Source organism: Phenylobacterium terrae (genome assembly GCF_042681205.1).
In the GTDB taxonomy this organism is placed as follows: Bacteria; Pseudomonadota; Alphaproteobacteria; order Caulobacterales; family Caulobacteraceae; genus Phenylobacterium; species Phenylobacterium terrae.
This window is the reverse complement of the sequence record NZ_JBHUEY010000001.1, coordinates 1,766,308-1,819,188: the sequence shown is the minus strand read 5'-3', so window position 1 is coordinate 1,819,188 and position 52,881 is coordinate 1,766,308. Positions and strand designations below refer to the sequence as shown.

Genomic DNA, 52,881 nt, shown 5'->3' with positions numbered 1-52,881 from the left:
GATCTGGCTGGAGCGGGGCGGCGCCTATGTGCTGGCCAACATCCGCGGCGGCGGCGAGTTCGGCCCGGCTTGGCACCAGGCAGCCCTGCGCGAGAACCGACAGCGGGCGTTCGACGACTTCGCGGCCGTGGCCAAGGACATCATCGCCAGGAAGATCACCTCGCCCCGGCGCCTCGGCATCTACGGCCGCTCCAACGGCGGGGTTCTGACCAGCGTCTCGATGACCCAGAACCCGCAGCTCTGGGGCGCGGTGGTGATCGAGAGCCCGCTGATCGACATGCTGCGCTACCACCGGCTGCCGGCCGGCGCGTCCTGGATCGGCGAGTACGGCGACCCGGAGGTCCCGGAGGACCGCGCCTTCATCGCCCGCTACTCCGCCTACCAGCTGCTGAAGCCGGGCGTGGACTACCCCGAGCCCTACATCACGACGAACACCCGCGACGACCGGGTTCACCCCGGGCACGCGCGCAAGTTCGCCGCGCGGCTGGAGGCGCTCGGCGCACCCTACGTCTATTTCGAGAACACCTTCGGCGGTCACGCCAACGCCACCGACCCCGAGCTCAACGCCCAGCGCTGGGCCCGGCACTACGTCTACCTGACACAGAAGCTGATGGATTGACCCGTCATCCCGGGCGGGTCCCGGCTCTTCGCTTCGCGGCGGCCGGGACGACGGAGAAGGTCATTCCGCCGCCGGCGTGAACGCCTGCTTGCAGAGCTCCTCGCCGAAGGCGTCGGAGAGCTGCTCCTCGGCCTCGCCCATGACCACCACGGCGAAGCGGCCGCCGACGATGGTCTTGCCGACCTTGTAGTCGGCGACGACCTTGCCGGTGGCCACGTCCACCAGCCGGGCCGAGCCGCGCAACACGTTGGAGCCGGCGACCACGGCGGTGACCACGGGATTGGCCTTATCGAGCCGCTCGAGCTCGGCCTCCAGGCGCAGGGGCCGGGCGCCGGTGGCGCAGGCGTCGAGCCTGGCCTGGACTCTGCTCTTGAAGATGTCGTCGAAGCCCGGCGTGACCGTCAGCGCGTCCGAGCGGGTCAGGCGGATCTCCGAGACCCGGCTGCCCTGGGCGAGGTCGGCCGAGAGCGGGGCCACCGCCTCGGAGCGGGACATGCTCACGCAGCCCGATAGGGCGACGGCGGCGAGGGCGAGCGCAAGGTGAAGCTTCATAACGGCGTCATACGACGCCGTGCGGCCGGCGCGCCAGGGTCAGATCCGCTCGACCTTGGCGGCGGCCTCGTCGAGGGCGGCGGCGATGGCCTCGATCTGGCCCTCCGAGATCGGGCCGTTGGAGAGGCGAAGGCGCAGGGCTGTCTTGAGGTTCTCCATGGCCCGCAGGACCTTGGGCGAAGACAGCGCCGAGGCGGCGGCGGCCTCGTTCAGGCGGGCGAAGATGGCCTCGACCATCGGCCGCTGCTGCTCCAGCGCCGCGCCGCCCGCGTCCGTGACCTCGAACCGCTTGCGGCCCGATTCCCCGCCCGCCGGACGGATCAGGCCCTCGTCCTCGAGCATGGCCAGGGTGGGGTAGACCACGCCCGGGCTCGGCCGATAGGCGCCGCCGGTGCGCTCTTCCAGCTCGCGCATCAGCTCGTAGCCGTGACTCGGCTTCTCGGCGATCAGCGCCAGCAGGACGTGCCGCAGGTCGCCGTGCTCGAACATCCGCCCGAGCCGCCCGCCGCGGCGGCCGCGGTGATGGCCCGGCCCGGCGTGGCCGAACGGGAACCGCGACCAGCGGGCCCGATGGTGATGATGGTGCATGTGTCTCATTGTCGATCCTATTTCGATGTATCGATAAGTTTAGATATATCGAGAATAGATCGGATGCAAGTCCCCCCTCCCTCCCCTTCATGGGGAGGGTGGCGGCGAGCGAAGCGAGACGACGGGTGGGGGAGTCTCGGGCTCGGCGATGCTGGATTGCCCAGCGCCTGACAGCTCGACACTCCCCCACCCCGGTCGGCTTTCGCCGACTCGACCCTCCCCTGAAGGGGAGGGAGGGTTACGCCGTCGCCTGCGCCGTCCGCTTCAGGCCGACGATCTGCAGCTCGGCGAAGACGCCGACGGCGACCGCCTGGACGATGACGAAGGCGTAGCCGAGGGCGGTGGGCGAGGTTGCGGCGAGGACCGCCACCGAGCCGATCACCCACAGGACGTTGATGGCGACGATCGCCTTGACGCCCAGGCGCGGGATGTCGCGGCGGGTCGCGACCGCCAGCACCATCAGCACGAAGGGGACGAGCACGACGCCGGCTTCGAGGAGGAGGGCCGGGGAAAGGCCCGTGAGTTCGGCGACCGCCGCCGGCGCGGCGATCATCAGGGCGGCCGAGCCGAAGCTGGCGATGGCGTCGGCGAAGAGGACGCGGCGGAGGAAGGTGACGGGGGTCATGGGCGGGATCTCCAGGTTGGGCGCCCCGCTCGTGGGGCTGACCGTGATCCTGGCGATCGGGCGGGGGCGGGTCGATTACGCCCCAGGTAATGGGCCTCAGGCGCCCTTCAGCGTCTCGGCCAGCAGCTTGCCGTCGGCGGCCCGGCTGGAGCCGGCGCGCCAGGCGACGACGATCTCGCGCCTGGGATCCTCGGCCGCGATCGGCCGCACCGAGATCGGCGCGGTCTCGGCCAGGCCCGCGTCCACCGCCATGCCGGGCAGGAAGGTCACGCCCAGGCCCGAGCCCACCATCTGCACCAGGGTCGGCAGCGAGGTCGCGGCGAAGGCCTCCTCGCCGTCGGCCTTGCGCGGCCGAAGCCCGCAGGCGGCCAGGGCGTGCTCGCGCAGGCAATGGCCGTCCTCCAGCAGGATGAGGTCCTCCTGCTCCAGGTCCGAGGGGCGGGTGCGGGGCTCGGCGGCCAGCCGGTGGTTGGCCGGGAAGGCCGCGTAGAGCTCATCGTCCGAGACGTGCGCCCAGGCCAGGCCGGTGACGTCGTAAGGCAGCGCGATCAGCGCCGCGTCCAGGTGCCCGGCGCGCAGCGCATTGACCAGCCGCTGGGTCAGGTCCTCGCGCAGGAACAGGCGCAGCTTGGGGAAGCGCTGGCGCAGCAGAGGCAGCGCCTTGGGCAACAGGAAGGGGGCGATGGTCGGGATGACGCCCAGGCGGAACCGCCCGGTCAGCGGCTGGCCGGCGTTGCGCGCCGCCTCCACCAGCTCCTCGGCCTCGTTGAGGATGGTGCGGGCCCGGGCCAGGGCCTCCTGGCCGACCGGCGTCAGGATCACCCCCGAGCGCGCCCGGTCGACCACCGAGGCGCCGAGGATCTTCTCCAGCTCCTGGATGCCGGCCGACAGGGTGGGCTGGGTGACGTGCGCCGCCTCGGCCGCCTTGCTGAACGAGCCCTGCTCGGCGAGGAGCTTCAGGTAGCTGAGCTGTCGGAGCGTCGGAAGCATGGACGGAAGATAGGCTCATTCTATGTCATTTCCAGAGACAATCGATTAGCCCTCTCGATCGGCCGCGCCTATCTAGTCCTCACTCTCCCAGAGAGGCGGCGCGAGGCATCGCCATCGTCAGCGTCGCCGTCCGGGGGCGCGCAATCCTCCCCTAGCCCCAGCGCGCCCCCGGACCCCCCGCTCCAGGCGGCCGCGAGCCGCTCCACCCCCGCCGCCATCGCCGAGACCGGAAAGCCCGAAAAGCCGAGCAGCACGCCGGGCCTTGGCGGCGCCTTGCGGTAGAGGCGGCTGATGGCCCGCGCGCTGAGCCCTGCGCGCGCGGCGGCGAGCTCCGCCTCCAGGTCCGAGCGGCCGTCCCGGAAATAGGCGATCAGCTGCATGCCCTGGTCGGGGCGGGTGATCTCCAGCGCATCGCCGAAACGGCGGACCAGCGCCTGGGCCAGCGCGTCCCGCTGGCGCCCGTAGGCCACGCGGCGGCGGCGGATGTGGGCCGCGAACTCGCCGCTCTCCATGAAGTCGAGCAGCACGGCCTGGGTCAGGCTGGAGGGCTGCCGGTCGGTCAGGTGGCGTTCGACGCTGAGCGCCTTCAGGAGCGGCCGCGGGGCGACCATGTAGCCCATGCGCAGGCCCGGGAAGAGCGCCTTGTTGAGGGTGCCGACGTAGATCACCCGCTCGCCGCCATCGAGGCCCTGGAGCGAGGGGAGCGGCGGTCCGGAGTAGCGGAACTCCGAGGCGTAGTCGTCCTCCACCACGAAGGCGCCCGCCTGGCGCGCCCAGGCCAGCAGCTCCAGCCGCCGGGCCATCGAGAGGGTCACGCCCAGAGGGAACTGATGCGAGGGGGTGACGAAGGCCATCTTCGCGTCCGGCGCTGCCGCGACGCCCGCCGCCACGTCGATGCCCGACCCGTCCACGGGGATCGGGTGCAGCTCGGCCCCGAGTTGGCCGAGCGCGTGCCAGGTCGGGTCGTAGCAGGGATCCTCCAGCCAGACGGGATCGCCCGGCCGGACCAGCAGCCGGGCGGCCAGGTCCACGGCGTGCTGGGCGCCGGCGGTGACGATCACCTGGTCGGGCTCGCAGACGACCCCGCGGGCGGCCCGCAGGTAGTCGGCGATCGCCGCCCGCAGCCGCGGATCGCCGCGGGCGTCGGAATAGCCGAAGTGGACGGGCCCCAGCGTCCGCAGCGCCCGCCGGCTCGCCCGCGACCAGGCGTCCAGCGCCCGCTCGTCCATCAGCGTCCGGCCGTTGGAGAAGGGCCGGGCCTCCGGCGGCGCCTCGGGAAGGTCGAAGGCCTCCAGGGCGCCGACCCGGTCCGGCAGGGCCGGCGGCGCAGCAGCCCGGGGCGCCCGCCGGGCGGGCCGCAACTCGAGCACTCCGGAGAGGTCCTGCGAGACGTAGGTGCCCGAGCCGGCGCGGCCCTCGGCGTAGCCCTCCCCCACCAGCCGCTCGTAGGCGGCCACCACCGAGGCCCGCGCGACGCCCAGCCGGCGCGCCAGGTCGCGGCTGGACGGCAGCCGGCCGCCGGGCCTCAGCGCGCCCGAGTGGATCGCCTCGCGCAGCTGCTCGTACACGCGATGGATGCGCGGCTCGCCCGGGGCCGGCGCCTCCCAGGGGTAGATCTCGGCCCAGCTCATGTGGTCTGCTCTTCGCGCGAGAATTGGATCTGTCCAGCAGACCACGCACGGCCTAGCTCTCCAAGCCGAAAGGAGACCGGCCATGTCCGAGACCCCCGCCCCATCGCCCCGCACGCGGCTGCGCCGCCGGCCCGAGCGCGGCCGGTACGACGAGGCGAGCCTGTTCGCCGTGCTCGACGCCGCGCTGGTGGCCCACATCGGCTACCTGGACGAGGACCAGCCGATGGTGACCCCAACCACCTTCTGGCGGGAGGGGCGGACGCTCTACTGGCACGGCGCCGCGGCGAGTCGGATCCTGGCCAGGAGCGGCTCGGGCGCGCCGGTCTGCGTGACGGTCACCCTGCTGGACGGGCTGATCGTCGGCCGCTCGGGAATCAAGCACTCCGTGAACTACCGCTCGGCCATGGTCTTCGGGAGGGCGCGACTGGTGACCGGGCTGGAGGCCAAGCGGGCGGCGATGGCGGCGTTCCTGGAGCGTCTCTATCCCGGGCGCACGCTCGAGCTGCGGCCATCGAGCGACGTCGAGCTCGCCCAGATCGTCGTCGCCGAGATGGAGATCGCCGAGGCCTCGGTGAAGGTGAAGGCGGGCGGGCCGCTGCCCTATGCGCCGGACGAGGGCTGGCCCGCCTGGACCGGCGTGATCCCGATCGAGACGCGCATCGGCGCGCCTCAGCCCGATCCGGACCTCGGCGTCCGCGCGCCGGGACGGGGCCTTTCGCCCTACCGCGAGGGCGCGCGGCTGGACGAGGCGCTCGCGGCGGCGGCTCAGTCCGGCTTGCCTGTCTCGGCGTAGCGCTCGAAGCGGGCCAGCGCGGCGCCGAGCACCTGGTCGACGGGCCCGGACATGGCCGCCGCCATCTTCGGCCGGGCGCCGCCCACGTGCAGCGTCTGGACGACCTCGGACCCGCCCTCCGCCGGCTTGATGGTGAGGGTGAAGGCGGCGGCGACGCCCTCCTCCTGCAGGGGGCCGAGCGGCGCATCGAGCCGGAGCGCCTGGCCGGGCAGCGCCATCACCACCACGCCGTGCTGAACCCCGCCCGCCCCGACCGTCTCGCAGAAGCAGCCGCCCGGCTTGAGCTCCAGGGTCAGGTTCTCGGCCTTGCCGGAGTAGGTGTGCTCAGGATCCCACCAGCGGCCGATCTCGCCGATCGCCTGGTAGACCCGCTCCGGCGGGGCGGCGACCTGCACGGTGTGCCGCGTCCGGAACCCGCCCTCGCTGCGCTCCACCACCTCCGCGCCGGCCGGACTTGCGGCCAGCAGGGCCGCGGCCGCGATGATCGTGCGCATGGGCGCGCCTCCCCTGATGTTCAGGCGCAGGCTGCCGCAGGACGGCGGGCGGGGGAAGCGCTCAGGCCGGTTCGCGCGCGGCCTCGAAGTTCAGCGGTGCGCCCCAGAAGGTCTCGACCAGCTGGTGCTGGGCGCCCGGCTTGCCGGTCGTGATGAAGCGGCGCAGGCCGTTGGAGCCGGGGTCGAACTCCGGGTGGCGCTCGAGGTAGGCGGCGAGGGCGTCGGCGGTGGCCTGCGGCTGGTGGATCAGCGGCGTGCCGGGCGGCAGCGCCGCGCGGAACATGTCGGCGACGATCTCGTAGTGGGTGCAGCCGAGGATGGCCCGGTCCGGCGGGCGGCCGATGCGGGTGGTGATGGCCTTCACATGGCCTTCGATGGTCTGGGCCAGCTCGACGGCCGAGGCGCCGGTCTCGATCATCCGGGCCAGCTCGGGGCAGGGCTCGGAGAACACCGCCACGTCCTGACGGCGCTTGTCGATCTCGATCTCGTAGACCCGGCTGCGGGCGGTGGCGGGCGTCGAGAACACCGCCAGGATGTCCACCTTCTCCACCTTCTCCGGCAGGCGGTCGGCCTCGTGCTCCCAGGGCAGGCCCGTGGCCGCCTCGATGGTCGGGACAATGATCCCCAGCACATTGACCTTGCGACCGGTCTCCTTGCGGTAGCCGGGCAGCCAGGTCTGCTGCAGCCGCCGCAGCGCCACGCCCGCGGCCGTGTTGCAGGCCAGCACGACGAGGTCGCAGCCCTCGGCGAACAGCCGCTCGCAGCCGGCCCGGGTAAGATCCACGATCTCCTCCCCTCCGCGCCCGCCGTAGGGGGTGTTGGCCTGGTCGGCCAGGTAGACGAAGTCGGCGGCGGGGAACCGCTCGACCAGCTTGTGGTGCACGGTCAGCCCGCCCACCCCGGAATCGAAGACGCCGATGGCCATGGACTCGACTTAGCGGGGGTCGGGGCAGGCGTCCATGCGGCGTTCCCTCCCCTTCAGGGGAGGGTGGTCCCGAAGGGACCGGGTGGGGGAGTGAGGGTCATCCCAGGCGCCAGACGCCGTGCACCCTGCAGCGCTGCAATTGACACGAAGACCACGAAGATCACGAAGGGCACGAAGAGCCGGGCCGATCAGGCCCGGCCGTCTGAATGTCGCCTGCGGTGACGAGGGGCGGTGCGCCTTCGTGCCCTTCGTGTCCTTTGTGATCTTCGTGTCGAAAGGGGCTGATCGGCAGGCTCCATGCCGGCGGGAGACTTCCCCACCCGTCCGCTTCGCTTCGCTCGCGGCCACCCTCCCCATGAAGGGGAGGGAAGTGATTTCCTTGACCTTTCCGCCCCACGAGCGCATAAGCGCGCCCTTCCGGCGCAACCTCGGTCAGCGCCCTCCACCGCCACGACCCCCATGCCTATATGGGACGAGGGCGGCGAGGCCCCCCGTCGACGTGATCGTCCACGGGGGTCGATCGCGTTTGGGCCATAGGAGTTAGAGCTTGTTCGAAGCGCTATCGGATCGTCTGACAGGGGTGTTCGACCGGCTTTCCGGCCGCGGCGTCCTGTCGGAGAAGGATATCGACGAGGCCATGCGGGAGGTGCGGATCGCCCTCCTGGAGGCCGACGTCGCCCTGCCCGTGGTGCGCGAGTTCATCGCCAAGGCCAAGGAGCGGGCGACCGGCGAGGCGGTGATCCGCTCGGTCCGGCCCGCCGACCAGGTGATCAAGATCACCTACGACGGCCTGGTGGAGATGCTGGGCGGCGACGAGGTCGAGGGGCTGAACCTCGCGCTCAACCCGCCCACCATCATCATGATGGCCGGCCTGCAGGGCTCGGGTAAGACCACCACCGCCGGCAAGCTCGCCCTGCGGCTTTCCAAGGACCGCAAGAAGGTCCTGCTGGCCTCGCTCGACACCCGCCGCCCGGCCGCCATGGAGCAGCTGGCGATGCTGGCGAAGCAGGCCGGCGTCGAGTCCCTGCCCATCGTGCCCGGCCAGTCGGCGCCGGACATCGCCCGCCGGGCGATGCAGTCGGCCAAGCTGCAGGGCTACGACGTCCTGATCCTCGACACCGCCGGCCGCACGACGCTGGACGAGGCGATGATGAGCGAGGCGGCCGAGATCGCCCGCATCTCGAACCCGTCCGAGACCCTGCTGGTCGCCGACGCCCTGACCGGCCAGGACGCGGTGCGCACCGCCAAGGCCTTCCACGAGCGCCTGCCGCTGACCGGTCTCGTGCTGACCCGCGCCGACGGCGACGGGCGCGGCGGCGCGGCGCTCTCGATGCGCGCCGTCACCGGCCTGCCGATCAAGTTCCTCGGCGTCTCGGAGAAGATCGACGGCCTCGACGCCTTCGACGCCCGCCGCGTGGCCGGCCGGATCCTCGGCCAGGGCGACGTGGTGGCTCTCGTCGAGAAGGCCGCCCAGGACATCGACATCGCCCAGGCCGAGGTCATGGCCAGGAAGCTGGCCAAGGGCCAGTTCGACCTCGACATGATGGCCGCCCAGCTCTCCCAGATGAAGAAGATGGGCGGCATGGAAGGGGTCATGGGCCTGCTGCCCGGCGTCCAGAAGGTGAAGAAGCAGCTCGCCGAGGCGAACGTCTCCGACAAGATGCTGGACCGTCAGGCGGCGATCATCTCGTCCATGACCAAGGCCGAGCGGAAGAAGCCCGACATCCTGCAGGCCTCGCGCAAGCGCCGCATCGCCAAGGGCGCCGGCGTCGACGTCGCCGAGGTCAACCGCCTGCTGAAGCAGCACCGCCAGATGGCCGACGTGATGAAGGCCATGACCAAGAACGGCGGCAAGGGCCTGGCCCAGATGGCCAAGGCCCTCGGCGGCCCGGGCGGCATGGACCAGCTCAAGGCGCTGGGCGGCGGCAAGATGCCGAGCCCCGAAGAGATCGAAAAGGCCGCCGGCCAGCTGCCGGGCCTCGGCGGCCCCGGCGGCCTCAAGCTTCCCGGCCTGGGCGGCGGCGCGCTGCCGCCCGGCTTCAACCCGTTCAAGAAATAACCTCTAAGGACCAACGATGCTGAAGATCCGTCTGACCCGCGGGGGCGCCAAGAAGCGGCCCTACTACTCGATCGTCATCGCCGACAGCCATTCGCCGCGCGACGGCCGCTTCATCGAGAAGGTGGGCAGCTACAACCCGCTCCTGAAGCGCGACGACCCGAACCGGGTCGCGCTGAAGGTCGAGCGGATCCAGGAGTGGCTGAAGAAGGGCGCCCAGCCCACCGACCGCGTCGCCCGCTTCCTGGCCAGCGAAGGCCTGGTGAAGTGGCAGGCCGGCAACAACCCGAAGAAGGCCGAGCCGGGCACGAAGGCCAAGGAACGGGCCGAAGAGCGCGCCCAGCGCGAGGCCGACCGCGCCGCCGCGGCCGCCGAAGCCGCCGCCAACCCGCCGGCCGCCGAGGAGGCCCCGGCCGAGGCCGCCGCTCCGGCTGAAGAAGCTCCCGCCGCCGAGGCTGCGGCCGAGGACGCCGGCCAGCCGGCCGCCGAGGACGCTGTCGAAGCCGAGGCCGGCGAGGCTGCCGAGCAGGCCGCCGACGACGAGGCGAAGTCCTAAGGACCGGCGATGACGCAGCGCCTGATCCTCGTCGGCCGGGTGGCCGGCGCCTTCGGGGTGAAGGGCGAGCTGCGCATCACCAGCTATACCGAGGACCCGATGGCGCTCGTCCGCTATCGGGTCCTCTTGCGTCAGGACGGGACCCAGGCCCTGACCCTGACCGGCGGCCGGCCGGTGAAGGGCGGGCTCGTCGCCCGGGCCGAGGAGGTCCCCACGCGGGAGGCCGCCGAGGCCCTGCGCGGCCTTCGCCTGCACGTGACCCGGGAGGCGCTGCCCCCGCCCGAGGACGAGGACGAGTTCTACCTCGCCGACCTGATCGGGCTTTCCGCCGAGACGGCGGAGGGAGAGCTGCTGGGCCGGATCAAGTCCGTCCACGACTTCGGCGCCGGCGACCTCCTGGAGATCCAGCCGCCCGACGGCGCCACCTGGTGGCTGCCGTTCACGAAGGACGCGGTCCCCGAAGTGCGCCTCGCAGACGGCAAGATCATCGCCGTGCGCCCCGAAGAGACCGAGTAGGCCCTTCCCTCCCCTTCAGGGGAGGGAACGCAGACAGCAGAACGCCCCCGGCGGTCGGCCGGGGGCGCTGCATAAACTCCGGTCCGAGACGAGCCTAGTCGGCCTTGCCGGCTTCCTGCTCGACGGCGTCGGCCTTGGCGGCGCCGGCTTCCTCGACCTGGTCGGCCTTCTGCTCCAGAGCCTCGGCGGTGGCTTCCTTGCCGGCGTCGGCCGCAGCGTCCGCCTGCTGCTCGATGGCGTCCGTCGTGGCCTCGGTCTGGGCCTCGATGGCGTCGGCCTTCTCTTCAGCCGCCTGGTCCTGAGGGCTGTTGCAGGCGGCGAGCGAAAGTGCGGCGACGGCCGCGAAGACGGTGGTGGCGATGCGCATGGTCAGGTCCTCCCTGGATTACCTGTGACGAAGCGCACGAACCCGTGAAATGGTTCAGCTGGAACCGAAAAAAGACTCAGGCCTTCGGCTGCCGCTGACGCATCAGCCCTTCCTGGGCCACCGAGGCCACCAGGTTCCCGTCCTTGTCGTAGATCGAGCCGCGCACGAACCCGCGCCCGCCGGAGGCCGAGGGGCTGTCCTGGGCGTAGAGGTGCCAGTCGTTGAAGTTGGACGGCTTGTGGAACCACATGGCGTGGTCGAGGCTGGCCGACTGCAGGCCCGGCGTTTGCCAGCCCACCCGGTGCGGGCGCATGGCGGTCGACAGCAGGTTCATGTCCGAGGCGTAGGCCAGCACGACCTGGTGCATGTGCGGATCGTCGCCGATCGGCTCGCGGGCGCGGATCCAGACGTTGCTGTTGGGCTCGGCGTTCTCCGGCGGCGTCCAGCCGAAGCTGTCGCGGCCGCGCATCTCGATGGGCCGGGGGCGGCTCATCATCTTGCGCATCGGCTCGGGGAGCTTCTCGAGCTGCTTCTTCTGGGCGGTCAGCTCGTCGTCCAGCTCGTCCGGACCGGGCACGGACGGCATCGGGAACTGGTGCTCGTAGCCCTGCTCCACGTCCTGGAACGAGGCGGCCAGGTTGAAGATCTGCTGGCCGCGCTGGATCGCCACCACCCGGCGGGTCGTGAAGCTGCCGCCGTCGCGCGAGCGGTCGACCTCGAACAGGATCGGGATGGTCGGATCGCCCGGCCGGATGAAGTAGCAGTGCAGCGAATGGCAGACCCGGTCCTCGACGGTCTCGTAGGCCGCCAGCAGCGACTGGGCGATGACCTGGCCGCCGAAGATCCGCCCGGGGCCCTCGTTCGGGCTGGTCCCGCGGAACAGGTTCACCTCGATGCGCTCCAGCGCGAGCGTCTCGACGAGTCTTTCGGGCAGGTCCATGGCCTAGATCTTTGCTGCACTTGCGAAGGCGCGTGCTCTAGCCTCTGGACGCAAGCTCGGCAAGACGGCGCCAGGTCTCCACGCCGGCTGCATCAGGCCTGCGCATCGCGCGCTCACCCTGGCCGGCATGACCGCCTATCAACGCACGAAACGGATGAAGGGGCTCTCGCGGACGGACCAGGTCTGGTTCGGCGCGTGGCTGCTGACGGGACTGGCGCTCTACGTCTTCCAGGACGAGATCATCTTCGGTCTCTTCGTCCTCGCGATCCCGATCTACCTCCTGCACCTGTTCGTCGGAGTCGGCCTGTTGCTGGTCTGGGCCACGCGCCCGCTGCGGGATCATTGGGCTCCCTTCTGGCCGGCGCTGATGATGCTGGGCGCAGGCGGTGGACTGATCGCGGCGGCGCCGGACCTCGGCCATGGCGGCGCCTGGATCCGATTCCTCCTCGAGCGTCCGAGGTACGAGAGGATCGTCGCGCAGGCGAACGACCACACGCTGCAGGGCAGGGACCACGAGTGGGGCGTCGAGGGCGAACAGTCCGGGGTGCACTTTCGCTCTGACTTTGGCCCGCCGGTGCGCGTCGCCTTCGAGTGGCACAACGGCATCGGCGACTGGGTCGGCCTGGTCTGGGACCCGACCGACGCGGTGGCCGGCGCCGGCGACTGGCGAGGCCCGGACGGCCGGCTGAGAAGCCATGCGCCGCCGCGGGCGGCGTCGCTGTTCGGCGGCGGGCTGGCCTCGTGCCGGCCGCTGCGCGACCACTACTACCGCTGCGGGTTCAGCTGAGCGGCTACTCCGCCGCCGCCAGCGCCGTGCCCGCCCCGCGCCACATGTCCACCCGCCCTTCCAGATGGCGGCGCAGGGTGGTGGCCACCGCGGAGGCGAACAGGCCCAGGAAGACGGAAAGCAGCACCTCGGCGAAGCCGGGCGCGATCATCGCGAGCGGCGGCGTCGGACGCAGGTTCGCCAGCGCCAGGCTGGACATCAGCAGGGTGTAGGCGCCGGCCGCCAGGCCGAAGAGGGGCGCGGCTCCCGCCACCGCCTTCAGGAAGGCCTGCCGGGCGGGCGTGTTCTCCAGCCGGCCCTTGCGGATCCGCGCCAGCTCCAGCGCCCAGACCACGATGGCGGCGAGGGTGGCGGCGATCAGCCCGGCCATCACCAGCTGCACCTCTATGGCGGCGTCGGCGAACACGCCGCCAAGCGTCAGGGGATTTTGGACCGCCTGTTGGGCCGCGGCGGGGCTGGCGGCGAGCAGCGCCGCCGCCGAGGCCAGGGCGAGTCTGAAAGGAGTCATCGGGGCGCTTCCTTATTATGCCTGTAAACCGACGATGAGATTACGCGTGTAACCCTGACGGTCAAGCGCCGGTTCCGCAGGCCTTGACGCCGGCCGCTTCGGACCGTCACTGGCGCCATGCCGTTCGACGCCACCATCCTGACCATGTTCCCCGAGGCCTTTCCCGGCCCGCTCGGGGTGTCGCTGATCGGCACGGCCTGGCGCGAACAGGGGCTCTGGACGCTGGAAACGGTGGACATTCGCGCCTTTTCCAAGGATAAGCGCGGCTTCCTCGACGACACCCCTGCGGGTGGCGGTCCGGGGCAGGTCATGCGGGCGGACGTCATCGCGGCTGCGCTGGACAGCGTGGAGCTGCGCGGGCGGCCGCTTTTGTACATGAGCGCCCGGGGCAAGCCGCTGACGCAGGAGAGGGTCCGCGAGTGGGCGAAGGGGCCGGGCCTCATCGTCCTTTGCGGGCGGTTCGAAGGGGTCGACCAGCGGGTGCTCGACGCCCGCGGGTTCGAGGAGGTCGCCGTCGGCGATGCGGTGCTGGCCGGCGGCGAGGCCGCCGCGCTGGTGACGGTTGAGGCGTGCGTAAGGCTCGTGCCCGGCGTTCTTGGGCAGGCGCAGAGTTTGAGCGAGGAGAGTTTCGAGGACGGGCTCCTCGAGCATCCGCAGTACACGAGACCGCGGACGTTCGAAGGGCGCGAAATACCCGAGGTGCTCCTGTCGGGGCATCACGCGGACATCGCCAAGTGGCGGCGTTCGCAGCGGGAGATCACCACGCGGGAGCGGCGGCCGGACCTCTGGGCGGCGCATCTCGCCAATCAACAGGCAAAGGGCGAGTAAAGCCCAGTACTCAAGGACGTGAAGACATGAACATCATCCAGCAACTCGAGAAGGAAGAGGCCGACCGCCTCCTCCAGACCCGCCGCGTGCCGGAATTCGGGCCTGGCGACACGGTGCGCGTGAACGTGCGCATCAAGGAAGGCGAACGCGAGCGCGTGCAGGCCTACGAAGGCGTCTGCATCGGCCGCCAGGGCTCGGGCATCAACGAGAGCTTCACCGTCCGCAAGATCAGCTTCGGCGAAGGCGTCGAGCGGGTCTTCCCGGTGCTGTCGCCGATGATCGAGAGCATCGAGGTCAAGCGCCGCGGCGTCGTCCGCCGGGCCAAGCTCTACTACCTGCGCGACCGCCGCGGTAAGTCGGCCCGGATCGCCGAGCGCGCCATGACCGCCGCGTCCAAGGACGAGCCGACCGAGACGCCGGAAGCCTAAGGCTTCCCCACCGGCCGCCCACTCCGGCGAAAGCCGGGGCCCATGCGACCGTTCCGCCGCCTTGCAGTCCGGCCCCCGGCTCCGGCCGGGATGAGCGGGCCTGCTCGGCCTCGGCGCCGCCGCCGCTTCGCCGCCTTCCTCGTGGCGGAGCGGCGTCGACCCGACCTGCGCCTTACCAAAAATTAATCTGCGATCTGCATCCGCGGCCGCCCCTCGCGGCCTCCTCAAGGCAAAGCTTGAAGGAGGGCGCCATGAGGTCTGTGCTGGCCGGACTGATCCTGTCGCTGGTCTGCGCGGGCGCTGCGGCGGCGGCGCCAGCGTCTCCCGACCGCTTGCGGATACGGACCGCCCAGGGCGAAGTCGTCGGAACCGAGCAGGACGGCGTACGAACCTTCAGGGCCATCCCCTACGCCGCCCCGCCCGTCGGCGCCCTGCGCTGGCGGCCCCCGCAACCGCCGGCGCCATGGAGCGGGGTCCGCCCCGCGACCGCTTTCGGCCCGCCCTGCCCCTCCGTCGACGTCGCCTGGATCGCCAGGGGCCGGCGGGTGGCGGCCGGCGGGTTCGACATCTTCCTCGACGTGCCGACCCAGCCGGGCGCGAGCGAGGACTGCCTGCACCTCAACATCTGGGCGCCGGTCCGGGCGAAGCGGGCGGCGGTGATGGTCTGGCTCCAGCCGCTCGGGGCGGCCTCGGCGCCCCAGTTCGACGGGGCCGCCTTCGCCCGCGACGGGGTGGTGTTCGTCAATTTCGACTACCGCCAGCTCACCCTCGGCAACTTCGCCCATCCGGCGCTGACCCGCGAGGCCGGGCCGAACGAGCCCTTGGGACGGTTCCAGACCCTCGACCAGATGGCTGCGCTGCGCTGGGTGAAGCAGAACATCGAAGCGTTCGGCGGAGATCCGGACAACGTCACCATCTTCGGCCTCTCCGCCGGCGGCGCCTCCACACTGCAGCTGCTCACCCTCCCCGAGGCGAAGGGGTTGTTCGACAAGGCCATCGTGCAGTCCGGCGTCGGCTGGTGGACGCCCCTGACGCTGACGCAAATGGAGCGGGTCGGGAGCTGGATGGCTGCACAGGCGGGGCTGCCCGGCGGCGCGGCGACCGCCGAAGCGCTTCGGGCGCTGTCGCCGGACCAGCTGCCGCACCTGGGGGCCTACAGCATCGACGGACGCTTCCAGCGAGAGAACGCCACCGACGCCATCGCCGCCGGTCGCCTCGCGGACGTGCCGCTGCTGATCGGCTGGACGGACTTCGACGGCTCCTCGTTGCGCAGCATGGCGCCGGCGGCCTACACCGAACAGGCCCCGCCCGAGCTGAGGGCCGCCTACGCTGACGAAGGGAAGGTCGGCGCCGACCTCGGGTACCAGATGTACACCGACGCCCATGTGGGCGCGCCTGCGCGCTGGATCGCCCGGCAGGCGGCTGACGGGGCCCCGAGCTACCTCTACCTCTTCACCTACGTTCGCACGGCGATGCGCGGGAAGGTGCGCGGCGCGGCGCACGGCGACGAGCTGTCGTACGTTTTCGACACCTGGGAGAAGACCTATCCGAACCTCGTGCTCAGCGAGGAAGACCGTGCGGCGACGCGGATGGTGCACGCCTGCTGGGTCAGCTTCGCCAAGACGGGCAAGCCACGCTGCCCCGGCGCCCCCGACTGGCCCCGATATACGGCCAAGGACGATCGCCTGATGGAGCTCGGCGTCACGCCGCGAGTGCTGCAGGGCTTCCGGAAGACCCAGCTGGATGCTCAGGAGGCGGCCTGGCGCACCGGTCGGGCGGCCGCCGCGCAGGCTGTGGAGGAGGCGGTCCGCAAGCTCGAGACGGGCGGGTTCTGAGCAGCGCCAGGCCCGAACCGAGGCCCGAAGCGACAGCTGGTCCCCGTACGGCGGCGCGCTCTGCGCTCAACCCGGCGGCCGCTCCTCGTACTGCGGCAGCCCGTCGTCCAGCACGATCCAGGCGCGTCTCGAACCCACGAAGATGTGGCACTCGGGCGCGAGCGCATCCGGATCGTCCAGGGTGGCCAGCGAGACGCCGATCCGCGGCGGGGCGTCGTTGGGCGCCGAGAACATCGGCGTGCCGCACCGCGCGCACGATCGCCGCTGGATCCGCTCAGAGGTCGGCCAGCTGGTCGTATCGCCGGTCCAGGCGAAGTCCTCCGCGCGGAACAGCGCCCGCGCGAAGAAGGGCGCGCCGGTCGCCCGCTGGCACAGGGTGCAGTGGCAGATACGCACGTTGATCGGCTCGCCCGCCGCCCGCCAGCGCACCTGCCCGCACAGGCAGCCACCCTGGTAGCTCACGGCTGGTTCTCGGCCACGAAGGCCTTCAGCCGCTCGGCGAGGTGGTCGCTCATCAGCCGCATGCGACGGCTGGCCTTCAGGCTCTCGTGCATGCAGATCCACACCTCCAGCTGGAACGAGAAGGCGTTCGGCAGGATCTGCACGAGGCCTTCCCGGCGCGCCAGCCCGTGGGTGGTCGCCCCGACGCCGAGACCGGCGCGGACGGCCGCGAGCTGAGCGAGCTGGTTGTCTGTCTTGAAGGTGAAGAGGTCCCGATTGATCGGCCGGCCGATGTCGATCGTGTCGATGATCGACTTGGGGTCGATCCGGTCGAAGCCGATCAGCGTGTGCCCGTCGGCCAGGTCGTCGAGGTCGGTCGGAAGACCCTTGCGCTGCACATAGCCCGGGGTGGCGTAGAAGCCGAAGTGGATGGCGCCGATCCGCCGGGCCACCAGCGCGGACTGAGTGGGCCTCGCCATCCGGATGGCGATGTCGGCCTCGCGCCGCATCAGATCCTCGAGCTCATTGGAGACCACCAGCTCCACCTCGACGTCGGGGTGGACGTCCATAAAGTCCTTCAGGATCGGAGGCAGCACCTCGACCGCGAGGACCTCGCTGGCCGTCAGGCGCACGCAGCCCGCCGAGCCGTCGGCCGGGCCGGTGGCGTCGCGTAGGGCCGCGCCCACCGTGGCGGCCATCTCGTCGAGGTGCGGCGCGAGCGCCAGGGCCAGCTCGGTCGGCTGCAGGCCCCGCGGCGAGCGGAGGAAGAGGGCGCCCCCCAGCTTCTGCTCCAGCGCCTCGATGTGGCGGCCGAGGGTCGGCTGGGTGAGGCCGCGGGCGCGGGCCGCGCCGGAGAAGCTGCCGGCCTGGAGGACGGCGTGCAGGCTCTGGAACAGGTCCCAGTCGGCGGCGGCGTTGGCCATGCGCGGATGAATACCCTCTTCGCAGAACGGTGCAATTCCGTTGCAGGTAAGGGCTCGGCTTCCGAAGCGCCAGTATGGCCGGCGGCGAAACGCCTCCCGCCTTTGACCTTCTCCTCTGCGATGTCTACATGCCGCCCATGGCCGGCAAGACGCTCTACGACAAGATTTGGGACGCCCACCTGGTCGCCGAACAGGACGGCGAGGCGATCCTCTACATCGACCTGCACCTGATCCACGAGGTGACCACCCCGCAGGCGTTCGCCGGCCTTCGCACCAACCATCGCGCCGTCCGCCGCCCCGACCGCACGCTGGCCGTCGCCGACCACAACGTGCCGACCGAGGGCCAGGGCCTGGGCGTGGCCGCCGTGGCCGACGAGGAGGCGCGCCTGCAGCTCCAGACCCTGGAGCGCAACGTGAAGGACTACGGCATCGAGTTCTTCCCGATGGGCGACGTGCGCAACGGCATCGTCCACGTGGTGGGCCCCGAGCAGGGCCGCACTCAGCCGGGCATGACCATCGTCTGCGGCGATTCCCACACCTCCACCCACGGCGCGTTCGGGGCCCTCGCGCAGGGCATCGGCACTTCCGAGGTGGAGCATGTGCTGGCCACCCAGACGCTGCGCCAGAAGAAGTCCAAGAACATGCGGGTGACCATCGAGGGAACCCCCGCGCCGGGCGTCGGGGCCAAGGACTTCGCCCTGGCCGTCATCGGCGAGATCGGCACCGCCGGCGGCACCGGCTATGTGATCGAATACGCCGGCGAGGCGGTCCGGGCGCTGTCGATGGAAGGGCGGATGACGCTCTGCAACCTGACCATCGAGGCCGGCGCCCGGGCGGGCCTGGTCGCCCCCGACGAGACCACCTTCGACTACCTGAGGGGTCGTCCCGCCGCGCCCAAGGGCGGCGCCTGGGAGATGGCGGTCGACTACTGGAAGAGCCTGGTGTCGGACCCCGACGCCGTCTTCGATCGCGAGGTCCGCATCGATGCGGCCAGCATCGCGCCGCTGGTCACCTGGGGCACCAGCCCCGAGGACGTGATCAGCATCGAGCAGGCGACGCCCTCGCCGGACGCGTTCGCGACCCCCGACAAGCGGGCCGCCGTCGAGCGGGCCCTGGAGTACATGGGCCTGAAGGCCGGCCAGCCGATCACCGAGGCGAAGATCGACGTCGTCTTCATCGGCTCGTGCACCAACAGCCGCATCGAAGACCTGCGGGCCGCGGCCAAGATCGTCGAGGGCCGCAAGGTCGCTCCGCACGTCCGCGCCATGGTGGTCCCCGGCTCCGGCCTGGTGAAGGCCCAGGCGGAGGAAGAGGGGCTGGACGAGATCTTCAAGGCCGCCGGCTTCGACTGGCGCGAGCCGGGCTGCTCCATGTGCCTGGGCATGAACCCGGACCGCCTGGCGCCCGGCGAGCGCTGCGCCTCCACCTCGAACCGCAATTTCGAGGGCCGGCAGGGCCGCGGCGGGCGCACCCACCTGATGAGCCCGCCCATGGCCGCCGCCGCCGCCATCGCGGGCCACATCGCCGACGTGCGCGAGTTCATCTAGGCGATGATCCTCGGCCTCGACCACGTCGCCGTCGGCGCGACCGACATCGAGGCTGCGACCCGCGCCTTCACCGCCCTGCTCGGCCGTCAGCCGGAGCGCCGGGACGGCGAGGCCTGGTTCCAGCTGCCCAACATGGCCCTGCGGCTCACACCGGGCGAAGCGGACGCGATCGTCGGCCTGTCGTTCCGCTCGGACGATCCCGACGCCGACCTGACCCTGATGACCCGCCGCGGCCTGACGGCCGCCGGCTCCGGCCTGGACGCCGCGGGCATCCCGGTCGCGCTGTCGCCGGCCAACGAGCGGCCGATCTCTGCGCCGACGCAGGACGTCGCCTCCGCCGTCGCCGCCCTCGACCACGTGGTCGTCCGCACCCGCAACATCGACCGGGCGGTGGCCAACTTCGGCGGCCGGCTGGGCCTGGACCTGCGGCTCGACCGCGCGAACGAGGCCTGGGGCGCACGCCAGCTGTTCTTCCGCTGCGGCGGCGCGGTGGTCGAGTTCGGCGCCAGCCTGAAGTCGCCGCCCTCGGACGAGCCCGACAGTTTCGGCGGCCTGGCCTGGCGGGTGACCGATCCCGACGCCGCCCACGCCCGCATCGCCGCCGCCGGTTTCGACGTCTCCGAGGTCCGCACCGGCCGCAAGCCCGGCACCAAGGTCTTCACCGTCCGCTCCGGCGTGCCCGGCGCGCCGAGCCTCATGATCCAGCAGGGGGCGGAGGACTGAGAGCTTGTCCCCCGCCTTCCCTCCCCTTTATGGGGAGGGTGGACGATGCGAAGCATCGGACGGGTGGGGAACCCGCGAACCGCGCCTAGGGCCGCCGGTTCACGCTTCGGCGACGATGGACTTCCCCACCCGGCCCGTCGCTCCGCTCCGGGCCACCCTCCCCATGAAGGGGAGGGAAGGAGATAGAGATGCAACCCTTCACCCGCCTGGACGCGCCCATCGCGCCGCTGCCGCTGGCCAACATCGACACCGACCAGATCATCCCCAAGCAGTTCCTGAAGACCGTGGAGCGCGAGGGTCTTGGCCGGGGCCTGTTCTACGACTTCCGCTTCGATCCCGAGGGGCGGGAGAAACCCGACTTCGTGCTGAACCGGCCCGAGTACAAGGGCGCCGGCGTGCTGGTGACCGGCGACAACTTCGGCTGCGGCTCGAGCCGCGAGCACGCGCCCTGGGCGCTGATGGACTTCGGCATCCGCTGCGTGGTCTCCACCAGTTTCGCCGACATCTTCTACAACAACTGCTTCCAGAACGGCCTGCTGCCCGTGGTCCTCAAGGCCGACGAGGTCCAGCAGCTGATGGACGAGGCCCGCGGGGGCAACCACATGGTGACCGTCGACCTGGAGGCCCAGACGGTGGTCTCCCCGTCCGGCCAGACCTTCCGCTTCGACATCGACCCGGCCCGCAAGCACAAGATGCTGAACGGCCTCGACGCCATCGGCGAGACCCTGCAGAAGGCGGCCGACATCGACGTCTTCGAAAGCAAGCGGGCGCTGACCCAGCCCTGGATGGAAGACGCCTGAGGCTTCCCGGCGGCTCTGTCTTCTTCTAGGAGGTCCCCTCCGCACTTGCTGAAGGGGGCTCCCGCCATGACCGACCTGCTTCTCCTGCCCGGCGACGGCATCGGGCCCGAGGTGACCGAGCAGGTGCGCCGGGTGGCCAGCCGCCTCGCCAATGAGCTGAAGATCGAGGAGCGCCCGTTCGGCGGCGCAAGCTTCGATAAAAACGGCACGCCCCTGCCGGACGAGACCCTGGCCGAGGCCAAGGCGGCCAAGGCGGTGCTGATGGGCGCGGTCGGCGGGCCCAAGTGGGCCGACGCGCCCCGCCACCTGCGCCCGGAGGCCGGCCTGCTCAACCTGCGCGCCGGCATGGAGGTGTTCGCCAACCTGCGCCCGGCGCTGTGCTTCGGGCCGCTGGCCGACGCCTCGACCCTGCGCCGCGAGGTGGTCGAGGGCCTGGACATCATGATCGTCCGCGAGCTGACCGGCGGGGTCTACTTCGGCCAGCCGCGGGGCGTCGAGACCCTGCCGGACGGGTCCAAGCGCGGGATCGACACCCAGGTCTACACCACCGCCGAGATCGAGCGGGTGAGCCGCGTCGCCTTCGAGCTGGCCCGCGGCCGCCGCAACAAGGTGACCAGCGCCGAGAAGTCCAACGTCATGGAGACGGGCCTGCTCTGGCGCGAGGTGGTCACCGCCCTGCACGCCCGCGAGTACCCGGACGTGACGCTGGAGCACATGCTGGCCGACAACTGCGCCATGCAGCTGGTCAAGAACCCCCGCCAGTTCGACGTCATCGTCACCGACAACCTGTTCGGCGACATCCTGTCGGACGAGGCGGCCATGCTGACCGGCAGCCTGGGCATGCTGCCCTCGGCCGCCATCGGGGCGCCCGGCAAGCCCGGCCTCTACGAGCCGATCCACGGTTCGGCGCCCGACATCGCCGGCCAGGGGGTGGCCAACCCCCTCGCCGCCATCCTGTCGTTCGAGATGGCCCTGCGCTGGTCCCTCGGGCGGGCCGACCTGGCGGACAAGCTGTTCGCGGCCGTCGCCCGCGCGCTGGAGGCCGGCGCCCGCACGCGCGACATCGGCGGGACGCTCTCGACCGTCCAGATGGCCGACGCCGTCATCGAGGCCCTCTAAAACCCCGTCATCCCGGACGGCCGCCAGGCCGACCCGGGACCCGGACCCGCGGCGGAGCGGACTTAGCGCTTGGCCTCCCACAGCCGCCAGATCAGCAGCGCGATCCCAGCGTAGGTGATGGTCGCCAGCGGCAGGCTGGGCGTACCGACCGTGGCGAGCACCGCGCCGCCGGTGGCGCCGGCCAGCGCCTGACCCATCGACGCCGACGAGCCGTTGAGGGCCAGCGCCAGCGGCGCGGCGTTGGGCGCGCGGGCCATCAGCCGCGTCTGGACCACCGGCATCACGGAGAACAGCGCCGTGGCCATCACCACATAGGCCAGGCCCACCAGGATCCAGGTCGGCCAGCCGGGCGAGAGCCAGTGGTGCAGTACGATCCAGTGCAGCGCCGCGGCCAGGATCAGCCCGGAGTAGGCCAGGGTGATGGAAAGCCCGCCCCAGCCCTTGTCCGCCGCCCGCCCGCCGAGCGAGAGCCCCAGGAAGCTGCCCACCCCGATCAGCAGCTGGAAGGCGGCCACGCCCTGACCGGTGATGTCCGAGCCGACCCTGAGCACCGGGGCGATGTAGATGTTCATGCTCATGTTGGCGGCGAAGGCCAGGAAGGTCGCCAGGAACAGCGGCGTGGCGTTCCAGGTCAGCCGCCCGCCCATGGCCGGCGGCGGCGGCTTCACGCTGGGCAGGATCAGGGCGATGGCGACGAAGGCGACCGCCGCCAACCCCGCCGCCATGGCGAACGCCGCCCGCCAGGTGAAGATCGAGCCGATGATGGTGCCCATCGGAATGCCGAGCACGAAGGCGATGGTCATGCCGCCGCCGACCATGGCCAACGCCCGGCCGCGCATCTCCGGCGGTACGAGGCCGCTGACCGCCGCCGAGGAGGCGGGCCCCGCCAACGCCGCGCAGGCTCCGATCATCGCCCGGAAGACCAGCAGCTGGCTGAAGGAGCTGGTGGCCATGCAGACGAGGTTGAGGACGATGGTCAGGGTGAGCGCGACCAGCAGCACCTTCTTGCGGTCGAACCGGCCGGCCAGCATGGCCAGCGGCGGCCCGGCCAGCGCGGCGGTCAGCACATAGGTGGTCTGGATCTGCCCCGCGGCCCCGGCCGAGACGCCCAGGTCGGCGGCCATGAACTCCAGGAGGCCGGAGAAGATCAGCGCGCCCGAGCCGAAAGCGAAGCTCGACAGCGTCAACACAAGCACGCGTGGGTTCACGGTCGCACAGCTCCGCAGTTGACGCGTCGCTCGCGCCCGGCCTAGCCCTAGTAAACAACGATAACGGAGGCGCGCCCCAAATGAAGCTCTACAATTCCGTCGGCCCCAACCCGCACGTGGTCCGGATGTTTGCGGCCGAGAAGGGCGTGAAGCTCGACCTGGTGCAGGTCGACCTCATGCGCGGCGAGAACCGCCAGCCGCCCTACAACGAGGCGATCAACCCCGCGGGCACGCTTCCGACGCTCGAGCTCGATGACGGGCGGAAGATCTGCGAGATCACCACCATCTGCGAATACCTCGACGAGACCCAGCCCGGCGCCTCGCTGATCGGGAACACCCCCGAGGAGCGGGCCGAGACCCGCATGTGGACCCGCCGCATCGACCTCGGCGTCGTCGAGCCGATGACCAACGGCTTCCGCGCCGCCGAGGGCCGGCGTCTGTTCGAGAGCCGCATGCGCCTGCTCGACGCCGAGGGCGCCGCCGGCCTCAAGGCCATGGCCCGCGACAAGCTGCTGTGGCTCGACGCCCAGATGGGCCAGAACCAGTACGTCTGCGGCGACCGCTTCACCCTCGCCGACGTGCTGCTCTACTGCTTCATGGCGTTCGGAAACACCGTCGGCCAGCCGATCCCCGACGAGGCCGGCTGGGTGAAGTCCTGGTTCGAACGGGTGAAGGCCAGGCCCAGCGCGGCGGCCTAGGCGCCCGCCGCCTCCCCCTTTTCGTCATCGCCGGGCTTGTCCCGGCGACCCATCCCGCCACAGTTGTCACAGGGGCGCATCAGGATGGGTGGTCGGCATGACGCCGGCCATGACGTGAAGGAGCGAGACGATGATCCGGAAAGCCAGAGCGGTGTGGCGCGGCGCAGGGCGCGATGGAAACGGCGACCTGACGACCGACTCCGGCGTGCTGTCGAGCACCCCCTATTCGTTCAGGACCCGCTTCGAGAACGAGCCCGGGACCAATCCCGAGGAGCTGATCGCCGCCGCCCATGCCGGCTGCTTCACGATGGCGCTCGCCTTCCAGCTCCAGAACGCCGGCTTCACCGCCGACGAGTTGGCCACCGAGGCCGCGGTGACGGTCGAGCAGGAGGCCGGCGGCTTCACGATCAAGAAGTCGGCCCTGACCCTGCGCGCCAAGGTCCCCGGCGTCGACCGGGCCAAGTTCGAGGAACTGGCCCGCACGGCGGAGAAGACCTGCCCTGTGTCCAAGGTGCTTAACGCCGAGATCACCATGGACTTCGAGCTGGCCTGACCGGCCTCAGGGCGCGGCCGGGGCGACGGGAGCGGCCGGGGCCGCCGGCAGCTGGTACTCGACGCCGGCTCCGGGGCCGAGCGCCCAGCCGAGGCTGCTCCAGGCCAGCACCATGACAAGGCCGGCCGCCAGGAACGAGAGGGAATAGGGGACCATGGTCGCCATCAGCGAGCCGACCCCGAAGTCCTTCTCGTACCTCTGGGCGAAGGCCAGGATCAGCGGGAAGTAGACCATCAGCGGGGTGACGATGTTGGTCACCGAATCGCCCATCCTGTAGGCGGCGGTGGCCATCTCCGGGCTGATGCCCAGGAGCATCAGCATCGGCACCAGGATGGGGGCGAGCGCCGCCCACTTGGCCGACGCCGAGCCGATCATCAGGTTGATGAAGGCCGCCAGCAGCACGATGCCGATCAGCAGCAGCGGCGTGGGCAGCCCCGAGGCCCGCAGCGCCCCGGCCCCGTGGATCGCCAGGATGGCCCCCAGGTTCGACCAGTTGAACATGGTCACGAAGTGCGCGGCGACGAAGGCCAGCACGATGTAGGGGCCCATCTCGGCCATGGACTCGCCGGTCAGGCGCACCACGTCGGCCTGCCGCTTCACCGTCCCGGCCGCGGCCCCGTAGGCGACGCCGCAGACCAGGAACAGCAGGAAGAAGTAGGCGACCAGCGAGTTGTAGAAGGGCGTCAGCCGCTCGGAGGGAACCTCGGCGGCGGCGTCGATGAACGGCGCGCCGGGCGGCAGCGTCAGCGCCGCCCACACCGCGGTGATCGCAAGGGCGCCGAGGCCGGCCCAGGCCAGTCCCTTGCGCTCGGCGGCCGAGGTCTCGGCCGTGGGCGCATCGCCGTCGGCGACCGCCGAGGCCGAAGGCCGCCAGGGACCCAGGCGCGGCTCGACGATCTTGTCGGTGACGAACCAGCCGATGGGCGTGAAGACGATCGCCATGGCGGCGATGAACCACCAGTTGCCGGCGATGTTGGCCGTCCAGTCCGGCTGCAGCAGCCGCGCCGCCGGCTCGGTGATGCCGAGCAGCAGGGCGTCCAGGTGGCCCGGGAAGATGTTGGCGGAGAACCCGCCGGAGACCCCGGCGAAGGCCGCGGCGATGCCGGCCACCGGGTGTCGGCCGGCCGCCGCGAAGGCCACGCCCGCCAGCGGCACCAGCACCACGTAGGCCGCATCCGCCGCGTGGTTCGAGACGATGGCGACGAAGACGATGATCGGGGTGAGCATGGCCTTCGGCGCCTTGGCGAGGCTCGCCCGCATGACGGTGGAGAACAGCCCCGTCCGTTCGGCGACGCCGGCGCCCAGCATCACCGTGAGCACGAAGCCGAGCGGCGCGAACCCGGTGAGGGTCCGGGGCATGTCGACGAACAGCCGGCGCAGGTTCTCCGAGGTGAACAGGCTGACCGCGGCCAGGGTCTCGCCGGTCACCGGGTTGACCGCCGAGGCGCCCGCTGCGTCCGCGACCGCGCTGGCGGCGAGCAGCAGGCCGATCATCCAGAGGAAGATGACCACCGGGTCGGGCAGGCGGTTGCCGACCCGCTCGATGGTGCTCAGGAACCCGATGCCCGTGGCCATGCCGCCCTCCCCGCTGGTCTTCCGTGAAGCTTGTCGTCCGACGCGGCGGGGCTTGGCAAGGGGCGGCCCGCTAACCCTGGATGGTCATCTGCGTCTGGATGACCAGGCACAGCAGCTTGCCCTCGGCGTTGGTGATGCGCGTCTGCCAGACGCTGGAGCGGCGGCCGATGTGCAGCGGCGTCGCCTCTCCCTCGATGGGCTCGCCGACCCTGGCCGAGCCCAGGAAGTTGGTCTTGCTCTCCAGCGTCGTGGTGCGGGCGGCGCCCTCGGGCAGGTTCAGCACGCCGCCGATGGCCCCCAGCGCGTCGGCGAAGGCCATGTAGGCGCCCCCGTGCAGGATGGAGCCGGCGGTGCAGAGGTCCTCGCGCACGACCAGCCGGCCGCGCACCCGCGCCTTGCTCCGTTCGAGGATCTCCACGCCCATGAGGTCGGCGAAGGGCATTCCGGTGGCGGCCATGATCTCTCCCTGAAGCTTGCGCCGGCCGAGCCTAGCCCCCACCTCCGAAGCCGCAACCGGCGCTCGCCTTGCTATGCGCCGCTCGGGAGGGTAACGGGACGCTCCCTCATTCAGGAGAGACTTCGATGGGCTACCGGGTCGCCGTGGTCGGCGCCACGGGCAACGTGGGCCGTGAGATGCTGAACATCCTCGAGGAAGTGAACTTCCCCGTGGACAAGATTCACGCGATCGCCTCGCGCAGGTCCATCGGCGTCGAGGTCTCGTTCGGCGAGCAGATCGTCAAGTGCGAGGACGTCGAGCAGTTCGACTTCTCCAAGGTCGACCTGGTGCTGATGAGCGTCTCCGGCTCCTTCTCCAAGGAGTGGTCGCCGAAGATCGGCGCCGCCGGCCCCATCGTTATCGACAATTCCTCCGCCTGGCGGATGGACCCCGACGTGCCGCTGATCGTGCCGGAAGTGAACCCGGACGATGTGGAGTGGGCGAACCGCAAGAACATCATCGCCAACCCCAACTGCTCGACCGCCCAGCTGGTGGTGGCGCTGAAGCCGCTGCACGACCGGGCCAAGATCAAGCGGGTGGTGGTGGCGACCTACCAGTCGGTCTCCGGCGCCGGCAAGGAAGGCATGGACGAGCTCTGGGACCAGACCAAGGGCGTCTTCGTCCTGGGTCCGTCCGAGCCCAAGAAGTTCCCCAAGCAGATCGCCTTCAACGTCATTCCCTTCATCGGCTCGTTCAACGACGACGGCTACACCGACGAAGAAGCCAAGATGTGGAACGAGACGCACAAGATGATCGACCCGAGCATCAAGCTCACGGTCACCTGCGTGCGCGTGCCGGTGATGGTCGGCCACTCCGAGGCGGTGAACATCGAGTTCCACGAGCCGCTGGACGAAGACGAGGCCCGCGAGCTGCTGCGCGAGAGCCCCGGCCTGATCGTCATCGATAAGCGCGATCCGACCGGCTACATCACGCCCAAGGAAGCCCAGGGCGAGTTTCCGGTGTTCGTCTCCCGCATCCGCAAGGACCCGACCGTCGAGAACGGCCTGTCCCTCTGGGTCGTGGCCGACAACCTGCGCAAGGGCGCGGCCCTCAACGCCGTGCAGATCGCCGAGCTGCTCCACGAGCGCGGCCTGATCCGCACCAAGGCGATCGCCTGATGCCGGCCGCGTCGGCGCCCGGCGAAACCCGCCTGGCGCTGACGGCGGGTATCGGCTGCTACCTCATCTGGGGGTTCGTCCCCCTCTACTTCCAGGCGGTGGCCCAGGCCGGCGCCGGCTCCTGGGAGATCCTTGCGCACCGCATCGTCTGGAGCGTGCCGGCCGCGGCGGTGTTCGTCTGGATGGCGCGGCAGTGGGGCCAGGTCGCCGGCGTGTTCCGCCAGCCGAAGGTGCTGGGCTGGCTGCTGGTCTCGGCGGTGCTGATCTCGGTCAACTGGGTGGTGTTCATCTGGGCGGTGAACTCCGGCCGGGTGCTGGAGACCAGCCTCGGCTACTACATCAACCCTCTCGTCAACATGGCGGCCGGGGCGCTGATCTTCCGTGAACGGATCGATCGCATCGGCCAGGCCGCCATCGCCCTGGCCGTGGTGGGCGTCGCCCTGCAGGCGCTGGCCATCGGGCACCTGCCGCTGGTCTCGCTGGCGCTGGCCTTCAGCTTCGGCGGCTACGGGATCGTCAGAAAGCGCGTCGCCGCCGACGCCCAGACGGGCCTGTTCCTCGAGTGCCTGCTCGTGGGCGTTCTCTGCCTGGCCTACATCGTCTGGCTGGAGGCGGCGGGCCTCGGCCACTTCCGCGAGCCGGTCACCGCCGCCTGGCTGATCGTCTCCGGCCCCGTCACCGCCGTGCCGCTGGTGCTGTTCGCCTGGGCCGCCCGCCGGATGCCGCTCTCGGCCATGGGCTTCCTGCAGTTCCTGGCCCCGACCATCAGCTTCATGATCGGCGTCGCCCAGGGCGAGGCGTTCGACACCCTGCGCATGGCCTCCTTCGCCTTCATCTGGGGCGCGGCGGCGGTGTTCCTCTGGGGCGCCTGGAAGCGCACGCGGCCGGCCGCGGCGGCGGCGCTGGCGGAATAGGTCACGAGGTCATCCCGGACGGCCGCAGGACGATCCGGGACCCAGATCCCCCTGCGCATGTGAAGCGCTCTGGGTCCCGCTTTCCGCTTCGCTGCGGCCGGGATGACAGGGATTAGTAAGCCGCCTCGATCAGGCGCCGCGCCCGGGCGTCGCCGATGAGGTCGGTGGACTGCTTGTTCATGACGTAGGCGCCGCCCAGGCGCCGCTCCGGGTCGGCGAACACGCACGAGCCGCCCCAGCCGGCGTGGCCGAAGGTCTGCTCGCCCGGGCCCCAGATCTTCACCGTCTCGTTGCGCATCACCCCGGCGCCCCAGGACAGGGTGAAGGGCAGGACGAGGTCCTGGCCGCAAATCCGCTCGCGGGCCAGTTCGGCGATCAGCGCCGGCGAGAGGATCATCTCCCCGTCGATCCAGCCGCCGTCGGCCAGCGCGCCCATCAGCCGCGCCAGCGACAGGGCCGTGGCGTGGCCGTTGGCCGAGGGGATCTCCGCCCGCCGCCACTCGGCGCCGCTGCGCCCGCCGGGCGAGGACCACGGGGTCAGGAAGGCCGCCCGGGTGGGATCGTTCAGCTGACCGAACTTCGGCAGGCCGGTGGGCCGCTGAAGCTCGGCGGTGCGGGCGTGCTCGGCGTCGGGCAGGCCGATCCACAGGTCGAGGCCGAGCGGGCCGGCCAGGTCCTCGCGCAGCGCCGTCCCCATGGTCCGCCCGTCGACGCGCCGGAAGATCTCGCCGGCGATGTAGCCGAAGGTGATGGGGTGGTAGCCGCTGGCGCTCCCCGGCGGCCACATGGGCGCCATGGCGGCGAGCTTGCCGCAGATCAGGTCCCAGTCGAACCAGTCGGACGGGTCCATCTCGTCCATGAAGCCGGAGAGGCCCGCCTGGTGGGACAGCGCCTGCTCGACGCTGATCTTGTCCTTGCCGGCCTGCCCGAACTCCGGCCACACCTCGGCGACCGGCCGGTCGTAGGCCAGGCGTCCGGCGTCCACCAGCCGGGCGATCAGCACGGCGGCCACCGCCTTGGTGGTGGAGAAGATCGGCGTCAGCGTCGCCTCGTCGAAGGGGCGGGTGCGCTTGCGGTCGGCATGGCCGGCCCACAGGTCCACCACCACCTCGCCGGCCTCCACGAGGCTGAACCTGGCCCCGATCTCCTGGCCCTCGGCGAAGTTGGCGGCGAAGGCGTCCTTCACGGCCGCATAGGACGGCTGGGCGAAGCCGGCGATCTCGACCATGGAAGCTCCGGGCGTCTAGGGAAGCGCCTCTATACGCAACGCCCCGCCAGTTGGCATCAGCCGGGCGAGCACCGCGCGCGCCGCGGCGGCCGCGGCCTCGGCGGGCGGGCGGCCCTCGGCCAGCTCGGCGCCGAACACGGCCGCCACGAGGTCGCCGGTCCCGTTGGGCGCCTGCGGCAGGCGCGGGTGGGCGATGAGCGTCGCGGCGTTCTCGTCGCAGCAGAGCAGGCCGATCTCGCCTTCGCCGAGCGGCACGGAGGTGACCAGCGCCGGCGGCTCCAGCTGCCGCGCGGCGTGGCAGGCGCTGGCCGTATCGGCGACGGCGAGTCCCGTCAGGTGCGACAGCTCCCAGGCGTTCGGGGTGATCCAGCTGGCCAGCGGCGGCAGCAGCGCCTCGACGGCGGTTGCGACCTCCGGCTTCACGTACAGTCCCTTGGGCGCATCGCCGAGGATGGGATCGACCACCGTGACCCGCGGCGGCCTGCGCCGCAGCGCCTCGGCCGCGGCCTCGACCTGCTCCGGCAGCGAGAAGTGGCCGGTCACGACGAGGTCGCAGCCCAGCCAGCCCTCGGCCTCGAGGTCCTCCAGCATCGCCGCGAAATGGTCAGGCCCGGTCGCCCGGCCCCGGCCGCCCTTGGCCGGGCTGCGGCCGAACACCACCGTCGGAACGAGCGCGGCCTCCCAGCCCAGCGCCGCCAGCGCCAGCTGCTGGGCGTTTCCGCCGATCGGATCGCCGGCGACGAAGCTCGAGAGGATCAGGGCCCGCATCAGGCCGGGTAGGGCTCACGATTCATCGCCTTGCGCCAGCGGGCCCGCAGGATGCCCGGCCGTTCCGGGTAGCGTTCCTGGAGGAATTTCGCCTCCACCACCCGGTCGGTGCGGAAGGTGCGGAAGTCGGCCCGCAGCTCGCACCAGGCGACCAGCAGGCGCACGGCGTCCAGGTAGCCCACCGCGAACGGCCAGATGGTCCGCTCGGTCTCGCGCCCCTGCTCGTCGGCGTAGCGCAGCCAGACCTTCTCGCCGGCATGGATGGCCGCCCGGGCGCGGGCCATGTCGAGCTTGTCCTCGGCCAGGTCCCAGCGGCGGTGGCTGCGCACGGCGGGGTCGAGGATCAGGGGCCGAAGGTGCTCAGGGACCGCCGCGCCGATCTTGGCCACCAGGTCCTGGGCGGCCTTGGCGAGCGCCGGATCTCCCCGCGTGGCCACCCACTGGGCGCCCAGCACCGCCACCTCCACCTCGTCGGCGGTCAGCATCAGCGGCGGCAGGTCGAAACCGCCCTCCAGCACATAGCCGACGCCCGCCTCGCCGCGGATCGGCACCCGCTGGCCGATCAGGTCGGCGATGTCGCGGTAGACCGTGCGCTTGGACGTCTCGAGCTCGGCGGCGATGGCGTCGGCCGTCACCGGCCGGCTGCCCCGCCTAAGGATCTGGATGATCTGGAACAGCCGGTCCGCCCGCCGCATCCGTGGCCTCCCTTGCTGACAGCACGATGGCAGCAGGCGGGGCTTACACCAAGGGGCAAGAGACGAGGAGCCCCCGATGATCACGCTTTATGGCGCCGCCCCGATGTTCGGCCTGCCGCACTGCAGCCCCTACGTCATGAAGACCGAGGTCCAGCTGATGATCGCCGACGTGCCCTACGTCGCCGTCCCGGCCATGCCCGAGCAGGGGCCCAAGGGGCAGATCCCGTTCGTCGACGACGGCGGGGTGAAGATCGGCGACTCCACCTTCATCCGCCTGCACGTCGAGGAGCGCTATGGCGTGGACCTCGACGCCGGTCTCACCCACGAGCAGCGGGCCCAGGCCTGGGCCATCGAGCGGATGGTCGAGAACCATTTCGCCTGGACCACCGTGCCGGGCCGCTACTTCATCCCGGAGAATTTCGAGAAGGGGCCGGCCCATTTCTTCGACGCCGCCCCGGGCGCCCTGCGCCGGCAGCTGCAGGAGGAGATGCTGGAGCAGGTCCACTTCCGCACCCGCGCCGCCCTCGGCCGGCACGGGCCGGACGAGATCGTGGAGCTCGGCGTCATCTCGCTGCGCGCCCTTTCCACCCTGCTCGGGGACAAGCCCTACCTATTCGGCGAGCGGCCTGCGGGCGTGGACGCGACCGTGTTCGCCATGCTGGCGGCCCTGACGACCCCCTTCTTCGACACCCCGCTGCGCCGCCGGGCGCAAGCCTTCCCGAACCTGATCGCCTACGTCGACCGGGTGATGGCCCAGTTCTATCCCGGCCACCCCTGGGCCGGCGCCGGCGCGCCCGCCGAGGAGGCCGAGCCTCGAATGCAGGCAGCCTGAGCCGGCGGCGCCAAACCTCTACGCCAGCTGATCCATCGCCCCGCCGAAGCGCGCTTTCGAAAAGCGTCGTTCCGCCGTCTATGGCAGAGTGGCGCGGAACACTGGTGCGGGACGAGCATGGCCGACAGGTCGCTGGTGCGTGTCATAGACGACGACGCCTCGTTGCGGGCGGCGCTGGAGAGCCTGTTCCGGTCGGTGGATCTCGACGTGCGCGGCTATCCCTCGGCCGCCGCCTTCCTGGAAGACGGCGCGCGCGAGCAGCCGGGATGCATCGTCCTCGACGTCCGGCTGCCGGGCCTCAGCGGGCTCGACTTCCAAGGTCAGCTGGCGGGCCTCGGCATCGAGCTGCCCGTCGTGCTGATGACGGGCCACGGGGACATCCCGATGACCGTCCGGGGGATGAAGGCCGGCGCGGTCGACTTCTTGCCGAAACCCTTTCGTGAGCAGGACATGCTCGACGCCGTCGCCACGGCGATCGCCAGGGACCGAGCGCGCCGCCAGGCCAGCGAAGGCCATTCCCGACTGCGCTCGCTGTACGAGACCCTGTCCCCGCGAGAGCGCCAGGTGATGGCCCTGGTCGCGGCGGGCCGGCTGAACAAGCAGGTGGCCGGCGAGCTGGCGATCAGCGAGATCACCGTGAAGATCCACCGCGGCCAGGCGATGCGGAAGATGGGCGCAAGGACGCTCGCCGACCTCGTCCGAATGGCCGAGGCGCTGGGCCTGCGGGCCGAGGCGCCTAACACCAGCGTATGATTTCGGACCGGCCCCGCCCATGCGAAGCGCTGATGCAGGCGCATCGACGCGCCGGATTCGCTGAAGGCCGCGGTGAGCGAGGCGCCCGTCATCTGCGTCGTCGAGGACGACGAGTCGCTGCGGACCGCGGTGGTCGGTCTGCTGCGGTCGTACGGCTATCGCGCCCGTGGATTTCCGAGCGCGGAGGCGTTCCTCGAGACGCGGGCGACGGCCGATTGCGGCTGCATCGTCGCCGATATCCAGCTGCCTGGGCTCAGCGGCCTGGAGCTGAAGGCGCGCCTCGACCAGCTTGGCGCGCGCACCCCGGTGATCCTGGTGACCGCCCGAACCGAACCGGCCTGGCTCGACAAGGCGCAGGCGTGCGGCGCGCTCAGCCTGCTCTCCAAGCCGTTTGCGGAAGACGCCCTGCTGTCCTGCGTGCGCCGCGCGCTCGGCGAGACGGGCGAGCCGGCCTGAGGCGGCGATGAGCGGAGCCGGCGCGGAAGAGGCGCTGCGGCGCAGCGAGCACCGCTACCACAACCTGTTCCAGGCCATGGCCGCCTCGTTCTGGGAGCTCGACTTCTTCCCGGTCGGCGACATGCTGCGCGCGCTCCGGAAACAGGGCGTTGCGGATTACGCCGGCTACTTCGCCCAGAACCCGGGCTTCGTCCGCGAGATGATGCGGGCGACACGGGTGGTGGATGTCAACGACCAGACAGTCAGCCTCTTCGGACGAGGCGAAAAGGCCGAGCTGCTCGGCAGCGTGGAGCCGTTCTGGCCGGAGGCGAGCAGCCCCGTCTACGCCGCCGCTGTGATCCACGCCGTCACCGGCAAGCCGAACTACGCCACCGAGACCCGCTTGCGCACGATCGACGGCCATGAGTTCGACGCCCTGTTCACCGCCTGCTTCCCGCCCGAGACGATGAACAAGGGGACCTTGCTGATCGGCGTGATCGACATCAGCGCGCGCAAGCAGGCCGAGGCGATGCTGGCCAAGGTGCAGGCCGAGTTCGCCCACGCCGCCCGTGTCTCGATGCTCGGCGAGCTCACCGCCTCCATCGCCCACGAGGTCAACCAGCCGCTGGCGGCCATCGCCACGAACGCTGCGGCCGGGCTGCGCTGGCTGTCTCGCGAGGAGCCCGAGCTGGACGAGGCCCGCGCCCTGCTGGGCCGCATCAAGGCCGACGCCGCCCGCGCGGCCCAGGTGATCGACCGCGTGCGGTCCATGGCCGGCGGGCGTACGCCCCAGCAGGCGCCGGTGCAGCTGAACGAGGTGCTGGAAGAGGCGCTGGTCTTCCTGCGCCACGAGATCGAGGCGCATGCGGTGCGGCTGTCGCTGGCGCTCGATCCGGCCGCGCCGGTCGTGATGGGGGACCGCACCCAGCTGCAGCAGGTGGCGGTGAACCTCATCGTCAACGCCGTCCAGGCGATGGAGCAGGCCGACCCCGTCGCCCGCGAACTGACGATCCGCACGCGCCCGACCGACGCCGGCGTGCAGGTCCAGGTGCAGGACGCCGGCCGCGGCCTGGCCGATCCGGCCCGGGTGTTCGACAGCTTCTTCACCACCAAGACCTCCGGCATGGGCATGGGGCTGACCATCTGCCGCTCGATCCTGGCGGCGCACGGCGGCACGATCGGCGCGGCCAACGGGCCGGCCGGCGGCGCCGTCTTCACGTTCGAGGTGCCGTCCGCCAGCCCCTCGGGGGAGCCGACCCATACCAAGGTATGAGGCGTTGAGCCGCAGGTAGAATAGGCGGGCCGCGGCAGGCGGCTCATCCTCGCAGGGCATCGGGGCCGCGGCCCCTCCCCTCTGCGAGAACCCGCCATGACCAAGACCATCATGCTGATCCACGGCGCCTGGCTCAATTCGAGGAGTTGGGAAGGCTTCAAGGCCCGGTACGAGGCTCGCGGCTTCGATGTCGTCGCGCCCGACTGGCCGTTCGACGACCGCACGCCGGAAGAGCTGCGGCGCAAGCCCGATCCCGCGCTCGCCCGCTCCGGCCACCGCCAGATCATCGACCACTACGCCGGGCTGATCGACCGGCTCGCGGATGCGCCGATCCTCATCGGCCACTCGTTCGGCGGCGTCCTGGTGCAGCACCTGCTCAACCGCGGCCTCGGGACCGCCGGGGTGGCGATCCATCCGGCGCCGACGCCGGGCGTCGGGCTCGGGCCCCACGCCATCGTCTCGGCCTTTCCCGTGCTCTGGAACCCGCTCTCGGGCGGCGAGATCAAGACCATGTCGCGGAAGCACTTCCGCACCCGCTTCGCTCAGACCGCCCCGGCCGACCAGGCGGACGCCCTTTACGACCGCTACATCGTCCCCACCGCCGGACGGGTCTACTGGGACGGCATCGTGGGCCGCAGCGGGACGATCGACTGGGCCAACCCGAAACGGCCCCCGCTGCTGCTGATCGGCGGCGAGCTCGACCTGATCGCCGACGCCAGCATGACCCGGGCGATCTACGAAAAGCAGAAGCGCGCGCCGTCGCGGACCGAGCTGAAGATCTTCCCCGACCGCTCGCACTGGACCGGCATCGACGCCGGCTGGGAGGCGGTCGCCGATTTCGCGCTCGAATGGGCGCTCGGCGCCGCCGAGCGGCCGTACGCCAGGCCCGCGCTCGTCGCCGCCTGAAGCCCCCTCACGTCAGGAGAACTCCGATGACCACGCTCGAACTCGACCGTCCCGCCGCGCCGGCTCCCGCCGCCGCCCGCTCGCCCCGCCAGACCCATGTCGTCGCCGACGACGGGACCCGCATCTTCTACAAGGACTGGGGCGCCGGGCAGCCGATCGTCTTCTCCCACGGCTGGCCGCTGACCGCCGACGCCTGGGACGCCCAGATGGTGTTCTTCGCCCAGCACGGCTTTCGGGTGATCGCCCACGACCGTCGCAGCCACGGCCGCTCGGACCAGACCTGGGCCGGCAACGACATGGACACCTACGCCGACGACCTGGCCCGCCTGATCGAGACCCTCGACCTGCGCGAAGCCGTCCTGGTCGGCCATTCCACCGGGGGCGGGGAGGTGACGCGCTACATCGGCCGGCACGGGACCGAGCGTGTGGCCAAGGTCGTGCTGGTGGGGGCCGTGCCGCCGCTGATGGTGAAGACTGACGCCAACCCCGGCGGCCTGCCGATCGAGGTGTTCGATTCCATCCGCAAGGGCACGCTCGAGAGCCGCTCGCAGTTCTTCAAGGATCTCGCCGTCCCCTTCTACGGCTACAATCGGCCGGGAGCGCAGCTCTCGGAGGGGGTCCGCGATTCCTTCTGGCTGCAGGGCATGATGGGCGGGCTGAAGGGCCAGCTCGACTGCATCCACGAGTTCTCGGAGGTCGACTACACCGAGGACCTGAAGCGAATCGATCGGCCGACCCTGATCCTGCACGGCGACGACGACCAGATCGTCCCCATCGGCGCTTCGGCGCTGACGTCGGCCAAGCTCGTCCCGGGGGCCGAGCTGAAGATCTACCCGGGCGGCGACCACGGCCTGCCGACCACCCAGGCCGAGGCGTTCAACGCCGACGTTTTGCGCTTCATTCAGGCGTAGGACTTGCGCTGGCCCCGTCCGCCTTCCAGACGGACGGGGTCGGCTTCGATGTTGAGCCGGGAGAAGACCGCCATGGCAGAGCCCTCGATCGCCGACACCCGCGCGCACCAGATGTTCCCGACCCTTTCGGCGGCGGACATCGACCGGCTGCGCCGCTTCGCCGAGCCCCGGGCCTATGCGGCGGGGCAGGCGTTGGCGCGCACCGGCGAGCCGGGACACGGGCTGACGGTGGTGCTGACGGGCCAGGTCGAGATCGTCCGGCGCGATCAGGCCGGCCAGCCGCAGCCGGTGGTCACGCACGGTCCGGGCTCCTTCATCGGCGAGCTGGCCCAGCTGTCCGGCCGACCCGCCCTTGTGGACGCCTTGGCGGCCTCCGAGGTCGAGGCGCTGATCATCGCGCCCGAGCGGCTTCGGGCCGCGCTGGTGGCCGAGGCCGAACTCGGCGAGCGGATCATGCGGGCGCTGATCCTGCGCCGCGTGGGGCTGCTCGAGACCGGCGGCGGCGGGCCCATCATCCTGGGCGCGGCCGACCATCCCGACGTGCTGCGGCTGGAGAGCTTCCTGGCGCGCAACGGCCATCCCCGGCTGCGGGTCGATCCCGACGCCGACGAGGCGGCGGCGCTGACCGAGCGCTTCCACATCGGTCCGGGCGCCTGGCCGATCGTCATCTGCCCGACCGGCCAGGTGCTGCGCAATCCGACCGAGGCCAAGCTCGCCCGCTGCCTCGGCATGGTCGCGCCGATCGACCCCGACCGCCTCTACGACGTGGCGGTGGTCGGCGCCGGTCCCGCGGGCCTGGCCACCGCCGTCTACGCCGGCTCCGAGGGCCTCTCGGTGCTGGTGCTGGACTGCCGGGCGTTCGGCGGCCAGGCGGGCGCGTCGGCGCGGATCGAGAACTACCTCGGCTTCCCGACCGGCATCAGCGGCCTGGCCCTGATGGCCCGCGCCTACAACCAGGCCCAGAAGTTCGGGGTCGAGATCGCCATTCCGGACGAGGTGGCGAGCCTCGCGGCCCACCCGGCCGGCGGCTTCGCCCTGGCGCTGGCCAACGCCGAGCAGGTGCGGGCCCGCAGCGTGGTGATCGCCGCCGGGGCGCGTTACCGGCGGCTGGAGGTGGCGGGGATCGAACGGTTCGAAGCCGCCTCCGTCCACTATTGGGCCTCGCCCGTCGAGGCGCGGCTCTGCGCCGGCCAGGAGGTGGCGCTGGTGGGCGCCGGCAACTCCGCCGGTCAGGCCGCGGTTTATCTCGCCTCGCAGGTGGAGAAGGTCTGGATGCTGGTCCGCGGCCCCGGGCTGGAAGCGACCATGTCCCGCTACCTCGTCGACCGGATCGCCGGACTGCCGAACGTGGAGGTGGTCACCCGGGCCGAGATCTGCGCCGTCGACGGCGCGGACGGTGCGCTGCAGGGCCTGACCTGGCGCGATCGCCGGTCTGGCGAGGAGACGCGGCGGCCGATCCGCCACCTGTTCCTGTTCATCGGGGCCGAGCCTCACACCGAGTGGCTGGCGGGCTCGGGGATCGCGCTGGACGACAAAGGCTTCATCCGAACCGGCGCCGAACTCCACCCGGGCCGGCGGCCGATGGAGACCAGCCTCGACGGCGCGTTCGCCATCGGCGACATCCGCGCCGGCTCGACCAAGCGGGTCGCCGCGGCGGTCGGCGAAGGCGCCCAGGTGGTCGCCACCCTGCACGCCTATCTGGCAAGCCTCGATCCGCCGGCCCCGCAGGCCGCCCCCATCTCCCAGAAGATTACTCAGGACCCGCAGCCCGCATGACCAGCGACATCCGCATCCTCGGCTTCGCCGGCAGCCTCCGGCGCGCCTCCTACAATCGCGCCCTGCTGCGCGAGGCGCAGGCGCGGGCGCCGGCGGGGATGAGCATAGAGGTCTTCGATCTGATCGACGTGCCCCTCTACAACGGCGATGTGGAGGCGCAGGGCGATCCGCCGGCGGTGGCGGCGCTGAAGTCGGCGATCCGCGCCGCCGACGGGGTGCTGATGGTCACGCCCGAGTACAATCACGGCGTCCCGGCGGTGACCAAGAACGCCGTCGACTGGGCCAGCCGTCCGCCGAACGATGCGGCGCTCTCCGGCAAGCCGGTGGGGATCATCGGCGCCTCGCCGGGCATGACCGGCACGGCCCGCGGCCAGAGCCAGCTGCGCCAGGCCTTCGAGTTCACCAACAGCTACTGCCTCCCCCAGCCGGAGCTGCTGGTCTTCCGCGCGCACGAGAAGTTCGACGCCGAGGGACGGCTGAGCGACGAGGCGACCGGCCGCTACCTCGTCCGCTACCTCGAGGCCTTCGCCGCCTGGGTGCGGCGGTTCAAGGGCTGACCGCCGCGGTCCGGCCGAAGGTCGCCCGGTACTCCGAAGGCGAGACCGTCAGCCGGCGGCGGAAGTGGCGGCGCAGGTTGGCCGCGTCGCCGAAGCCGGACAGCCGGGCGACCTCGTCCATGGGCAGGTCGTGGGTCTCCAGAAGCTCGCGGGCGCGCTCCACCCGAACCCCGATCAGCCAGCTCGCCGGCGACTCGCCCACCGTCTCCAGGAAGCGGCGGTGCAGGCTGCGCTCGCTGAGGGCCGCCATCCGCGCCATGTCGGCGACGCTGAACGGCTGGTCCGGGCGGGCGCGGACGTGGGCGAGCACGTCCGACAGGCGCGCGTTCTCGCGCTCGGGCACGGGCCGGGGCATGTACTGCAGCTGGCCGCCGTTGCGGTGGGCCGGCACGACCAGGCGGCGGGCGACCTGGTTGGCGACCTCCGCGCCGAAGTCGCGGCGCACGATGTAGAGCGACAGGTCGATGCCCGCCGCGCTGCCGGCGGAGGTGAAGATCCGCCCCTCGTCCACATAGAGCACCTCGCCGTCGAACCGCAGCGAGGGGTAGCGCTTCGCCAACGCCTCGGCGTAGCGCCAGTGGGTGGTCACGCGCTTGCCGTCCAGCAGCCCGGTCGCGGCCAGCACGAAGACGCCCGAGCAGATCGACATCAGCCGGGCCCCGCGGTCGTGGGCGGCGCGCAGGGCCTCGAGCAGCGGGGCGGGCGGCTCGACGTCCACGCCCTTCCAGCCCGGCGCAATGATCAGGTCGGCCTCGGAGAGCCGTTCGAGGCCGGCGTCGACCTGCACCGTCAGTCCGCCCATCGCCCGCAGCGGGCCGGGCTCCACCGCGCAGCTGGCGAACCGGTACCACTCGGGACCGAGCTCCGGGCGCGGCAGGCCGAACACCTCGGCGGCGACGCCGTATTCGAAGGTGCACAGTCCGTCGTAGACGAGCGCGGCGACCAGGGGTCCGGACGGATTTGGCATGATCTGTACGATCATAGTCACTTCCGCCACTGCGCGACAGCCCCGCTTGGCCCCTAGGGTTCCGGCGTCACACGAACTGGAGACCCGCCATGTCGCTTGTCAGCGAAACCCCCGCCGCCCCCTCCGCCGAGGCGCTCGCCCACTTCGAAGCCGAATTCGCCTTCCAGACCGACTGCTGGGACGTGAATAACGCGATCACCACAGACCAGAAGGATTTCGTCCTGCTGGACGTGCGCAGCCACGAGGCCCACGCCGCCGGTCACGTGCCCACCGCGCTCAGTCTGCCGCACGGCAAGATCATCGCCGGCAAGCTCGCCGACTATCCGCCGGAGACGCTGTTCGTCGTCTATTGCGCCGGGCCGCACTGCAACGGCGCGGCGCGGGCGGCCATTCGGCTCGCCCGCCTCGGCCGGCCGGTGAAGGTCATGCCCGGCGGGATCACCGGCTGGCTGGACGAGGGTTTCGAACTGGCGCGCGCGCCGGCGCACGCCTGACCGCCAATGGACGTCCGCCCCGCCCGGCCGCAGGACCTGGCCGAACTCGTCCGGCTCTGCGCCGAGCACGCCCGCTTCGAGCGCGTCGATCTGGACGTGACGGGGCTGGCGCAACGGCTGGGTTGGGCGCTGTTCGGGAAGGAGCCCCGCCTGTGGGCCTGGGTCGTCGAGGCCGGCGGCCCCCTCGCCGGCTACGCCTCGGCCGGCGTCGAGTTCTCGACCTGGTCGGGGCGCCCCTACCTGCACATGGACTGCCTCTACCTGGAGGCGCCGATGCGCGGGACCGGGCTGGGCCGCCGGCTGATGGACGAGGTCTTCGCCGCCGCGCGGCAGGCCGGCTGCGCCGAGGTCCAGTGGCAGACGCCGCCCTGGAACGCCCCGGCGATCGCCTTCTATCGCCGCCTCGGGGCGCAAGGCGCGGAAAAGGTGCGCTTCCGCGCAGCGGTGGGTGACAGGTAGCGCCTGCGGCGCAACCCGTCACCGACGGCCGCCGGTGACTGGTTGGGCGCAGCCCTACCTGTCACCCCGCTCGATCAGTACCGATAGTGCTCCGGCTTGAACGGGCCCTGCGGCGAGACGCCGATGTAGGCGGCCTGGTCGGCGCTCATCTGGGTCAGCTTCGCGCCGAGCTTTTCGAGGTGCAGAAGGGCGACCTTCTCGTCCAGGCGCTTGGGCAGGGTGTAGACCTTGTTCTCGTAGGCCTGGCCGTTGGTCCACAGCTCGATCTGGGCCAGCGTCTGGTTGGTGAAGGAGGCGCTCATCACGAAGCTCGGGTGGCCCGTGGCGTTGCCCAGGTTCACCAGCCGGCCCTCCGACAGGACGATGATCTTCTTGCCGTCCGGGAACTCCACGTGGTGAACCTGATCCTTGATCTTGTCCCACTTGTAGTTGCGCAGGCCGGCGATCTGGATCTCGGAATCGAAGTGGCCGATGTTGCAGACGATGGCGTTGTTCTTCATCCGCCGCATGTGGTCGACGGTGATGACGTCCTTGTTGCCGGTGGCGGTGACGTAGATGTCGGCCCGGTCCAGCACGTCCTCGATCGTGGCGACCTCATAGCCTTCCATCGCCGCCTGCAGGGCGCAGATCGGGTCGATCTCGGTGACCACCACCCGGGCGCCGCCGTTGCGCAGGGACGCGGCCGAGCCCTTGCCCACGTCGCCGTAGCCGCAGACCACCGCCACCTTGCCCGACAGCATGACGTCGGTCGCCCGGCGGATGCCGTCCACCAGGCTCTCGCGGCAGCCGTAGAGGTTGTCGAACTTGGACTTGGTGACGCTGTCGTTGACGTTGATCGCCGGGAACGGCAGCTCGCCGCGCTCGGCCATCTGGTAGAGGCGGTGGACGCCCGTGGTGGTCTCTTCGGAGACGCCCTTGATGGCCTCGCGGATGGCCGAATAGAAGCCGGGCTTCTCCTTCAGGTACCGCTTCATCACCTCGTAGAGGGCCTCTTCCTCCTCGTTGGTCGGGTTGTCGAGGATGGAGGGATCCTTCTCGGCCTTCGGGCCGAGGACGCAGAGCAGGGTCGCATCGCCGCCGTCGTCGAGGATCAGGTTCGGATAGCCGCCGTCGGCCCACTCGAAGATCCGGTGGGCGTATTCCCAGTACTCGACCAGGGTCTCGCCTTTCACCGCGAACACCGGCGTGCCCTTGGCCGCCACGGCCGCGGCCGCGTGGTCCTGGGTGGAGAAGATGTTGCAGCTGGCCCAGCGCACGTCCGCGCCCAGCGCCTGCAGGGTCTCGATCAGCACCGCCGTCTGGATGGTCATGTGCAGGGAGCCGGCGATCCGGGCGCCCTTCAACGGCTTGTCCTGGCCGAACTCGGCGCGCGTGGCCATCAGGCCCGGCATCTCGGTTTCGGCGATCTCGATTTCCTTGCGGCCCCAATCGGCCAGGGCGATGTCCTTGACGACATAGTCGGTCATGAAAGGGCTCCAACGAGGCGCGCGCCGGGAGTCGCCCGGCGCGCGAAGTTTGGAGGTCTATAGCGGCCGAGGCGGGCGGCGGCAACCGACATATAAAGACTTCTTTATGTGATCATCTGGGGCTCCGGCTCCGCGCGCCGCGTGCGCCACAGCGACCAGGCGACGCCGCCGGCGATCAGCCCCACCGTCACCGCCAGCGAAACCGGCGCCGGGAACTTCTCCCAGCCCATGGCCTCGGCCACGAACACCTTGCCGCCGATGAACACCAGCAGCAGCGCCAGCGCCTGCTTCAGGTAGGCGAAGCGGGCGATGATGGCCGCCAGCGCGAAGTAGAGCGCCCGCAGGCCCAGGATGGCGAAGATGTTCGAGGTGTAGACGATGTAGGGATCGGTGGTGATGGCGAAGATCGCCGGCACCGAGTCCACGGCGAAGATCACGTCCGCCGCCTCGACCATCAGCAGGGCCATGAACAGCGGCGTGGCGAAGAGCGCCAGCCGCCGGGCCGGACGCGGCTCGCGGACGAAGAAGCGGTGCTCGCGCAGCCCGTCCGTCAGGCGCAGATGGCCGGCGAGCCAGCGGTAGAGGACGTTGTCGCGCGGGTCGCTCGCATCTTTCCGGGCGAAGAGCATCTTCAGGCCCATCAGCACCAGGAAGCCGGCGAAGATCAGCAGGACCCACTCGAAGCTCGCGACGAGGGCCGCGCCGAAGCCGATCATGATCGCCCGCAGCACGATGACGCCGAGGATGCCCCAGAAGAGCACCCGGTGCTGGTAGGCCGCCGGGATCGCCAGGGCGCCGAAGATCGAGGCGATGACGAAAATGTTGTCGAGGGCCAGGCTCTTCTCGACCAGGAAGCCGGTCAGGTACTCGACCCCGGACTCGCGGCCGAGCTCGAACCAGATCCAGCCGCCGAAGCCGAGGCCCAGGGCCAGATAGCCGGCCGACATCAACAGGCTCTCGCGGACGCCGATCTCGCGATGCTTCCGGTGAAGGACGCCCAGGTCGACGACGAGCAGGACGACGACCACCAGGGCGAAGGCGAGCCACATCCACAGCGGCTTGCCCAGCAGGGACGCTGTCAGGAACTCCAGCATGTCGGGGGACTCCCTAGGCGGCTGGCCTAGAGGACGGCGGCGCGATGTTCGGCGAGGGCGATCTCAGCCTTCAGCCGCTCCACCCTGAGCGTCAGGTTCCGGAACAGCGTCAGATCGGCGATCGGCCGACGGCGCTCATTGCCGAGGCGGGCGAGGGCCCGCCACAGGCGCGACTTCAGACGGGATAGATGCAGATCGTCCATTGGCTCCTCCGTATAGGGAGGCGCGCCCGGAACGGGGTCGCTTGGGGAGGGAGGTGACGAGCCGGCCCCGAGCGCGCCTGTTGCGGTCCGACATCACGATCGGGGGGAAGGATCGCCAGAGGGGCCCGGTCCGCAATGCTTCAGGTAGTATGGCCCGCGGGGCGTTCAAGGCCGCGCGGGCCGCATTCCGCCCTAGCCCGCCGGGTCCGGATCTGTGACCCGCAGCACCGTCAGCTCGTGCACCCGCCCGTCGTCGCCGCGCCAGCTGAACACGTCGCCCACCGACAGCCCGATCAGCGCCGCGCCGGCCGGTGCGGTGACCGACAGCCGGCCCTGGTCGATGTCGGCCTCGCTGGGCAGCGTCAGGGCGACGGTCCGCTCCTGCCCCGAAGCATGGTCGAGGTAGCTGACGGTCGAGTGCAGCCGCACGAAGCCGCGCCGCGGGCGGCGGGCCTCGACCACCACCGCCCGGTCCAGCTCCTGGGCCAGCAGCCGCGCGCCGGGCCCGTGGAAGGTCTCGGCCAGGTTCGCCAGCCGGTCGAATTCCGATGCGGCCACGTAGACAGCCGGCCGCGTGCGATCCCCGCGCGCGGGGGCGCGGGTCGTCGTAGTCTTGGTCAAGTTTACACCTTCGCCCGCCCCCTAGGGCCGAGCGCCTGGATCAGTTGAAAATGAACATCTGAGAGGATTCCCCCGAACCCTAGCCTTTGGCTTTACAACGGGCTCGGGGTCAGCCGCCTGCGACGAGGCGGCCGGCGTGGTTCATCATTCGCGCGAATTGTGCGGAACAGCACATGATGATCGCAGCATGACACGCCGGGCCGCGAAGTCAAACGCCGCCCGCGTACCCGGGATTTCGGATCGGCGCGCCGCCCGCTATAGCTGGCGCGGCCGCAACGCCGGAGAGCAAAATGAACCTGCACGTCCGCCCCGCCGACCCCGCCCTGCCCCGGCACGACTGGACCCTCGAAGAGGTCGAGGCGCTGTTCGAGCTTCCGTTCACCGAGCTGGTGTTCCGGGCCGCCGAGGTGCACCGGCGCTGGTTCGACCCCACCGAGCTGCAGCTCTCCCAGCTGCTGTCGGTGAAGACCGGCGGCTGCCCCGAGGACTGCGGCTACTGCGCCCAGTCGGCCAAGTTCGACACCGGGGTGGGCGCGACCAAGCTGATGGAGGCCGAAGCGGTGGTGGCCAAGGCGGCCGAGGCCAAGGCCGGCGGCGCCCAGCGCTTCTGCATGGGCGCGGCCTGGCGCGACGTGAAGGACCGCGACCTCCCCAGGCTCACGGCCATGATCTCGGGCGTGAAGGCGCTCGGCCTGGAGACCTGCGCCACCCTCGGGATGATGACTCCCGAGCAGGCCAAGGCGCTGAAGGCCGCCGGGCTCGACTTCTACAACCACAACCTCGACACCGGGCCGGAGTACTACGACAAGGTCGTCACCACCCGCACCTACCAGGACCGGCTGGACACCCTGGCGGCGGTCCGCGAGGCGGGCATCTCCACCTGCTGCGGCGGGATCGTCGGCATGGGCGAGACCCGGCGCGACCGGGCCGGCCTGCTGCATGCCCTGGCCACCCTGCCGGCCCACCCCGACAGCCTTCCGATCAACGACCTGATGCCGATCAAGGGCACGCCGCTGGGCGGCTCGGCGCCGGTGGACGGGCTGGAGTTCGTGCGGATGATCGCCGTCGCGCGCCTGGTCTGCCCCAAGTCGGTGGTTCGGATCGCCGCCGGCCGCGAGCACATGTCGAAGGAGCTGCAGGCCCTCTGCTTCCTGGCCGGAGCCAACTCCATCTTCATCGGCGGCCGGCTGCTCACCACCCCCAACCCCGACAAGACCGCCGACGAGGCGCTGCTGGCGGAGCTGGGGATGAAGCCGATGGGCGCCAATCCTCCCCCGAAGGGGGAGGGGGACCGCGAAGCGGTGGAGGGGATCCACGCGCGCTAAGCTGGGAGGCTCGCCGCTCCTGAGGCCGCGGGGCTAAACCCCCTCAGTCGCTTCGCGACAGCTCTCCCTGTGGGGGAGCTCTCGTCGCCTACTTCTCCTCGTCGAAGCGGGCCTGGACGAGGGCGATGAGCGCGTCCAGCGCCGCCTCGGCCTCAGGGCCGTCGGCGGCGATCTCGATCTCGGCGCCGGGGCCGGCGGCCAGCATCATCAGGCCCATGATCGAGCGGGCGTCGACGGTCGTGCCGTCCTTGGAGACGGTGACCTCGGCGTCGAAGGCGGCGGCGGTCTTGACGAACTTGGCCGAGGCGCGGGCGTGCAGCCCGCGCTGGTTGACGATCTCGACGGTGCGGACGGCGCTCACTTCTCGCCGGCGAGCACGTAGCTGGCCACGGAGATGTACTTGCGGCCGGCTTCCTGGGCGGCGGCCACGCAGTCCTCCAGCGGCAGTTTCTGGCGCACGCTCGCCAGCTTGATCAGCATCGGCAGGTTGAGGCCGGCGATCACCTCGGCCTTGGTCTGCTCCATGACCGAGATGGCGAGGTTGGACGGGGTGCCGCCGAACATGTCGGTCAGCAGGATCACGCCGCCGCCGTCGTCGACGCTGCTGCAGGCGTTCATGATGTCGCGCCGGCGGCGCTCCATGTCGTCCTCCGGCCCGATGCAGATCGCCGCGACCGCAGCCTGCGGCCCCACGACGTGCTCCATGGCGAAGACGAATTCCTCGGCCAATCGACCGTGAGTGACGATCACCAGGCCGATCATTGACTGCTTCTCAACGGGGATCCCCGGACGTCGACGGCCAAAGCGAGGCCGAGCGCCGGGCTTGATACGCCCTCTTAGGCCGCGCTCCAAGATGCTCGATTGCGCGACGCAGTTTCGCAGGCGCCGAAGGCTCCAGGGGCGAGACGGCCATGAGCGGCAATTGGCCGCCGGCCCGTTCCACCGCCTGCGGATCGGGCGCCCGCTCGGCAGGCCCGCAGACCGCGACCAGCACCACCTCGCAGAAGGCCAGCGCCGGCTCGGGCAGAACCCCCAGGCCGCGGGCCTCGATGAGGCCGAACAGGGTCTCCGGCGCGCGACCGTAGATCCGATCCTCCGAGCGCCAGATAAGGGTGCGGTCGTCGGCCACCAGCCGGAACCCCGCGTCGATGCAGCGCAGGGCCAGGTCGCTCTTGCCGGCCCCCGACGGCCCCTCGATCAGCGCGCCCCGCCAGCTCCCGTGCGACCAGCAGGCGATCAGCCCGGCGTGCAGGATCAATGGCGCGCCTCGGGCAGAATGACGGTGAACCGGGCGCCCAGAACCTTGCCGTCGGCGTCGGTGCGGTTCTCGGCCCGGATCTGGCCGCCGTGGGCGTCGATGATCTGGCGGGCGATGGACAGGCCCAGGCCCGAGTTGCCGCCGAACGCCGTGCCCTTCGGGCGCGAGGTGTAGAAGCGCTCGAACACCGTCTCCAGGTTCTCCGGCGGGATGCCGGGCCCGTCGTCCTCGACGGTGGCGATGGCCTGGCCGGCCTTGTGCTGCAGCGAGACCCGGACCTCGCCGCCCGCCGGGCTGAAGGAGCGGGCGTTGTCGATCAGGTTGCGGAACACCTGGCTGAGCGGGCCCTCGCGGCCGGAGACGCGGATCGGCTCGACGGTGTCCTGGACGGTGAAGCGCACGCCCACCTCGCCCGGCCGGATGATCGCCTGATAGAGGGCCACCACATCGCCGAGCAGCCGGCCCAGGTCGAGCGCCCGCGGCGCCTCGCGCGACAGCTCGGCGTCCAGACGCGAGGCGTTGGAGATGTCGGTGACGAGGCGGTCCAGCCGCTGGATGTCCTGCTGCAGGATTCGGAACAGCCGCTCGCGGGCCGTCGGGTCCTTGACCAGGTCCAGGGTCTCGACCGCCGAGCGCATGGAGGTGAGCGGGTTGCGGATCTCGTGCGCCACGTCGGCGGCGAACCGCTCGATGGCGTCCATCCGCTCCGACAGGGCGTGGGTCATGTCCTCCAGGCTGCGGGTCAGGTCGCCGAGCTCGTCGTCGCGCTGGGCCAGGTCCGGCAGGCTGATGGCCCGGGCCCTCGACAGCCGCACCCGGTCGGCCGCCCGCGCCAGGCGGCGCACCGGATGGGCCACCAGCCGGTTGAGCATGAAGGAGGAGATCAGCGTCACCGAGATGGCGATCAGGATGAACGGCAGCAGCGCCGCCCGCTCCCGGGCGATGATCTCGTCCACGTCCCGCGCCTCCAGCGTCAGGACGCCCAGCACCGCCTGCACGTGCTGGATGGGGATGGAGACCGAGACCACGCTCTCGCCGTCGTCGCCGGGGCGCATGTGGGAGACGTGCTCGCCGCGCAGCGCCCGGGCGACCTCGGCCTCGAGCGCCTTGCGGCCGTCCTCGTCGGTGGGCTCCTCCGGGCGCGGGTCGGGGATGTTGAGGCTGAAGCCCTCGTTCTCCTCGCGCGGGCGCGCCGGCGGCAGCACGCGCCATTCCACGCGGTCGGCGACGACGTAGGAATCGGCGATCAGGTTGCCCTGGGAGTCGAACAGCCGGGCCCGTTGCGAGCGCGGGTTGGAGAGCAGCTTCAGGATCTCGGCCGCATAGGCGCCGTCCATCGCCGGCTCGGGCTCGCCGACGGTGGCGGTCTGGTCGATGATGGTGACGATCAGCTCGCCCTGGGTCGTCAGGCTGTCGATCCGCGCGTTGACCAGGCCTCGGCGCAGCTCGTTGAGCACCAGGGCCCCGGCGACCAGCACCGCCAGCCCCAGCACGTTCAGCGCGATGATCAGCCGTCCGAGCTTGGAGCCCGGGAGCCACCAGCGGAGCTTCGGCTCCTTGGGCTCCTTAGGCTCGCGCTCAGGATTCGCGGTAGCGGTAGCCGACGCCATAGAGGGTTTCGATCGCGTCGAACTCCGGGTCGACCTCGCGGAACTTCTTGCGCATCCGCTTGATGTGGCTGTCGATGGTCCGGTCGTCGACGTAGACCTGGTCCTCGTAGGCGGCGTCCATCAGGTTGTCGCGGCTCTTCACGAAGCCGGGCCGCTGGGCCAGCGACTGCAGCAGCAGGAACTCGGTGACGGTCAGCTTCACCGGCTTGCCGTCCCACAGGCAGTCGTGGCGGGCCGGATCGAGGGTCAGCTTGCCGCGCTTGATGGCCCGCGCCTGAGCCTCGGCGTCGGCGCCGGGCGTCTCCTCCTCCGCGCCCGACCGGCGCAGCACGGCCTTCACCCGCTCGATCAGCAGGCGCTGGCTGAACGGCTTGTGGATGTAGTCGTCGGCGCCGAGGTTGAAGCCGAGGATCTCGTCGATCTCCTCGTCCTTCGAAGTGAGGATGATCACCGGCACGTTGGAGGTGCGCCGCAGCCTGCGCAGCACCTCCATCCCGTCCATGCGCGGCATCTTGACGTCGAGGATCGCCAGGTCCGGCGGCTCCTTCTCCAGAGCGGCCAGGCCGGAAGCGCCGTCGTAGTAGGCCTTGATGCTGTGGCCGTGGCTTTCGAGGGCCAGGCTGACGGACGTGACGATGTTCTCGTCGTCGTCGACCAAGGTGATCTTGGCCATGCGGGCTAATCGCTCCTCGTGTGGCGTGGGGTGCGCAAGCTACTGGTACCGCACCGTGGCCTCAATGGGGCGGACGAAATTGAGGTCAACCAGGGGTTAAGCATGTTCGGGCCACCTTGCGGCGGTTCGGGGAGAGTTCCAGCGTCCATGGCCGGCCAGGTCCACTATGAAGTGTTCATCAAGCGCGCCGGCGCGGGCTGGTCGCTCGACTTCGCCACCGAGGACCGCGCCCAGGCGATCGCCGCCGCCGAGGAGCGGCTGGCGAAGAAGAAGGCCGCCAGCGTCAAGGTGACCAAGGAGACGCTGGACCCGGACACCCGCGAGTTCCGAACCGTCGTCATCCTGCAGAAGGGCGAGCCCGACCGGGTCAAGCCCAAGCCGGTGCGCGAGGAGGTCGAGCCTTTGTGCGTCGCGCCCGACGACCTCTACAACGTCCACTCCCGCGACCGCATCGGGCGGCTGCTGGAGGACTGGCTGGAGCGCCAGAGGGCGACGCCCTTCGAGCTGCTGCACCGGCCCGAGCTCGTGGAGCGCCTGGAGGCCTCCGGCGTCGAGTTCCAGCACGCGATCCAGAAGATCTCGCTGCCCGAAGCCCATGCTCGCGACGTCTCGGTGCACGAGATGGTGCGGACCTTCCAGTCGCTGGCCGAGCGGTCGATCGAGCGGCTGATGAAGGACCACCGCAAGGGCGTGCTTCCGAACCTGCACAAGGAGCCGTTCGGCGCCGTGGCCGAGCGGCTGTCCGGCAACCCCGAGCGGGCCTATCTGCTGGGCGCGGGCGTGGCCGGCATGCTGGCCGACTGCGCCTCCTGGACCGAGAAGGTCTCGCGCCTGCTGGACCTGGCCGACGCCGCGCCGCCGGCCGGCCCGCCGCGGGCCCTGTGCCTGTTCGTCATCGAGCAGCCGCTGGCAGAGATCCTCGGCTCGAGCGCGGCGCTGGACGACATCATCGGCCGCGACCTCGACCTCGGCGCCCGGCTGGCGGCGATGACGCGGATGAGCGCCATCGAGGCGGTCGAGGGGCTGATGCGCGGCGACAAGCGGCTGCGCGAGCTGATGCCGCCGCTGTCCGACACCGGCGAGCGGCTGGCGCACTGGCTGGCCAAGGAGGATTTCGAGCACGTGCGCCGGGCGCTGGCCCGCCGCGTGCTGCGCGAGCTGAACGGGCCGCGCCGCCTGCGCCCGGACAGCGCCGCGGTGGAGATCGAGGTGCTGCGCGCCCTGGCCATGGCCCTGACCGCCGCCTCCGGGACCCTGGTGCCGGTCGAGGAGGTGCTGGGCGCCTTCACCAACCGGTCCCGCATGCTGGTCACCAGCGACTTCGTGGAGAGCTATCTCGGCGACGAGCGCACCCCCTCGCAGGAGGCCGAGGCGCTGATCTGGCTGGTCGAGAACGTGATCGGCGCGGCCAACAAGCGCGAGGCCTGCCGCTGGCTCGCCGCCCTGGTCGGCTCGCTGAAGTTCGAGAAGGAGGTGCGGCAGGGGCCGGATTCACCGTCCGCGCGCCTGGCGGCCCTCGCCGCCCTGCAACGCAACATCGCCCGCGCCGGCCTCGCACCCGAGGACTACGCCCCGATCCAGGCCAAGCTCGGCGAGCTGGGCGGCGTGCTCGACGCCGAGGCCAGGCTCACCGCCAGCCTCGCCAAGGCCCAGGCGCCGGCCAGCCAGCGGCTGATGCTGCTGCTGCGCTTCGCCCTCGGGGAGGCGGCCCCTCTCGGCCCGGCCACCGAACGGGCCAAGGCCGAAGCCCTGCGGCTGATCCGCCTCGAAGAGACGCGCTCCGAACTCGCCCGTTCCCCCGAGCGCATGGCCCAGGTCGGCGAACTGATCAAACAGGTCGGGCTGGCGGCGTGATCTTCCCCTCCCCTGAAGGGGAGGGAAAGAGCCGCTACCCCACCGTCTCGGCCAACGCCTCCACCACCCGGTCCACGTCCGCGTCGTCCATGCCGGGGTACAGCGGCAGGGACAGGCACCGGGCGTACCAGGCCTCCGCGCCCGGCAGATCCAGGTCGCCGTAGCGCTCGCGGTAGTAGGGCTGGCGGTGGACGGGGATGTAGTGGACCTGGCTGCCGACGCCGCGCGCGGCCAGGGCGTCGACGACCTGCCGGCGGGTGCGGCCGGCGGCCTCGAAGTCGATCAGCACGGTCATCAGGTGCAGGACCGGGTCGCTCCAGGCGGGGCGGGAGGCGGGGACGACCCTCGGCGCCAGCGGCGCCAGGCGCTCCAGGTAGCGGTCGGCGAGGGCGCGCCGGCGGGCGGCGAAGCGGGGCAGCTTGGCGAGCTGCGAGAGGCCGAGCGCGCAGAGGATGTCCGGCAGGCGGTAGTTGAAGCCGATCTCGGGCATCGCGTACCACCAGGGCTCCCCGCCCGCCGGGCGGACCATGCCGTGGGTGCGCAGGGTGCGCAGTCGCTGGGCCAGCTGCGGATCGTTGGTCGTCACCATGCCGCCCTCGCCGGTGGCGATGGTCTTCACCGGGTGGAAGGAGAAGGTGGCCATCGCGCCCCAGCGGCAATCGCCGACGCTGGCCGCCTCATTCCCGAACTGCATGGTCGAGCCCAGGGCGTGGGGCGCATCCTCGACCAGCACCGCGCCCGCCTGTTCGGCCAGGGCCGCGAGCGCCGGCAGCTCGGCCACGTCGCCGCGCAGGTGCACCGGCAGGACGGCGCGCACCTTGCGGCCCCCGGCGCGCTCGAGCGCCTCGGCCAGGGTCTGCGGCGTCATCAGGCCGGTGAGCGGGTCCACGTCGGCGAACACCACCTCGGCGCCGACGAAGCGGGCGCAGTTGGCGGTGGCCAGGAAGGTGATCGAGGGGGCGATGCAGACCTCGCCCGGCTGCACGTCCAGGGCCAGCATCGCCAGGTGGAGGGCCGCCGTGCCGTTGGCGCAGGCGATCGCGTGCTTCGCGCCGACCACTTCGGCGAAGGCGTTCTCGAAGGCTTCGACCTTCGGGCCGGTGGTGAGCAGGTCGCCCCGCAGGGCCTCGGCCACCGCGGCGATGTCGTCGTCCTCTATGGTCTGGCGCCCGTAGGGGAGCAGGGGCCCGCTCATACCCGGTCGGTGGCCCGGCGGCGGCGCAGCATCGGCGGCGCGTCGGCCAGCATCTCCAGCAGCCCGTCGCCGCTCAGCCACTCGTCGTTGGTGTCGCTGGAATAGGAGAAGCCGTCCGGCACGGGCTTGACGCCATTGCCGAACTTCTTGCGCTCGTACTCGGCGAAGGCGGGCTCGATGGCGTAGCGGTCGCCGAGGTCGACGGTGGTGCGCGCATCGTCCGAGCTGATCATCATCTCGTGCAGCTTCTCGCCCGGACGGATGCCGATGATCTTGACCGGCAGCTCGGGGGCCAGGGCCGCGGCCAGGTCGGTCATCTTCATGGACGGGATCTTCGGCACGAAGATCTCCCCGCCGCGCATGATCTCCAGCGAGGAGAGCACGAAGTCGACGCCCTGGTTCAGCGTGATCCAGAACCTCGTCATGCGCGCGTCGGTGATCGGCAGCTCCTTGGCCCCGTTCGCGATCAGCCGCTGGAACAGCGGGGCGACCGAGCCGCGCGAGCCCACGACATTGCCGTAGCGCACCACCGAGAAGCGGGTGCCGATGTCGCCGGACAGGTTGTTGGCCGCCACGAAGGTCTTGTCGGAGGCGAGCTTGGTCGCCCCGTAGAGGTTGATCGGGTTGCAGGCCTTGTCGGTGGACAGCGCCACCACCTGCTTCACCCGGTTGGTCAGGCAGGCCCAGACCACGTTCTCGGCGCCCAGCACGTTGGTGTGGATGCATTCCGAGGGGTTGTACTCGGCGGCCGGCACCTGCTTCAGGGCCGCGGCGTGGATGACCACGTCGACGCCGCGCAGGGCCAGGGTCAGCCGCTCGCGGTCGCGCACGTCGCCCAGGAAGAAGCGCAGGGATCTCAGCCGCTCCTGGCCGTAGCGCTCGGCCAGGTCGATCTGCATCTCGTGCTGCTTCAGCTCGTCCCTCGAATAGACGATCAGCTTGCGCGGCTTGGCCCTGGTCAGAACCGTGTCGATGAACCGCCGGCCGAACGAGCCGGTGCCGCCGGTGACGAGGATGACCTTGCCGTCAAGGTCGAGGTTGGTCGGCGCAAAGCGGCCCAACTGGCGCTCCAGTCCAAAGCGAATCTGACGATGGCCCCACTGTGAGTCGCCGCCGTAAAGAGACCGCTAACCCTGCTGCGGCCAAATCTCCGCATGCAGCGCCGCTCCGTCCTTCTCGCCGCCGCGGCGGCGGCCGCCGTCCCTGCCGCGGCCCGGGCGGCCTCGAGCCGGGAGAAGAAGGCGGTCGGCGGGCTCAGCTTCGTGGCGCTGCCGGCGGTGACCTCGACGGTCAGGACCCCGAACGGGCGGCGCGGCGTGCTGATGGTGGAACTGGGCCTCGACATCCCCGATTCGCGCCTGCGCGAGCGGGCCGA

General features: G+C 71.0%; 60 protein-coding genes (2 of these 60 cut by a window edge). 30 read left to right on the top strand and 30 right to left on the bottom strand.

Annotation, left to right across the window (positions count from 1 at the left end; genetic code table 11):
- A protein-coding gene (locus ACFSC0_RS09140) for a prolyl oligopeptidase family serine peptidase (protein WP_377283250.1) crosses the window boundary here: on the top strand, positions 1-619 show its 3' portion. The gene continues 1,448 nt to the left of window position 1, outside the view; 619 of the gene's 2,067 nt are visible here — the last part of the coding sequence; its start codon lies beyond the left edge, outside the window; the stop codon is at positions 617-619.
- 60 nt (positions 620-679) lie between these two features.
- Here ACFSC0_RS09140 and ACFSC0_RS09135 read toward each other — a convergent pair whose 3' ends face one another.
- From ACFSC0_RS09135 to pdxR, 5 genes are all read right to left on the bottom strand, one after another.
- On the bottom strand, positions 680-1,171 hold the full coding sequence (locus ACFSC0_RS09135) for a hypothetical protein (RefSeq protein ID WP_377283251.1): 492 nt from the start codon (positions 1,169-1,171) through the stop codon (positions 680-682).
- A gap of 39 nt (positions 1,172-1,210) precedes the next feature.
- Positions 1,211-1,768: a PadR family transcriptional regulator gene (locus tag ACFSC0_RS09130; protein WP_377283252.1), complete on the bottom strand. Its 558-nt coding sequence runs from the start codon at positions 1,766-1,768 to the stop codon at positions 1,211-1,213.
- A gap of 229 nt (positions 1,769-1,997) precedes the next feature.
- The gene (locus tag ACFSC0_RS09125; RefSeq protein ID WP_377283253.1) at positions 1,998-2,384 is read right to left on the bottom strand and encodes a hypothetical protein; all 387 of its coding nucleotides are present in this window, start codon (positions 2,382-2,384) and stop codon (positions 1,998-2,000) included.
- A 96-nt stretch (positions 2,385-2,480) separates the two neighbouring features.
- Positions 2,481-3,374 (bottom strand): hydrogen peroxide-inducible genes activator, encoded by an 894-nt coding sequence (locus ACFSC0_RS09120; protein ID WP_377283254.1) that lies wholly within the window; start codon positions 3,372-3,374, stop codon positions 2,481-2,483.
- Between the two features lie 68 nt (positions 3,375-3,442).
- Positions 3,443-5,005 carry a MocR-like pyridoxine biosynthesis transcription factor PdxR gene (pdxR, locus tag ACFSC0_RS09115; protein WP_377283255.1) on the bottom strand — a complete coding sequence of 521 codons (1,563 nt, stop codon included), beginning with the start codon at positions 5,003-5,005 and terminating at the stop codon, positions 3,443-3,445.
- A gap of 82 nt (positions 5,006-5,087) precedes the next feature.
- Here pdxR and ACFSC0_RS09110 point away from each other — a divergent pair, with 82 nt between their 5' ends.
- The gene (locus ACFSC0_RS09110; protein WP_377283256.1) at positions 5,088-5,798 is read left to right on the top strand and encodes a pyridoxamine 5'-phosphate oxidase family protein; all 711 of its coding nucleotides are present in this window, start codon (positions 5,088-5,090) and stop codon (positions 5,796-5,798) included.
- Here ACFSC0_RS09110 and ACFSC0_RS09105 read toward each other — a convergent pair.
- The gene (locus ACFSC0_RS09105; RefSeq protein WP_377283257.1) at positions 5,771-6,292 is read right to left on the bottom strand and encodes an SRPBCC family protein; all 522 of its coding nucleotides are present in this window, start codon (positions 6,290-6,292) and stop codon (positions 5,771-5,773) included. The two genes, ACFSC0_RS09110 and ACFSC0_RS09105, sit on opposite strands and share 28 nt — an antisense overlap.
- Before the next feature lie 61 nt (positions 6,293-6,353).
- Entirely contained in the window at positions 6,354-7,217 is an 864-nt protein-coding gene (locus ACFSC0_RS09100; protein WP_377283258.1) for a glutamate racemase, read from the bottom strand.
- Positions 7,218-7,764: 547 nt separating this feature from the next.
- Between ACFSC0_RS09100 and ffh the strand changes: the two genes are divergently transcribed.
- From ffh to rimM, 3 genes are read left to right on the top strand one after another with little or no spacing between them, the layout of a single operon-like run.
- Positions 7,765-9,276, top strand: coding sequence for a signal recognition particle protein (gene ffh / locus ACFSC0_RS09095; RefSeq protein WP_377283259.1), 1,512 nt, complete (start codon positions 7,765-7,767; stop codon positions 9,274-9,276).
- A 16-nt stretch (positions 9,277-9,292) separates the two neighbouring features.
- Positions 9,293-9,829, top strand: a complete 537-nt coding sequence (gene rpsP, locus ACFSC0_RS09090; protein ID WP_377283260.1) for a 30S ribosomal protein S16 — start codon at positions 9,293-9,295, stop codon at positions 9,827-9,829.
- 9 nt (positions 9,830-9,838) lie between these two features.
- Positions 9,839-10,345, top strand: a complete 507-nt coding sequence (gene rimM / locus ACFSC0_RS09085) for a ribosome maturation factor RimM (RefSeq protein WP_377283261.1) — start codon at positions 9,839-9,841, stop codon at positions 10,343-10,345.
- Positions 10,346-10,439: 94 nt separating this feature from the next.
- Here rimM and ACFSC0_RS09080 read toward each other — a convergent pair whose 3' ends face one another.
- Entirely contained in the window at positions 10,440-10,712 is a 273-nt protein-coding gene (locus tag ACFSC0_RS09080; RefSeq protein ID WP_377283262.1) for a hypothetical protein, read from the bottom strand.
- Positions 10,713-10,788: 76 nt separating this feature from the next.
- Positions 10,789-11,652 (bottom strand): acyl-CoA thioesterase II, encoded by an 864-nt coding sequence (gene tesB, locus ACFSC0_RS09075; protein ID WP_377283263.1) that lies wholly within the window; start codon positions 11,650-11,652, stop codon positions 10,789-10,791.
- A 127-nt stretch (positions 11,653-11,779) separates the two neighbouring features.
- Between tesB and ACFSC0_RS09070 the strand changes: the two genes are divergently transcribed.
- Positions 11,780-12,439: a hypothetical protein gene (locus ACFSC0_RS09070; RefSeq protein ID WP_377283264.1), complete on the top strand. Its 660-nt coding sequence runs from the start codon at positions 11,780-11,782 to the stop codon at positions 12,437-12,439.
- Positions 12,440-12,443: 4 nt separating this feature from the next.
- Here the strand turns inward: ACFSC0_RS09070 and ACFSC0_RS09065 are convergent, their stop codons facing one another.
- Positions 12,444-12,947: a MotA/TolQ/ExbB proton channel family protein gene (locus ACFSC0_RS09065; protein WP_377283265.1), complete on the bottom strand. Its 504-nt coding sequence runs from the start codon at positions 12,945-12,947 to the stop codon at positions 12,444-12,446.
- 117 nt (positions 12,948-13,064) lie between these two features.
- On the opposite strand from ACFSC0_RS09065, the gene trmD reads away from it, so the two are divergent.
- The 3 genes from trmD to ACFSC0_RS09050 all read left to right on the top strand — a co-directional run bounded on the left by trmD (position 13,065) and on the right by ACFSC0_RS09050 (position 16,038).
- Positions 13,065-13,775: a tRNA (guanosine(37)-N1)-methyltransferase TrmD gene (gene trmD, locus ACFSC0_RS09060; protein WP_377283266.1), complete on the top strand. Its 711-nt coding sequence runs from the start codon at positions 13,065-13,067 to the stop codon at positions 13,773-13,775.
- A 26-nt stretch (positions 13,776-13,801) separates the two neighbouring features.
- Positions 13,802-14,203 carry a 50S ribosomal protein L19 gene (gene rplS, locus ACFSC0_RS09055; RefSeq protein ID WP_377283267.1) on the top strand — a complete coding sequence of 134 codons (402 nt, stop codon included), beginning with the start codon at positions 13,802-13,804 and terminating at the stop codon, positions 14,201-14,203.
- A 251-nt stretch (positions 14,204-14,454) separates the two neighbouring features.
- Entirely contained in the window at positions 14,455-16,038 is a 1,584-nt protein-coding gene (locus tag ACFSC0_RS09050; protein WP_377283268.1) for a carboxylesterase/lipase family protein, read from the top strand.
- A 66-nt stretch (positions 16,039-16,104) separates the two neighbouring features.
- On the opposite strand, the gene ACFSC0_RS09045 is transcribed toward ACFSC0_RS09050, so the two are convergent.
- Together ACFSC0_RS09045 and ACFSC0_RS09040 are read right to left on the bottom strand one after the other, a co-directional pair.
- Complete coding sequence (locus ACFSC0_RS09045) at positions 16,105-16,500, bottom strand: GFA family protein (protein WP_377283269.1); 396 nt, start codon at positions 16,498-16,500, stop codon at positions 16,105-16,107.
- Positions 16,497-17,402 carry a LysR family transcriptional regulator gene (locus ACFSC0_RS09040; protein ID WP_377283270.1) on the bottom strand — a complete coding sequence of 302 codons (906 nt, stop codon included), beginning with the start codon at positions 17,400-17,402 and terminating at the stop codon, positions 16,497-16,499. Before ACFSC0_RS09040 ends, ACFSC0_RS09045 begins: the two co-directional genes overlap by 4 nt.
- Positions 17,403-17,539: 137 nt before the next feature.
- Between ACFSC0_RS09040 and leuC the strand changes: the two genes are divergently transcribed.
- From leuC to leuB, 4 genes are all read left to right on the top strand, one after another.
- Positions 17,540-18,949 carry a 3-isopropylmalate dehydratase large subunit gene (gene leuC, locus ACFSC0_RS09035; RefSeq protein WP_377283321.1) on the top strand — a complete coding sequence of 470 codons (1,410 nt, stop codon included), beginning with the start codon at positions 17,540-17,542 and terminating at the stop codon, positions 18,947-18,949.
- A gap of 3 nt (positions 18,950-18,952) precedes the next feature.
- The gene (locus ACFSC0_RS09030) at positions 18,953-19,672 is read left to right on the top strand and encodes a VOC family protein (protein WP_377283271.1); all 720 of its coding nucleotides are present in this window, start codon (positions 18,953-18,955) and stop codon (positions 19,670-19,672) included.
- Between the two features lie 188 nt (positions 19,673-19,860).
- Complete coding sequence (gene leuD, locus ACFSC0_RS09025; protein WP_377283272.1) at positions 19,861-20,472, top strand: 3-isopropylmalate dehydratase small subunit; 612 nt, start codon at positions 19,861-19,863, stop codon at positions 20,470-20,472.
- Between the two features lie 66 nt (positions 20,473-20,538).
- Positions 20,539-21,591: a 3-isopropylmalate dehydrogenase gene (gene leuB, locus ACFSC0_RS09020; protein WP_377283273.1), complete on the top strand. Its 1,053-nt coding sequence runs from the start codon at positions 20,539-20,541 to the stop codon at positions 21,589-21,591.
- A gap of 62 nt (positions 21,592-21,653) precedes the next feature.
- On the opposite strand, the gene ACFSC0_RS09015 is transcribed toward leuB, so the two are convergent.
- Entirely contained in the window at positions 21,654-22,787 is a 1,134-nt protein-coding gene (locus ACFSC0_RS09015; protein WP_377355135.1) for an MFS transporter, read from the bottom strand.
- Positions 22,788-22,879: 92 nt separating this feature from the next.
- On the opposite strand from ACFSC0_RS09015, the gene ACFSC0_RS09010 reads away from it, so the two are divergent.
- Together ACFSC0_RS09010 and ACFSC0_RS09005 are read left to right on the top strand one after the other, a co-directional pair.
- Complete coding sequence (locus tag ACFSC0_RS09010) at positions 22,880-23,497, top strand: glutathione S-transferase family protein (RefSeq protein WP_377283275.1); 618 nt, start codon at positions 22,880-22,882, stop codon at positions 23,495-23,497.
- A gap of 130 nt (positions 23,498-23,627) precedes the next feature.
- Positions 23,628-24,050: an OsmC family protein gene (locus tag ACFSC0_RS09005; RefSeq protein ID WP_377283276.1), complete on the top strand. Its 423-nt coding sequence runs from the start codon at positions 23,628-23,630 to the stop codon at positions 24,048-24,050.
- 6 nt (positions 24,051-24,056) lie between these two features.
- On the opposite strand, the gene ACFSC0_RS09000 is transcribed toward ACFSC0_RS09005, so the two are convergent.
- Positions 24,057-25,625: an AbgT family transporter gene (locus tag ACFSC0_RS09000; protein ID WP_377283277.1), complete on the bottom strand. Its 1,569-nt coding sequence runs from the start codon at positions 25,623-25,625 to the stop codon at positions 24,057-24,059.
- Positions 25,626-25,695: 70 nt separating this feature from the next.
- Positions 25,696-26,082: a PaaI family thioesterase gene (locus ACFSC0_RS08995; RefSeq protein ID WP_377283278.1), complete on the bottom strand. Its 387-nt coding sequence runs from the start codon at positions 26,080-26,082 to the stop codon at positions 25,696-25,698.
- A gap of 125 nt (positions 26,083-26,207) precedes the next feature.
- On the opposite strand from ACFSC0_RS08995, the gene ACFSC0_RS08990 reads away from it, so the two are divergent.
- Entirely contained in the window at positions 26,208-27,239 is a 1,032-nt protein-coding gene (locus ACFSC0_RS08990; RefSeq protein WP_377283279.1) for an aspartate-semialdehyde dehydrogenase, read from the top strand.
- Positions 27,239-28,153, top strand: a complete 915-nt coding sequence (gene rarD, locus ACFSC0_RS08985; protein WP_377283280.1) for an EamA family transporter RarD — start codon at positions 27,239-27,241, stop codon at positions 28,151-28,153. The genes ACFSC0_RS08990 and rarD overlap by 1 nt, the downstream gene beginning before the upstream one ends.
- A gap of 112 nt (positions 28,154-28,265) precedes the next feature.
- On the opposite strand, the gene ACFSC0_RS08980 is transcribed toward rarD, so the two are convergent.
- From ACFSC0_RS08980 to ACFSC0_RS08970, 3 genes are read right to left on the bottom strand one after another with little or no spacing between them, the layout of a single operon-like run.
- A complete protein-coding gene (locus ACFSC0_RS08980) occupies positions 28,266-29,381 on the bottom strand; it encodes a serine hydrolase domain-containing protein (protein WP_377283281.1) in 1,116 nt (371 codons plus the stop codon).
- Between the two features lie 15 nt (positions 29,382-29,396).
- Positions 29,397-30,149 (bottom strand): PfkB family carbohydrate kinase, encoded by a 753-nt coding sequence (locus tag ACFSC0_RS08975; RefSeq protein ID WP_377283282.1) that lies wholly within the window; start codon positions 30,147-30,149, stop codon positions 29,397-29,399.
- Positions 30,149-30,844: a helix-turn-helix transcriptional regulator gene (locus ACFSC0_RS08970; RefSeq protein ID WP_377283283.1), complete on the bottom strand. Its 696-nt coding sequence runs from the start codon at positions 30,842-30,844 to the stop codon at positions 30,149-30,151. The genes ACFSC0_RS08975 and ACFSC0_RS08970 overlap by 1 nt, the downstream gene beginning before the upstream one ends.
- A 76-nt stretch (positions 30,845-30,920) precedes the next feature.
- Here ACFSC0_RS08970 and ACFSC0_RS08965 point away from each other — a divergent pair, with 76 nt between their 5' ends.
- The 8 genes from ACFSC0_RS08965 (at position 30,921) to ACFSC0_RS08930 (ending at position 38,287) form a co-directional block, all read left to right on the top strand.
- Positions 30,921-31,676, top strand: coding sequence for a glutathione S-transferase family protein (locus ACFSC0_RS08965; protein WP_377283284.1), 756 nt, complete (start codon positions 30,921-30,923; stop codon positions 31,674-31,676).
- Positions 31,677-31,793: 117 nt separating this feature from the next.
- Positions 31,794-32,429 (top strand): response regulator transcription factor, encoded by a 636-nt coding sequence (locus ACFSC0_RS08960; RefSeq protein WP_377283285.1) that lies wholly within the window; start codon positions 31,794-31,796, stop codon positions 32,427-32,429.
- Between the two features lie 72 nt (positions 32,430-32,501).
- Positions 32,502-32,885 carry a response regulator transcription factor gene (locus tag ACFSC0_RS08955; protein ID WP_377283286.1) on the top strand — a complete coding sequence of 128 codons (384 nt, stop codon included), beginning with the start codon at positions 32,502-32,504 and terminating at the stop codon, positions 32,883-32,885.
- Between the two features lie 7 nt (positions 32,886-32,892).
- A complete protein-coding gene (locus ACFSC0_RS08950) occupies positions 32,893-34,137 on the top strand; it encodes a PAS domain-containing sensor histidine kinase (RefSeq protein ID WP_377283287.1) in 1,245 nt (414 codons plus the stop codon).
- A gap of 96 nt (positions 34,138-34,233) precedes the next feature.
- Positions 34,234-35,043: an alpha/beta hydrolase gene (locus ACFSC0_RS08945; protein WP_377283288.1), complete on the top strand. Its 810-nt coding sequence runs from the start codon at positions 34,234-34,236 to the stop codon at positions 35,041-35,043.
- A gap of 26 nt (positions 35,044-35,069) precedes the next feature.
- Complete coding sequence (locus tag ACFSC0_RS08940; RefSeq protein WP_377283289.1) at positions 35,070-35,954, top strand: alpha/beta fold hydrolase; 885 nt, start codon at positions 35,070-35,072, stop codon at positions 35,952-35,954.
- Between the two features lie 72 nt (positions 35,955-36,026).
- Positions 36,027-37,730 carry an FAD-dependent oxidoreductase gene (locus ACFSC0_RS08935; RefSeq protein ID WP_377283290.1) on the top strand — a complete coding sequence of 568 codons (1,704 nt, stop codon included), beginning with the start codon at positions 36,027-36,029 and terminating at the stop codon, positions 37,728-37,730.
- On the top strand, positions 37,727-38,287 hold the full coding sequence (locus ACFSC0_RS08930; RefSeq protein WP_377283291.1) for an NADPH-dependent FMN reductase: 561 nt from the start codon (positions 37,727-37,729) through the stop codon (positions 38,285-38,287). The genes ACFSC0_RS08935 and ACFSC0_RS08930 overlap by 4 nt, the downstream gene beginning before the upstream one ends.
- Here the strand turns inward: ACFSC0_RS08930 and ftrA are convergent.
- Positions 38,277-39,269 (bottom strand): transcriptional regulator FtrA, encoded by a 993-nt coding sequence (gene ftrA, locus ACFSC0_RS08925; protein WP_377283292.1) that lies wholly within the window; start codon positions 39,267-39,269, stop codon positions 38,277-38,279. The genes ACFSC0_RS08930 and ftrA overlap by 11 nt on opposite strands.
- A gap of 74 nt (positions 39,270-39,343) precedes the next feature.
- Between ftrA and ACFSC0_RS08920 the strand changes: the two genes are divergently transcribed.
- Positions 39,344-39,748 carry a rhodanese-like domain-containing protein gene (locus ACFSC0_RS08920; protein ID WP_377283293.1) on the top strand — a complete coding sequence of 135 codons (405 nt, stop codon included), beginning with the start codon at positions 39,344-39,346 and terminating at the stop codon, positions 39,746-39,748.
- Positions 39,749-39,754: 6 nt separating this feature from the next.
- A complete protein-coding gene (locus tag ACFSC0_RS08915; protein WP_377283294.1) occupies positions 39,755-40,207 on the top strand; it encodes a GNAT family N-acetyltransferase in 453 nt (150 codons plus the stop codon).
- Positions 40,208-40,281: 74 nt separating this feature from the next.
- On the opposite strand, the gene ahcY is transcribed toward ACFSC0_RS08915, so the two are convergent.
- The 4 genes from ahcY to ACFSC0_RS08895 all read right to left on the bottom strand — a co-directional run bounded on the left by ahcY (position 40,282) and on the right by ACFSC0_RS08895 (position 43,591).
- The gene (gene ahcY / locus ACFSC0_RS08910) at positions 40,282-41,673 is read right to left on the bottom strand and encodes an adenosylhomocysteinase (RefSeq protein WP_377283295.1); all 1,392 of its coding nucleotides are present in this window, start codon (positions 41,671-41,673) and stop codon (positions 40,282-40,284) included.
- 104 nt (positions 41,674-41,777) lie between these two features.
- Positions 41,778-42,767 (bottom strand): TerC family protein, encoded by a 990-nt coding sequence (locus tag ACFSC0_RS08905; protein WP_377283296.1) that lies wholly within the window; start codon positions 42,765-42,767, stop codon positions 41,778-41,780.
- Between the two features lie 26 nt (positions 42,768-42,793).
- Complete coding sequence (locus ACFSC0_RS08900) at positions 42,794-42,970, bottom strand: hypothetical protein (RefSeq protein ID WP_377283297.1); 177 nt, start codon at positions 42,968-42,970, stop codon at positions 42,794-42,796.
- 192 nt (positions 42,971-43,162) lie between these two features.
- A complete protein-coding gene (locus ACFSC0_RS08895; RefSeq protein ID WP_377283298.1) occupies positions 43,163-43,591 on the bottom strand; it encodes a GreA/GreB family elongation factor in 429 nt (142 codons plus the stop codon).
- Positions 43,592-43,881: 290 nt separating this feature from the next.
- Here ACFSC0_RS08895 and bioB point away from each other — a divergent pair, with 290 nt between their 5' ends.
- On the top strand, positions 43,882-44,916 hold the full coding sequence (gene bioB / locus ACFSC0_RS08890; protein ID WP_377283299.1) for a biotin synthase BioB: 1,035 nt from the start codon (positions 43,882-43,884) through the stop codon (positions 44,914-44,916).
- A gap of 88 nt (positions 44,917-45,004) precedes the next feature.
- Here bioB and ACFSC0_RS08885 read toward each other — a convergent pair whose 3' ends face one another.
- Genes ACFSC0_RS08885 through ACFSC0_RS08865 form a run of 5 tightly spaced genes read right to left on the bottom strand, consistent with a single transcriptional unit; the run spans position 45,005 to position 48,457 of the window.
- Positions 45,005-45,277 (bottom strand): HPr family phosphocarrier protein, encoded by a 273-nt coding sequence (locus ACFSC0_RS08885; protein ID WP_377283300.1) that lies wholly within the window; start codon positions 45,275-45,277, stop codon positions 45,005-45,007.
- The gene (locus ACFSC0_RS08880; RefSeq protein ID WP_377283301.1) at positions 45,274-45,678 is read right to left on the bottom strand and encodes a PTS sugar transporter subunit IIA; all 405 of its coding nucleotides are present in this window, start codon (positions 45,676-45,678) and stop codon (positions 45,274-45,276) included. Before ACFSC0_RS08880 ends, ACFSC0_RS08885 begins: the two co-directional genes overlap by 4 nt.
- Before the next feature lie 10 nt (positions 45,679-45,688).
- On the bottom strand, positions 45,689-46,174 hold the full coding sequence (locus ACFSC0_RS08875) for an HPr kinase/phosphorylase (RefSeq protein WP_377283302.1): 486 nt from the start codon (positions 46,172-46,174) through the stop codon (positions 45,689-45,691).
- A complete protein-coding gene (locus ACFSC0_RS08870) occupies positions 46,171-47,784 on the bottom strand; it encodes a stimulus-sensing domain-containing protein (protein ID WP_377283303.1) in 1,614 nt (537 codons plus the stop codon). Before ACFSC0_RS08870 ends, ACFSC0_RS08875 begins: the two co-directional genes overlap by 4 nt.
- Positions 47,753-48,457 carry a response regulator transcription factor gene (locus ACFSC0_RS08865; protein WP_377283304.1) on the bottom strand — a complete coding sequence of 235 codons (705 nt, stop codon included), beginning with the start codon at positions 48,455-48,457 and terminating at the stop codon, positions 47,753-47,755. Before ACFSC0_RS08865 ends, ACFSC0_RS08870 begins: the two co-directional genes overlap by 32 nt.
- 147 nt (positions 48,458-48,604) lie before the next feature.
- Between ACFSC0_RS08865 and ACFSC0_RS08860 the strand changes: the two genes are divergently transcribed.
- Positions 48,605-50,311 (top strand): hypothetical protein, encoded by a 1,707-nt coding sequence (locus ACFSC0_RS08860; RefSeq protein ID WP_377283305.1) that lies wholly within the window; start codon positions 48,605-48,607, stop codon positions 50,309-50,311.
- A 34-nt stretch (positions 50,312-50,345) separates the two neighbouring features.
- Here ACFSC0_RS08860 and pseC read toward each other — a convergent pair whose 3' ends face one another.
- Together pseC and pseB are read right to left on the bottom strand one after the other, a co-directional pair.
- Positions 50,346-51,506, bottom strand: a complete 1,161-nt coding sequence (gene pseC, locus ACFSC0_RS08855; protein WP_377283306.1) for a UDP-4-amino-4,6-dideoxy-N-acetyl-beta-L-altrosamine transaminase — start codon at positions 51,504-51,506, stop codon at positions 50,346-50,348.
- Complete coding sequence (gene pseB, locus ACFSC0_RS08850; protein WP_377283307.1) at positions 51,503-52,567, bottom strand: UDP-N-acetylglucosamine 4,6-dehydratase (inverting); 1,065 nt, start codon at positions 52,565-52,567, stop codon at positions 51,503-51,505. Before pseB ends, pseC begins: the two co-directional genes overlap by 4 nt.
- Before the next feature lie 93 nt (positions 52,568-52,660).
- Here pseB and ACFSC0_RS08845 point away from each other — a divergent pair, with 93 nt between their 5' ends.
- On the top strand, positions 52,661-52,881 hold the 5' portion of the coding sequence (locus tag ACFSC0_RS08845; RefSeq protein ID WP_377283308.1) for a Tat pathway signal protein. 181 nt of this gene lie beyond the right edge of the window; the window shows 221 of its 402 coding nt (coding positions 1-221); the start codon lies at positions 52,661-52,663; the stop codon falls past the right edge of the window.

Bases quoted from the DNA above. Each gene is read 5' to 3' on its own strand.
- ACFSC0_RS09135 (WP_377283251.1), bottom strand. From the start codon at position 1,171: ATGAAGCTTCACCTTGCGCTCGCCCTCGCCGCCGTCGCCCTATCGGGC.
- ACFSC0_RS09130 (WP_377283252.1), bottom strand. From the start codon at position 1,768: ATGAGACACATGCACCATCATCACCATCGGGCCCGCTGGTCGCGGTTC.
- ACFSC0_RS09125 (WP_377283253.1), bottom strand. From the start codon at position 2,384: ATGACCCCCGTCACCTTCCTCCGCCGCGTCCTCTTCGCCGACGCCATC.
- ACFSC0_RS09120 (WP_377283254.1), bottom strand. From the start codon at position 3,374: ATGCTTCCGACGCTCCGACAGCTCAGCTACCTGAAGCTCCTCGCCGAG.
- pdxR (WP_377283255.1), bottom strand. From the start codon at position 5,005: ATGAGCTGGGCCGAGATCTACCCCTGGGAGGCGCCGGCCCCGGGCGAG.
- ACFSC0_RS09110 (WP_377283256.1), top strand. From the start codon at position 5,088: ATGTCCGAGACCCCCGCCCCATCGCCCCGCACGCGGCTGCGCCGCCGG.
- ACFSC0_RS09105 (WP_377283257.1), bottom strand. From the start codon at position 6,292: ATGCGCACGATCATCGCGGCCGCGGCCCTGCTGGCCGCAAGTCCGGCC.
- ACFSC0_RS09100 (WP_377283258.1), bottom strand. From the start codon at position 7,217: ATGGCCATCGGCGTCTTCGATTCCGGGGTGGGCGGGCTGACCGTGCAC.
- rpsP (WP_377283260.1), top strand. From the start codon at position 9,293: ATGCTGAAGATCCGTCTGACCCGCGGGGGCGCCAAGAAGCGGCCCTAC.
- rimM (WP_377283261.1), top strand. From the start codon at position 9,839: ATGACGCAGCGCCTGATCCTCGTCGGCCGGGTGGCCGGCGCCTTCGGG.
- ACFSC0_RS09080 (WP_377283262.1), bottom strand. From the start codon at position 10,712: ATGCGCATCGCCACCACCGTCTTCGCGGCCGTCGCCGCACTTTCGCTC.
- tesB (WP_377283263.1), bottom strand. From the start codon at position 11,652: ATGGACCTGCCCGAAAGACTCGTCGAGACGCTCGCGCTGGAGCGCATC.
- ACFSC0_RS09070 (WP_377283264.1), top strand. From the start codon at position 11,780: ATGACCGCCTATCAACGCACGAAACGGATGAAGGGGCTCTCGCGGACG.
- ACFSC0_RS09065 (WP_377283265.1), bottom strand. From the start codon at position 12,947: ATGACTCCTTTCAGACTCGCCCTGGCCTCGGCGGCGGCGCTGCTCGCC.
- trmD (WP_377283266.1), top strand. From the start codon at position 13,065: ATGCCGTTCGACGCCACCATCCTGACCATGTTCCCCGAGGCCTTTCCC.
- rplS (WP_377283267.1), top strand. From the start codon at position 13,802: ATGAACATCATCCAGCAACTCGAGAAGGAAGAGGCCGACCGCCTCCTC.
- ACFSC0_RS09050 (WP_377283268.1), top strand. From the start codon at position 14,455: ATGAGGTCTGTGCTGGCCGGACTGATCCTGTCGCTGGTCTGCGCGGGC.
- ACFSC0_RS09040 (WP_377283270.1), bottom strand. From the start codon at position 17,402: ATGGCCAACGCCGCCGCCGACTGGGACCTGTTCCAGAGCCTGCACGCC.
- leuC (WP_377283321.1), top strand. From the start codon at position 17,540: ATGGCCGGCAAGACGCTCTACGACAAGATTTGGGACGCCCACCTGGTC.
- ACFSC0_RS09030 (WP_377283271.1), top strand. From the start codon at position 18,953: ATGATCCTCGGCCTCGACCACGTCGCCGTCGGCGCGACCGACATCGAG.
- leuD (WP_377283272.1), top strand. From the start codon at position 19,861: ATGCAACCCTTCACCCGCCTGGACGCGCCCATCGCGCCGCTGCCGCTG.
- leuB (WP_377283273.1), top strand. From the start codon at position 20,539: ATGACCGACCTGCTTCTCCTGCCCGGCGACGGCATCGGGCCCGAGGTG.
- ACFSC0_RS09010 (WP_377283275.1), top strand. From the start codon at position 22,880: ATGAAGCTCTACAATTCCGTCGGCCCCAACCCGCACGTGGTCCGGATG.
- ACFSC0_RS09005 (WP_377283276.1), top strand. From the start codon at position 23,628: ATGATCCGGAAAGCCAGAGCGGTGTGGCGCGGCGCAGGGCGCGATGGA.
- ACFSC0_RS09000 (WP_377283277.1), bottom strand. From the start codon at position 25,625: ATGGCCACGGGCATCGGGTTCCTGAGCACCATCGAGCGGGTCGGCAAC.
- ACFSC0_RS08995 (WP_377283278.1), bottom strand. From the start codon at position 26,082: ATGGCCGCCACCGGAATGCCCTTCGCCGACCTCATGGGCGTGGAGATC.
- ACFSC0_RS08990 (WP_377283279.1), top strand. From the start codon at position 26,208: ATGGGCTACCGGGTCGCCGTGGTCGGCGCCACGGGCAACGTGGGCCGT.
- rarD (WP_377283280.1), top strand. From the start codon at position 27,239: ATGCCGGCCGCGTCGGCGCCCGGCGAAACCCGCCTGGCGCTGACGGCG.
- ACFSC0_RS08980 (WP_377283281.1), bottom strand. From the start codon at position 29,381: ATGGTCGAGATCGCCGGCTTCGCCCAGCCGTCCTATGCGGCCGTGAAG.
- ACFSC0_RS08975 (WP_377283282.1), bottom strand. From the start codon at position 30,149: ATGCGGGCCCTGATCCTCTCGAGCTTCGTCGCCGGCGATCCGATCGGC.
- ACFSC0_RS08970 (WP_377283283.1), bottom strand. From the start codon at position 30,844: ATGCGGCGGGCGGACCGGCTGTTCCAGATCATCCAGATCCTTAGGCGG.
- ACFSC0_RS08965 (WP_377283284.1), top strand. From the start codon at position 30,921: ATGATCACGCTTTATGGCGCCGCCCCGATGTTCGGCCTGCCGCACTGC.
- ACFSC0_RS08960 (WP_377283285.1), top strand. From the start codon at position 31,794: ATGGCCGACAGGTCGCTGGTGCGTGTCATAGACGACGACGCCTCGTTG.
- ACFSC0_RS08950 (WP_377283287.1), top strand. From the start codon at position 32,893: ATGAGCGGAGCCGGCGCGGAAGAGGCGCTGCGGCGCAGCGAGCACCGC.
- ACFSC0_RS08945 (WP_377283288.1), top strand. From the start codon at position 34,234: ATGACCAAGACCATCATGCTGATCCACGGCGCCTGGCTCAATTCGAGG.
- ACFSC0_RS08940 (WP_377283289.1), top strand. From the start codon at position 35,070: ATGACCACGCTCGAACTCGACCGTCCCGCCGCGCCGGCTCCCGCCGCC.
- ACFSC0_RS08935 (WP_377283290.1), top strand. From the start codon at position 36,027: ATGGCAGAGCCCTCGATCGCCGACACCCGCGCGCACCAGATGTTCCCG.
- ACFSC0_RS08930 (WP_377283291.1), top strand. From the start codon at position 37,727: ATGACCAGCGACATCCGCATCCTCGGCTTCGCCGGCAGCCTCCGGCGC.
- ftrA (WP_377283292.1), bottom strand. From the start codon at position 39,269: ATGATCGTACAGATCATGCCAAATCCGTCCGGACCCCTGGTCGCCGCG.
- ACFSC0_RS08920 (WP_377283293.1), top strand. From the start codon at position 39,344: ATGTCGCTTGTCAGCGAAACCCCCGCCGCCCCCTCCGCCGAGGCGCTC.
- ACFSC0_RS08915 (WP_377283294.1), top strand. From the start codon at position 39,755: ATGGACGTCCGCCCCGCCCGGCCGCAGGACCTGGCCGAACTCGTCCGG.
- ahcY (WP_377283295.1), bottom strand. From the start codon at position 41,673: ATGACCGACTATGTCGTCAAGGACATCGCCCTGGCCGATTGGGGCCGC.
- ACFSC0_RS08905 (WP_377283296.1), bottom strand. From the start codon at position 42,767: ATGCTGGAGTTCCTGACAGCGTCCCTGCTGGGCAAGCCGCTGTGGATG.
- ACFSC0_RS08900 (WP_377283297.1), bottom strand. From the start codon at position 42,970: ATGGACGATCTGCATCTATCCCGTCTGAAGTCGCGCCTGTGGCGGGCC.
- bioB (WP_377283299.1), top strand. From the start codon at position 43,882: ATGAACCTGCACGTCCGCCCCGCCGACCCCGCCCTGCCCCGGCACGAC.
- ACFSC0_RS08880 (WP_377283301.1), bottom strand. From the start codon at position 45,678: ATGATCGGCCTGGTGATCGTCACTCACGGTCGATTGGCCGAGGAATTC.
- ACFSC0_RS08870 (WP_377283303.1), bottom strand. From the start codon at position 47,784: ATGGCGTCGGCTACCGCTACCGCGAATCCTGAGCGCGAGCCTAAGGAG.
- ACFSC0_RS08865 (WP_377283304.1), bottom strand. From the start codon at position 48,457: ATGGCCAAGATCACCTTGGTCGACGACGACGAGAACATCGTCACGTCC.
- ACFSC0_RS08860 (WP_377283305.1), top strand. From the start codon at position 48,605: ATGGCCGGCCAGGTCCACTATGAAGTGTTCATCAAGCGCGCCGGCGCG.
- pseC (WP_377283306.1), bottom strand. From the start codon at position 51,506: ATGAGCGGGCCCCTGCTCCCCTACGGGCGCCAGACCATAGAGGACGAC.